The 57,671-nt window shown below is 69.2% G+C and carries 48 protein-coding genes and 1 pseudogene (1 of these 49 running past the window's edge); 16 read left to right on the top strand and 33 right to left on the bottom strand.

Going from position 1 to position 57,671, the window contains the following annotated elements; translation table 11 throughout:
* Positions 1–2,155: the 5' portion of an MBL fold metallo-hydrolase gene (locus FM051_RS51695; RefSeq protein WP_238412305.1), read on the bottom strand. Its footprint begins 584 nt before the window's first position; 2,155 of the gene's 2,739 nt are visible here — the first part of the coding sequence; the start codon lies at positions 2,153–2,155; its stop codon lies off the left edge, out of view.
* Between the two features lie 53 nt (positions 2,156–2,208).
* Between FM051_RS51695 and FM051_RS11070 the strand changes: the two genes are divergently transcribed.
* Positions 2,209–2,667, top strand: coding sequence for a MerR family transcriptional regulator (locus FM051_RS11070; protein ID WP_158842848.1), 459 nt, complete (start codon positions 2,209–2,211; stop codon positions 2,665–2,667).
* Between the two features lie 119 nt (positions 2,668–2,786).
* On the opposite strand, the gene FM051_RS11065 is transcribed toward FM051_RS11070, so the two are convergent.
* Complete coding sequence (locus tag FM051_RS11065; RefSeq protein WP_158842847.1) at positions 2,787–3,929, bottom strand: ABC transporter substrate-binding protein; 1,143 nt, start codon at positions 3,927–3,929, stop codon at positions 2,787–2,789.
* Between the two features lie 236 nt (positions 3,930–4,165).
* On the opposite strand from FM051_RS11065, the gene FM051_RS11060 reads away from it, so the two are divergent.
* Both FM051_RS11060 and FM051_RS11055 read left to right on the top strand, forming a co-directional pair.
* Positions 4,166–5,416, top strand: a complete 1,251-nt coding sequence (locus FM051_RS11060; protein WP_158842846.1) for a sensor histidine kinase — start codon at positions 4,166–4,168, stop codon at positions 5,414–5,416.
* Entirely contained in the window at positions 5,413–6,060 is a 648-nt protein-coding gene (locus FM051_RS11055) for a response regulator (protein ID WP_158842845.1), read from the top strand. Before FM051_RS11060 ends, FM051_RS11055 begins: the two co-directional genes overlap by 4 nt.
* Positions 6,061–6,320: 260 nt before the next feature.
* Here FM051_RS11055 and FM051_RS51690 read toward each other — a convergent pair whose 3' ends face one another.
* Positions 6,321–6,545 (bottom strand): hypothetical protein, encoded by a 225-nt coding sequence (locus FM051_RS51690; protein WP_238412304.1) that lies wholly within the window; start codon positions 6,543–6,545, stop codon positions 6,321–6,323.
* 27 nt (positions 6,546–6,572) lie between these two features.
* On the opposite strand from FM051_RS51690, the gene FM051_RS51685 reads away from it, so the two are divergent.
* The gene (locus FM051_RS51685; RefSeq protein ID WP_238412302.1) at positions 6,573–7,013 is read left to right on the top strand and encodes a cytochrome P450; all 441 of its coding nucleotides are present in this window, start codon (positions 6,573–6,575) and stop codon (positions 7,011–7,013) included.
* Positions 7,014–7,118: 105 nt separating this feature from the next.
* On the opposite strand, the gene FM051_RS11045 is transcribed toward FM051_RS51685, so the two are convergent.
* A complete protein-coding gene (locus FM051_RS11045; RefSeq protein ID WP_238412300.1) occupies positions 7,119–8,495 on the bottom strand; it encodes a nucleobase:cation symporter-2 family protein in 1,377 nt (458 codons plus the stop codon).
* A 396-nt stretch (positions 8,496–8,891) separates the two neighbouring features.
* The gene (locus FM051_RS11040; protein WP_158842843.1) at positions 8,892–9,854 is read right to left on the bottom strand and encodes a helix-turn-helix transcriptional regulator; all 963 of its coding nucleotides are present in this window, start codon (positions 9,852–9,854) and stop codon (positions 8,892–8,894) included.
* Between the two features lie 117 nt (positions 9,855–9,971).
* Here FM051_RS11040 and FM051_RS11035 point away from each other — a divergent pair, with 117 nt between their 5' ends.
* A complete protein-coding gene (locus FM051_RS11035; protein ID WP_158842842.1) occupies positions 9,972–10,658 on the top strand; it encodes an alpha/beta fold hydrolase in 687 nt (228 codons plus the stop codon).
* Positions 10,659–10,783: 125 nt separating this feature from the next.
* On the opposite strand, the gene FM051_RS51680 is transcribed toward FM051_RS11035, so the two are convergent.
* The gene (locus FM051_RS51680; protein WP_238412298.1) at positions 10,784–10,936 is read right to left on the bottom strand and encodes a hypothetical protein; all 153 of its coding nucleotides are present in this window, start codon (positions 10,934–10,936) and stop codon (positions 10,784–10,786) included.
* Positions 10,937–11,043: 107 nt separating this feature from the next.
* Positions 11,044–11,439, bottom strand: a complete 396-nt coding sequence (locus FM051_RS11025; RefSeq protein WP_158842841.1) for a hypothetical protein — start codon at positions 11,437–11,439, stop codon at positions 11,044–11,046.
* Positions 11,440–11,550: 111 nt separating this feature from the next.
* Here FM051_RS11025 and FM051_RS53965 point away from each other — a divergent pair, with 111 nt between their 5' ends.
* Together FM051_RS53965 and FM051_RS11015 are read left to right on the top strand one after the other, a co-directional pair.
* Positions 11,551–11,859, top strand: coding sequence for a hypothetical protein (locus FM051_RS53965; RefSeq protein ID WP_420803584.1), 309 nt, complete (start codon positions 11,551–11,553; stop codon positions 11,857–11,859).
* Positions 11,860–12,009: 150 nt separating this feature from the next.
* Positions 12,010–12,303 (top strand): annotated as a pseudogene (locus tag FM051_RS11015) (AraC family transcriptional regulator); the annotation flags it as partial.
* A gap of 421 nt (positions 12,304–12,724) precedes the next feature.
* On the opposite strand, the gene FM051_RS11010 reads toward FM051_RS11015, so the two are convergent.
* The 4 genes from FM051_RS11010 to FM051_RS10995 all read right to left on the bottom strand — a co-directional run bounded on the left by FM051_RS11010 (position 12,725) and on the right by FM051_RS10995 (position 16,092).
* Positions 12,725–12,940 carry a hypothetical protein gene (locus tag FM051_RS11010; protein WP_158842840.1) on the bottom strand — a complete coding sequence of 72 codons (216 nt, stop codon included), beginning with the start codon at positions 12,938–12,940 and terminating at the stop codon, positions 12,725–12,727.
* A 228-nt stretch (positions 12,941–13,168) separates the two neighbouring features.
* Entirely contained in the window at positions 13,169–14,296 is a 1,128-nt protein-coding gene (locus FM051_RS11005) for an FAD-dependent oxidoreductase (protein WP_158842839.1), read from the bottom strand.
* Between the two features lies 1 nt (position 14,297).
* The gene (locus tag FM051_RS11000) at positions 14,298–15,209 is read right to left on the bottom strand and encodes a proline dehydrogenase family protein (RefSeq protein ID WP_158842838.1); all 912 of its coding nucleotides are present in this window, start codon (positions 15,207–15,209) and stop codon (positions 14,298–14,300) included.
* Positions 15,210–15,396: 187 nt separating this feature from the next.
* Positions 15,397–16,092: a GntR family transcriptional regulator gene (locus tag FM051_RS10995; protein ID WP_158842837.1), complete on the bottom strand. Its 696-nt coding sequence runs from the start codon at positions 16,090–16,092 to the stop codon at positions 15,397–15,399.
* A 102-nt stretch (positions 16,093–16,194) separates the two neighbouring features.
* On the opposite strand from FM051_RS10995, the gene pruA reads away from it, so the two are divergent.
* The 3 genes from pruA to FM051_RS10980 all read left to right on the top strand — a co-directional run bounded on the left by pruA (position 16,195) and on the right by FM051_RS10980 (position 21,216).
* The gene (gene pruA / locus FM051_RS10990) at positions 16,195–17,850 is read left to right on the top strand and encodes an L-glutamate gamma-semialdehyde dehydrogenase (protein ID WP_158842836.1); all 1,656 of its coding nucleotides are present in this window, start codon (positions 16,195–16,197) and stop codon (positions 17,848–17,850) included.
* A gap of 16 nt (positions 17,851–17,866) precedes the next feature.
* On the top strand, positions 17,867–19,225 hold the full coding sequence (locus FM051_RS10985) for an MFS transporter (RefSeq protein ID WP_158842835.1): 1,359 nt from the start codon (positions 17,867–17,869) through the stop codon (positions 19,223–19,225).
* A 320-nt stretch (positions 19,226–19,545) separates the two neighbouring features.
* Positions 19,546–21,216, top strand: a complete 1,671-nt coding sequence (locus FM051_RS10980; protein WP_158842834.1) for an IS1182 family transposase — start codon at positions 19,546–19,548, stop codon at positions 21,214–21,216.
* Positions 21,217–21,692: 476 nt separating this feature from the next.
* Here the strand turns inward: FM051_RS10980 and FM051_RS53115 are convergent, their stop codons facing one another.
* From FM051_RS53115 to FM051_RS10950, 6 genes are all read right to left on the bottom strand, one after another.
* On the bottom strand, positions 21,693–22,793 hold the full coding sequence (locus tag FM051_RS53115; RefSeq protein ID WP_158842833.1) for a lytic polysaccharide monooxygenase: 1,101 nt from the start codon (positions 22,791–22,793) through the stop codon (positions 21,693–21,695).
* Positions 22,794–22,836: 43 nt separating this feature from the next.
* A complete protein-coding gene (locus FM051_RS10970; RefSeq protein WP_158842832.1) occupies positions 22,837–25,041 on the bottom strand; it encodes a glycoside hydrolase family 44 protein in 2,205 nt (734 codons plus the stop codon).
* A 1,012-nt stretch (positions 25,042–26,053) separates the two neighbouring features.
* On the bottom strand, positions 26,054–26,209 hold the full coding sequence (locus tag FM051_RS10965) for a hypothetical protein (protein WP_158842831.1): 156 nt from the start codon (positions 26,207–26,209) through the stop codon (positions 26,054–26,056).
* Positions 26,194–27,291 carry an SDR family NAD(P)-dependent oxidoreductase gene (locus FM051_RS10960; RefSeq protein ID WP_238412295.1) on the bottom strand — a complete coding sequence of 366 codons (1,098 nt, stop codon included), beginning with the start codon at positions 27,289–27,291 and terminating at the stop codon, positions 26,194–26,196. The genes FM051_RS10965 and FM051_RS10960 overlap by 16 nt, the downstream gene beginning before the upstream one ends.
* Positions 27,292–27,414: 123 nt before the next feature.
* Positions 27,415–28,242: an SDR family NAD(P)-dependent oxidoreductase gene (locus FM051_RS10955; RefSeq protein WP_158842830.1), complete on the bottom strand. Its 828-nt coding sequence runs from the start codon at positions 28,240–28,242 to the stop codon at positions 27,415–27,417.
* Positions 28,243–28,319: 77 nt separating this feature from the next.
* Positions 28,320–29,165, bottom strand: a complete 846-nt coding sequence (locus tag FM051_RS10950; protein ID WP_158842829.1) for an LLM class F420-dependent oxidoreductase — start codon at positions 29,163–29,165, stop codon at positions 28,320–28,322.
* A 165-nt stretch (positions 29,166–29,330) separates the two neighbouring features.
* Here FM051_RS10950 and FM051_RS10945 point away from each other — a divergent pair, with 165 nt between their 5' ends.
* Positions 29,331–30,269: an AraC family transcriptional regulator gene (locus tag FM051_RS10945; protein ID WP_158842828.1), complete on the top strand. Its 939-nt coding sequence runs from the start codon at positions 29,331–29,333 to the stop codon at positions 30,267–30,269.
* Positions 30,270–30,654: 385 nt separating this feature from the next.
* Here the strand turns inward: FM051_RS10945 and FM051_RS10940 are convergent, their stop codons facing one another.
* The 8 genes from FM051_RS10940 to FM051_RS10910 all read right to left on the bottom strand — a co-directional run bounded on the left by FM051_RS10940 (position 30,655) and on the right by FM051_RS10910 (position 37,672).
* Positions 30,655–30,825 (bottom strand): hypothetical protein, encoded by a 171-nt coding sequence (locus tag FM051_RS10940; protein ID WP_158842827.1) that lies wholly within the window; start codon positions 30,823–30,825, stop codon positions 30,655–30,657.
* 796 nt (positions 30,826–31,621) lie between these two features.
* Positions 31,622–31,771, bottom strand: a complete 150-nt coding sequence (locus tag FM051_RS10935) for a hypothetical protein (protein ID WP_158842826.1) — start codon at positions 31,769–31,771, stop codon at positions 31,622–31,624.
* Between the two features lie 176 nt (positions 31,772–31,947).
* Positions 31,948–32,925: a MerR family transcriptional regulator gene (locus FM051_RS53110; RefSeq protein WP_202918792.1), complete on the bottom strand. Its 978-nt coding sequence runs from the start codon at positions 32,923–32,925 to the stop codon at positions 31,948–31,950.
* 545 nt (positions 32,926–33,470) lie between these two features.
* A complete protein-coding gene (locus FM051_RS50460) occupies positions 33,471–34,244 on the bottom strand; it encodes a recombinase family protein (RefSeq protein ID WP_420803583.1) in 774 nt (257 codons plus the stop codon).
* A 159-nt stretch (positions 34,245–34,403) separates the two neighbouring features.
* Positions 34,404–34,865: a hypothetical protein gene (locus tag FM051_RS50455; protein WP_202918787.1), complete on the bottom strand. Its 462-nt coding sequence runs from the start codon at positions 34,863–34,865 to the stop codon at positions 34,404–34,406.
* Between the two features lie 641 nt (positions 34,866–35,506).
* Positions 35,507–36,163 carry an ESX secretion-associated protein EspG gene (locus tag FM051_RS10920; RefSeq protein ID WP_158842824.1) on the bottom strand — a complete coding sequence of 219 codons (657 nt, stop codon included), beginning with the start codon at positions 36,161–36,163 and terminating at the stop codon, positions 35,507–35,509.
* Positions 36,163–37,368, bottom strand: coding sequence for a WXG100 family type VII secretion target (locus tag FM051_RS10915; protein ID WP_158842823.1), 1,206 nt, complete (start codon positions 37,366–37,368; stop codon positions 36,163–36,165). The genes FM051_RS10920 and FM051_RS10915 overlap by 1 nt, the downstream gene beginning before the upstream one ends.
* Before the next feature lie 7 nt (positions 37,369–37,375).
* Positions 37,376–37,672 (bottom strand): hypothetical protein, encoded by a 297-nt coding sequence (locus FM051_RS10910; RefSeq protein ID WP_158842822.1) that lies wholly within the window; start codon positions 37,670–37,672, stop codon positions 37,376–37,378.
* Positions 37,673–37,859: 187 nt separating this feature from the next.
* On the opposite strand from FM051_RS10910, the gene FM051_RS10905 reads away from it, so the two are divergent.
* A complete protein-coding gene (locus FM051_RS10905) occupies positions 37,860–38,615 on the top strand; it encodes an FHA domain-containing protein (RefSeq protein ID WP_158842821.1) in 756 nt (251 codons plus the stop codon).
* Positions 38,616–38,819: 204 nt separating this feature from the next.
* Positions 38,820–40,586 carry a serine/threonine-protein kinase gene (locus FM051_RS10900; protein WP_158842820.1) on the top strand — a complete coding sequence of 589 codons (1,767 nt, stop codon included), beginning with the start codon at positions 38,820–38,822 and terminating at the stop codon, positions 40,584–40,586.
* Between the two features lie 73 nt (positions 40,587–40,659).
* Here FM051_RS10900 and FM051_RS10895 read toward each other — a convergent pair whose 3' ends face one another.
* Positions 40,660–42,198 (bottom strand): polysaccharide lyase 6 family protein, encoded by a 1,539-nt coding sequence (locus tag FM051_RS10895; RefSeq protein WP_202918786.1) that lies wholly within the window; start codon positions 42,196–42,198, stop codon positions 40,660–40,662.
* 226 nt (positions 42,199–42,424) lie between these two features.
* Here FM051_RS10895 and FM051_RS10890 point away from each other — a divergent pair, with 226 nt between their 5' ends.
* A complete protein-coding gene (locus tag FM051_RS10890; protein ID WP_158842818.1) occupies positions 42,425–43,891 on the top strand; it encodes a cellulase family glycosylhydrolase in 1,467 nt (488 codons plus the stop codon).
* Between the two features lie 615 nt (positions 43,892–44,506).
* Positions 44,507–44,635, top strand: a complete 129-nt coding sequence (locus tag FM051_RS53105; RefSeq protein ID WP_274383544.1) for a hypothetical protein — start codon at positions 44,507–44,509, stop codon at positions 44,633–44,635.
* A gap of 212 nt (positions 44,636–44,847) precedes the next feature.
* Here FM051_RS53105 and FM051_RS10885 read toward each other — a convergent pair whose 3' ends face one another.
* The 3 genes from FM051_RS10885 to FM051_RS51660 form a co-directional block, all read right to left on the bottom strand.
* Positions 44,848–45,804, bottom strand: coding sequence for a YncE family protein (locus FM051_RS10885; protein ID WP_158842817.1), 957 nt, complete (start codon positions 45,802–45,804; stop codon positions 44,848–44,850).
* A gap of 59 nt (positions 45,805–45,863) precedes the next feature.
* Entirely contained in the window at positions 45,864–52,415 is a 6,552-nt protein-coding gene (locus FM051_RS10880; protein WP_158842816.1) for a golvesin C-terminal-like domain-containing protein, read from the bottom strand.
* A gap of 341 nt (positions 52,416–52,756) precedes the next feature.
* Positions 52,757–53,194 carry an integrase core domain-containing protein gene (locus tag FM051_RS51660; protein ID WP_238412293.1) on the bottom strand — a complete coding sequence of 146 codons (438 nt, stop codon included), beginning with the start codon at positions 53,192–53,194 and terminating at the stop codon, positions 52,757–52,759.
* Between the two features lie 129 nt (positions 53,195–53,323).
* On the opposite strand from FM051_RS51660, the gene FM051_RS10870 reads away from it, so the two are divergent.
* Positions 53,324–53,551, top strand: coding sequence for a hypothetical protein (locus tag FM051_RS10870; protein ID WP_158842815.1), 228 nt, complete (start codon positions 53,324–53,326; stop codon positions 53,549–53,551).
* 2 nt (positions 53,552–53,553) lie between these two features.
* Here the strand turns inward: FM051_RS10870 and FM051_RS10865 are convergent, their stop codons facing one another.
* The 4 genes from FM051_RS10865 to FM051_RS51655 form a co-directional block, all read right to left on the bottom strand.
* A complete protein-coding gene (locus tag FM051_RS10865; protein WP_202918785.1) occupies positions 53,554–55,377 on the bottom strand; it encodes an ABC transporter ATP-binding protein in 1,824 nt (607 codons plus the stop codon).
* A complete protein-coding gene (locus FM051_RS50450) occupies positions 55,374–56,165 on the bottom strand; it encodes an ABC transporter ATP-binding protein (protein WP_202918784.1) in 792 nt (263 codons plus the stop codon). The genes FM051_RS10865 and FM051_RS50450 overlap by 4 nt, the downstream gene beginning before the upstream one ends.
* A complete protein-coding gene (locus FM051_RS50445; protein WP_202918783.1) occupies positions 56,080–57,225 on the bottom strand; it encodes a hypothetical protein in 1,146 nt (381 codons plus the stop codon). The genes FM051_RS50450 and FM051_RS50445 overlap by 86 nt, the downstream gene beginning before the upstream one ends.
* Before the next feature lie 193 nt (positions 57,226–57,418).
* Positions 57,419–57,671 (bottom strand): hypothetical protein (locus tag FM051_RS51655; RefSeq protein WP_238412292.1); only part of this gene is annotated, 253 nt, incomplete at its 5' end.

The raw sequence follows: 57,671 nt of genomic DNA, 5'->3' as shown, positions 1-57,671 counted from the left end.
GCTCGACGTCGATCCGGCGCAACCAGCGACTGGTGGGCCAGCGGCGGAAGAACTCCTCCGTGGTCTCACGCCACGCGTCGGCCATGTCGTCGGGCACCGGGGCGTCCAGGCGGGGCATCATCAGCAACGCGGTAAGGGCATGCGCAACCACCGTCTCGGAGTCGGAGAAACGGCGCGCCAACAGCAGACACCCGCGCAGCGTGTCCATCGGATCGCCGAACCAGCGATGCAGATCGATCCAGAGATGTGCCTCGCGAGGCCCAGCGGGATCCAGACCGTCACGGTGCTCCCGGTAGACCCGCCACGCCGTCGACGTCTCCGCTCTGCGGAACAGCAGGTCAATCAACGCCCACCGCGTCGGCACACTGTCGGGATCCGCGTTTACCACCGTCCGCAGCAGTTCGACCGCCTGTTCCAGTCGGCCGTCGTCGACGGCAATCTGCGCCGCGAGCCGCTGCGCGTCACGCACCCCGGCCCAGCCTGGCGGTGCCGCGGTCAGCAGAGCGGACAGCTCATGTTCGGCCTCCTGCGCGCGGCCTGCCTTGCGCAGCTCGGAAACCGCCTCCAAGCGCAGTTGCGGGTCGGAGAAGTCCTCGGCCGCCTGTCGAAGCACCTCGACCAGCGCGTCGACGTCACCGTCCTGGGTGTGGGCCCCGGCCAACATCGACGCCGCGCTGTAGGAGGTTCGCGCCAACACGCGCAGCGTGGCGATGCCCCGAGCCCTGTTACCGGTTTTCAGGTCTGCGGCGGCCCGGATCTCACGAGCGATCTCCGGTACCCGCTCCGCGAGTTCGTCCAGTCGTGGCAGGTCGACTTCCCCGGACCTGGCCAGGCCGAGTAGCGCCCTGGCCAGGTGCGCGTCCTCGGAAGCCAGCTCTGCGGCCTGCCGCCAATGCGGCACCGGATCCTCACCTCGCTGGTCCGCGATCACCGCTTTCATCGCCGCCACCAGGTGTGGCTCACCCATGTCGTCCACGGTGACGTCGTTCGGCGGGTCTCCCAGCCATGTCCTGGCCAGTACCACGTACTTGCGCACCTGCGGCGACGCCGCTTCGGCCGCTGTGGCTCCCTGCGGACCGGCCGTGCCGAGAGCCAGGACAGCCCGGAAGTCTCCTGCCGCCTCGGCCGCCTGACACGCCAAGGCCGCGGCGCCGACACTGTCGGCACGACAGAATCGCAGCTCGTCACGAGCCCGCACCGCCAATGCCAGCGCCTCGTTCAGATCCGCGTGGCGATGCACCGACTCCGCCCGCTCCACCCGCATGATCAAGTGATGCGCGTGGGCAAGCGCGACCGTCCCGACCCACACGGAGTCGAGCACCCTCCGGGACAGGTCGATCACCTCGTCGAGCGCCTCGCGCGACAGCAGCTCCTCGCCTCGACCGAACCCGACTTCGCGGACCGCCAGGGAGTAGTGGATGGCGGTCTCCAGCACATCGCGCGGCGACCAGGCGGCCAGCTCCACGCGCAACCGTGGCCAGTCCTCCGCCAGAAACGCCGCCAACACCCGAGCGAATGGCTCCGTCAGCGGATCCATCGCCTCCAAGTCGGCCATCAGTGCACGCCCCTGGTCAGGGCGTCCGTCGTCGAAATGGGCCAACGCGGCGCGCGCCAGCCAGAACTGCCTGCGCGGAGCCCCGTCCCTGGCCGCCGAGACGAACAACCTCGCCGCCAACTCCGCTCCGCCGTAGACAGCGGCCAACGTGGCGGCCGTCAACCGACACGCCACCGGAGCCGTCGCCAACCACGCGGGCGGGCGGAAGCTGGGCACCTCCGCCATCGCCGCGTCGAGTTCGGCGGCCAGGACGTGGACCGCGGCGTCCGGGAAGTCGGGCAGGCCACCGCAGTGGTCCACGTCGAGGTGGGTCACGATGACGTGCCGCACGTCGGCGGGCGAGTACCCGAGCCGGACGACCTGGCGCACGGCGGTCTCCTCCTCGGCCAGCACCGGCTGCGACATCCCGACCCAGGCGGCACCGAGGGTGGCGCCGGGATCGCGGACGTCGTCGAGACCGAGCCCGGTCTCGACCAGCACCAGCCCGTCCCGGTCGGTCTCGACCAGCAGGCAGTGGTTGACGGCGTGCGCGGGCGGCAGGCCTTCGTAGGTGGCCTCGATCCGGCGCACGGAACCGCAGTTGAGGTGATGGATCTTCATGGCCGCTACCCTGCGACTTGAAGCGTGGTTCAAGTCAAGGGAGGCGGCGGCGGATGCTGCTCGACATCGCCGAGGTGGCCGAGAAGTCCGGACTGGCACCGTCGGCGCTGCGGTTCTACGAGAAGCGGGACCTCATCGCCTCGACCGGGCGCAACGGCCTGCGCCGCACCTACCGGCCGGAGGTCCTGGACCGGCTCGCGCTCATCGCCTGTGCCCGCGGTGCCGGCTTCACGATCGCCGAGATCGCCGGGTTCCTGGCCGCGACGCCCAGGGACACCGGACTGCGGGCCCGGATGGCGGAAAAGGCCCGGGAGCTGGACGAGGACATCGCCCGGCTGATCCGGATGCGGAACAGCCTGCGCCACGCCTCGACGTGCCGGCACGAGCCGCTCGTGGAGTGCCCCGACTTCAAGCGCGAGTTCGAACCGTCCGGGACTCCTGCGGGGCCACCCGAATCCGCCGCCCAGGTCGGCGACAGGCGGTCGGCGTCGGCGGCCGGCGGCTCGTGGTGATCACGTGGTGATCACCGTGGTGCGCCGGGACCACGAGCCGCCGACGGCGGTGTCGAGCAGGGACGCGGGCGATGGCGACCCGGACGCGGCGTCACCCGCTGGTTGACGACCAGCGCGACCTACCGACCGGGGTGCAGCCCGAGCGAGCCGGGGGTGGGTGGGCCTTGGACCTCGCCGAAGTACAGCGCGAAGGTCTGCTTCCAGCGCTCGACCTCGGCGCGGTCGGCCATGAACTGCGGGAACCCGTCGAGGTTGGCGTTGGGGTACTGCCAGATCGGCTTGAGCCCCCCGGCGGGGGTGATGTCGGTGCGCACCGACCAGCCGTTGAACGAGTTCTGCTGCACGGCGGCGGAGAGCTGCCAGTTCCGGTAGAGCTTCGCCGCCGCGGGGTGGGCGGCACCGGCGAGGATCGCCGCGCGCTGACCCCAGGCCATGAACGGGTGGCCGTCGGCGGCGGCCCAGCGGGTCGGGGCGGTCGGCTGCGAGAGCAGCGAGCCGCCGCCGCCGATGCCGATCGCCTTCTGCTTGGTGTTGACCGCGACGCCCGGGGAGTGGCTGCCGCGGGCGAACTGGACGTCCTGCGCGGCGAGCTTCGCCACCCACTCCCAGCCGTACTTCTGCGCGTACAGCCGGTACAGGTACAGGACGGCGTCGTCGTCGTGCGGGTACGAGGACGCGATCATTCCCTTCCACCGCGGGTCGACCAGGTCGAGCGGTGTGGCAGGAACCGTGCCGCCGACGGCCGCGACGTCGTACATGTAGCTGAAGGCGATGACGGCGACCGCCGACCACGCGCCGTCCGGGTCCCTGAACGCCTTGTGCAGGGCCGAGAAGCCTGCCGGCTTGTACGGCAGCAGTACCCTCGCCTTCTTCCAACGGGTGAAGTCCTGCAGCGTTTGCAACTGCACCACGTCCGGGACCAGCGTGCCGGTCGCGAGCTGGTTGTCGATGCGGACGTCGTGGAACTTGCTGTAGTCGACGACCATCGTCAGCTTCATGTCGGGGAAGCGGGCCAGGAACGCCTGCTTGGTGCGGTCCTGCTGCGTCGGCGTGTCCCCGCCGGCGTACACGACGAGCTCGCCGCCCTCGCTCAGGGCGTCGGCGTACAACTCGTCGAGCGACTTCGTCTCCTCCGACACCGGCCCACCCACCGGAGACGCGGGCGCGCCGCCGGCGTTGGCGGCCGTCGATGTGCCGAGTGCCGCCGCGCCGAGTACCGCGCCGCCCGCACCGAGCATCCACCGCCTGCTGAATGTGGTCATCACCGTCCCTCTCTTGCCCGCCGAGCCGTGGCGTGGCTGAATGTTGTTGAAAGCTCTATGACCGACTCTGCCGCGTGCGAAGCGGTGCGGCGTCGTCAGGCGGGTTGAACCCTCGGGGCCGACGGTTGAACCTGGGTTCAACCGAACGGTTGACGGTGGGACCGTTGACGGGAGATTCGGACCATGATCGCCGTTTGTCGCAGGTCAGCGGCCGGCGTGGACAGAAGGGAGACGGCGTGAACGCCGACACCGAGGCCGACGACGACGGGTCCTCGACCGGCCGACGACGGCGCTTCGGTGCGGAGAGTGCCGGGTACCTGCTCCACGCCGTCTTCTTCGCCGTGGTCACCGGCACGGCCCTGCGCCTGCTCGACCTGAACGAGCCGAATTGTCCGTACATCATCTCGGTGAGTGCGGCGCTCGCCGGGGGCTACGCCGCCGGCCTGGTCTGGTGGGATCGGCTCGACCGGTGGCGTCCGTTGTGGATCGGCGGGCTGTTGGCGCCGTGGCTGGCGCTCGTCGTCCTGTCGCCGGCGTCGCTCCGGCCCGAGATCGCCTGGTGTGCGGTCCCCCTGGCCTGCCTCGCGGTGCGGGCGCTGACCGCCAAGGCATCCTCCGCCGCGCTGGTCGTGATCACCGCGGTGGTCGCGTTCGCCGCCGTGGCGGCCCCTTTCGACCCCATGCGCGTCATCGTGCCGGTGGGCGCCGTCTGGGCCGCCGCTCTGCTGTACCGCCGCCAGCAGCGGGACGCGGCCGTCCAGCAGCGCCTGCTCGACGAACTCCACCGCACCCGCGGCGCACTCGCCGCTCAGCAGCGCGAAGCCGGCGCCCTCGCCGAACGGGCCCGGATCGCGCGGGAACTGCACGACACCCTGACGCAGGAGCTCGCCGCCAGCCGGACCCTGCTCCAGGCCGCCGACCGGGACTGGCAGCAGTTCCCGGACCGGGCCCGGGACAGGATGCGGACCGTCACGCGGTACCTGGGCGACAACCTGGTCGAGGCGCGACGGATGATCGCCGACCTCACCCCGCCGGCGCTGGACGACGGCGACTTCACCGCCGCGCTGACCGATCTCTGCGCACGCGCGCAGGAGTCCGGCACGGCGGCCGAGGTCAGCTTCCACGCCGTCGGGAAGCACCGGCCGCTGCCGTCGCAGATGACGGCCGCACTGCTGCGGGTCGTCCAGGGCGCGCTGGCGAACGTCCGCGAACACGCCGACGCCGACCACGTGGTGGTCACGCTGCACCACGACCGCGACCACGTCGCCGTGGAGGTGCGTGACGACGGGACCGGCTTCACGCCGGGCCGGACGGTGGCCGAGCCTCAGCGCGGGTTCGGCCTGGCCGCCATGCGGCAACGGGTGCACGAGCACGGCGGCGCGCTGACCGTGGACAGCACGTCCGGCCGCGGCACGGTGCTCGCCGCCCGGATACCGTTGCCGGCCGCCACGCGGTTGTCGCGGGCCCGCCCGGCGACTGCGGGATGACCCCGCTGCGAATCCGCGTGCTCCTGGTCGACGACCACAGGATGTTCCGCGCCGGGGTCCGGGCGCTGCTCGAAGGCGAACCCGACCTGGAGGTCGTCGGCGAGACCGGCGACGGCGAGGGAGCGATCCGACTCACCGCCGAACTCCGCCCCGGCGTGGTGCTCATGGACCTGCGGTTGGCGGGCGAAGGCGGCGGCATGGACGGCGTGGAGGCCACTCGGCGAATCCTCACCACCACGCCCGGCGCCGCGGTCGTCGTGCTCACCAGCTACGGCACCGAGGCCGATGTGGTGCGGGCCATGACGGCGGGCGCCCGCGGCTACGTGCTCAAGGCCGGCGCACCGGACGAGCTGTTCCAAGCCGTGCGGACAGCCGCCGGCGGCGGCGTCGGCCTCGCACCGGACGCCGCCGCCCGCGTGGTCAGCCGGCTCACCAACCCGGAGCCCGTGCTCACCGAACGGGAGGTGGAGGTGATCCGGCTGGTAGCCCGAGGCCTGAGCAACCGCGCCATCGCCACGTCCCTCTTCCTCACCGAGGCCACCATCAAGACGCACCTCGTCCGGCTCTACCGCAAACTAGGCGCCGACAACCGCGTCGGCGCCGTCTCCGAGGCAGTCCGCCGCGGCCTGGTCGAACTCCACTGACGACCGCGGACGGCGCGTCGGGACGGTCAGGCCGGGGCCAGATCGCGGGCCACCTCGGCCGCCGCCACCAGCACGACGCTCCACCTCGGCCGGTCCACGCGCGGAAAGCACACCCGCGACACGGCGGCGTAGAGCGCGGCACGGTCCAGGGCGCCGCGACGCCGACTGCCGTCGGACCGCCATCCGCGACAAGATCCCCGACGACCGAACCACGACCACCCTGGTAGCAGGCCCGCGCCTTCGGTGGCGGGATGTCGGCGTCAGATGGGTTGAGCGGCTCGGATCACTCCGTGGATGGCGTGCTGGATGCGCTTCGCGGCGTGCTCGGGGTCGGGTTGGCCGGTGTCCAGCCAGGCGATGACGGCTTCCAGGGTGAGCGTGGGTATCAGTCGTGCCGCCCAGTCCTGCCAGGGGCCGTCCGGGATGGCGTCGGTGAGGTGGCGGTGGGTGATCTCGGTGGAAGCCACCCGGATCGTGTCGATCACGTCGCGGAACTCCGGCTCCCTGTGTTGTTGACCAATCCCGAGCAGTGGCAGGCGCTGCTGGACGATCCCGGCCTGGTCCCGAACGCGGTCGAGGAGATACTGCGCGCGCCGGGCAAGGGTGGCGGCGGGATTCCCCGCTACGCACGGGCGGATCTGGAGATCGACGGAGTCACCGTCCGGGCCGGGGAACTGGTGCTGCTGGACAACGGTGCGGCCAACCACGACCCGACCGTGTTCGCCGAGCCCGACCGGATCGACATCACCCGCTCGGCCACGGCGCATCTCGCGTTCGGGCACGGGGCCCGCTACTGCATCGGCGCGCCGCTGGCCCGCATCGAGTTGCAGGCGGTGTTCTCCCAGCTCGTGCCGCGGTTCCCGACGTTGCGTCTCGCGGTGCCCGTGGCGGAGTTGAAGATGCGCCGGGACGTGTTGACCGGCGGGTTGGCCGAACTCCCGGTGCGGTGGTGAGCGGCACGTCGTTCCGGACGCTCGCAGAAGCCCAGAGCGACCGTCCCCAGTGGACTTGCCGAGCGCCGCGGAGGGCGGGAGCACGAGTGCTCCCGCCCTCCGCGGTCAGGGTGTGTTCGCCGCCGGGGTGGCGGGGCTCTCGTCCACGACAGCGGGCTTCCGGCGACCGGGTGTGTGGTTGAACAGCAGGTTCAGCAGGAACGCGGTGAGGGTGGCGCTGGTGATGGCGCTGCCGCCGATGATCTGCACCCAGGTCGGGAAGGCGTGGTAGATGGTCGGCGCCGCGACCGGCAGCATGCCGACGCCGATCGAGACGGCCACGATCAGCAGGTTGTTGGTGCCCTCGAACTCCACCTTGCGCAGGGTGTTGATGCCGACGGCGGTGACGGTGGCGAACATGACCAGGCCGGCCGCGCCGACCACCGGACCGGGCAGCGAGGCGACGATCTCACCGAGCTTGGGCACGAGACCGAGCAGGACGAGGATGCCCCCGGCGACGGCGGCGACGTAACGGCTGCGCACCTTGGTCATGCCGACCAGACCGACGTTCTGCGCGAACACCGTGTCCACGAAGCCGTTCATGATCCCGCCGAAGATCCCGGAGACGCCGTCACCGGCCAGACCACGCGCCAGATCGGCCTTGGTCAGCGGGCGGCCGGTCATGTCGCCGACGGCGAGCATGTCGGCGGTCGACTCGGTGAACGTCACCAGCATCACCACGCACATCGAGATCACGGCCGCGAGCGGGAACTGCGGTGCGCCGAAGTGGAACGGCGCGGCGAGCCCCACCCAGTCGGCCTGCCCGACCGAGGAGAAGTCGGTCAGCCCCATCGGGATGGCGACCAGGGTCCCGGCCGCCAGTCCCAGCAGCACGCCGAGCTGGGACAGGAACCCGCTCGTGAAACGGCTGATGATGACGATCAGCAGCACGATGCCGCCCGCGAGCGCCAGGTGGCTCGGCGCCGCGTAGTCCTCCGCCGTGGGGTCCAGTCCCGCGATCAGGCCGGCGGCCACACCGATCAGCGAGAGCCCGATGACGGTGATGACCGAGCCGCTGACCAACGGCGGGAAGAACCGCACCGCCCGCGCGAAGGGAACCGCGACCAGCAGCCCGAACACACCGGCGGCGATCATGGAGCCGTAGACCGCCTGCATCCCGTACTCGCCCGCGATGAGGATCATCGGGGTCACGGCCGTGAAGGTCGCGCCCGCGACGACCGGCAACCGCACGCCGAGCACCTTGCCGATGCCGAGCGCCTGGAGCAGCGTGACCAGACCGGCCACCAGCAGGTCGGCGTTGATCAGCAGGCCGATGGTGGAGGTGTCCAGCTTGGCGACGGACCCGAACACCAGCGGGACGGCGACGCAGCCGGTGTACATGACCAGCACGTGCTGAAGACCGAGCAGGCCCAGCCGACCGGGCGGCAGGACCTGGTCGACCGGGCGCCGGCCGGATTCGGGCGGGGCAGGGGCCTGTGACACGGAGACCTCCGGAACGGAGCGGGAACGGGAACGGGCGAGTGGCCACGGGGCGGATCTTGTCGCGCGCGGACTCGACCGGCGATATCGGCCGGGCTCAGGAACAGTGGACTAACGGATGAGCGTCGAAGGACCACGAGCAGCGCACGGCATGCTCAGGCGCGCGCGCTCACACGGGTGCATCGCGCACCGTGGGCGACACGGCCGCGAGTCCACGCCGACTGGTGGACACGGCACCGGAGGTCGGCGAGACGGCCGCGTACGAGACTCGTCATGCCGCCTCCCCGTGTCCTGATTCCCGCGTTCTCGGGAGAGATTCGCGCATGGTCGTGACGCCGCAATGTCGCGGTAGTTACGAGTGCGGCGACGCCGACACGGCAGCGCCCCACCCGATCGCCATCAGGGTCGGTCCGGCAAGGCGGCGGCGAAACGTGCCGCGAGCGTCGCGACCGCGGCGCGGAGTTCCGGCCCGTCCTCGACGCGGAAGGGGAACGGCACGTTCGCCAGCCACTCCTGGGCATACATCGTCGGGTTGCTCGTGCTGCCGACGAGCACGCACCCGTCGTCCGATGCTTCGAGCCGTCCCATGGGAGGCCGGATCCACGGGGCCACGTCGGCCAGTGGAGCGAGGAACACAACGCGGGTGGGGAACTCCCACCCGGTGCCCAGGTTCTCCTCCAGCGCTGCCACCGGGTCGAGTCCGTGGGGCGGTTCGAATTGGTGCGCGGTCTGCTGGACCGCCCGGATCCGGTCGACCCGGTAGGTGCGGATCGCGGCCGCGCGGTGGGAGTGGCACAGGAGGTACCAGCGCCCGTGGCGGACGACGACCGACCAGGGGTCCACTTCGGCCTCCCACTCCTTGCCGGACTCGCTCCGGTACGTGATCAGCACGCGACGTCGGGCCGCGATGGACGCGACGAGTGCGCTGGTGGTGGCGGGGTCCGGCAGGGCCGAGTACCGGTCGGGCGCGGCCGACGCGTGCTCGCGCAGCGCGGCCGCTTGCCTGCCGACGCTCTCGGGCAGTGCCCGGATGACCTTGCTCAGGGCGGAACCGACCAGGTCGTCGACGTCGGTGGCGGCCGGCTGGCCGTCGAGCACCGCCATGACCAGGCCGAGTGCCTCGGACTGGGTGAAGACGACCGGGGGCAGCCGCGTCCCGCGTCCGAGCCGGTACCCACCATGGGGACCCCGGGCCGACTCGACGGGGATGCCCGCCTCCCGGAGGATGCCGACGTACCGACGCGCGGCCCGCTCCGTGACGCCCAACCCGGCGGCGAGTTCACCGGCCGTCGCGCCGGGGCGGTTCTGGAGGATCTCCATGGCGCGCAGGGCCCGTGCGGTGGGGCTGAGGTCGGTCGGCACCCGAGCAGATTAGGCGATCATCGGAATGAACCGGAAGGAGATCGTCCGGAACTGGTTCTAGCGTTGCAGCGTTCACCGGAACCCGATCCGACCTCACCGGAGAAAGAGAACCTGATCATGGACATCCTGCTCATCGCCGGCCTCTGGCTCGACGGGTCCGCCTGGGACGATGTCGTGCCCGCGCTCAAGGCACTCGGCCACCGCCCCGTGCCGCTCACCCTCCCCGGTCAGGGCGATGGATCCACGTCCGCCACTCTTGACGACCAGGTGACGGCGGTGCTCGCCGCCGTGGACTCGGCGCCCGGGAAACCCGTGGTCGTAGGGCATTCCGCCGCCGCCACCCTGGCTTGGCTGGCCGCCGACGCACGACCGGAGAAGGTGGCCAAAGTCGCCCTCATCGGCGGTTTCCCGGCCGCCGACGGCCGGCCCTACGCCGACTTCTTCGAGCCGGAGAACGGCGTCATGCCCTTCCCCGGCTGGGAGCCGTTCGAAGGACCGGACTCCGCTGACCTGGACGAAACGGCCAGGCGCAGCTTCGAGGCCGCCGCCGTCCCCGTCCCCGAAGGGGTGACCAAGGGCGTGGTGCGGCTGGCGGACGAACGCCGGTTCGACGTCCCGGTCGTGCTCGTGTGCCCCGAATTCTCCCCCGCCCAGGCTCAGGAGTGGATCGGCGCCGGTGACGTGCCCGAGCTGGCCAAGGCCAAGCACGTCGAGTTCATCGACATCGACTCCGGCCACTGGCCGATGGTCACCAAGCCGGCCGAACTCGCCCGAATCCTGGCCGCGGCGGCTGCGGACGCCTGACGTGCCGTCACGATCACCGCCACGCCTTCCCTTGAGCCACAAGGGATTACCCAGCCGGACCGGGTCCGCGACGTGGTCGGCGACCACGTCGCGGACCCGGTCCGGCTGGTCGGCGACCGCACCCGTCAGCCCTGCCGTGCGCCGGCGAGTTGCCGCAGGACGAGCAGCCCACCGATACCGGGGACGACCGCCATCGCCCGCGTGCGGGTGACCCGGCTGTGGCGGACGGTGAGGATGATGACGAACAGGTAGGCGCACCCGTGCGTCGGTCCGACCACGGAGGACACCTCCGGTCAGTGCACGGTGGCCAGGTTCGCCAGCAGCACGACCAGGGTCACGAGTTCCGCGCCCGCCGCGATGCGCAGTGCCGGCAAGGGGTTCACCCTCACACCCCCGTCGTGGAGCCGGGGCGGACGATCATCAGCACGGTGACCACGGCCCACAGCACGTTGAACATCCCCGTGTACATGGCCAGCCGCGCGGGCCCGCGCTCGTCGGGCCCGGAGTCCGAGGGGGCCGGCACCGAGGCGAGGATGCGTTGCTGGCGCGGGAGAACCAGCAGCACGAGCACGCCCGCGGCAGCCGCGGTCAACGCGATCGACGTGATCAGCCACGCGTCGCCCAGCACGCCGAGACTGCTCGCGGTGGCGAGCCCGAAGACCGGGACCACGACCCCGACCGCGGCGTAGACCCGGGAGATCCGGTGCAGAGAGCGGAGAACGGCGAGATCCCGGTCGGTGCCGGACTCCGCCAGCGCACGCCGTGCCGCGGCGGGGAACATGCCATCGCGAGCACCATCGAACCCCCGCACACCGTGGCCACGGTCAGGCCGGGGCGGTCGAGGGCTTCCTTCAGCAGGGCGGGCAACGGCGTGCCGAGGGTGCGGGCGAGGATGGCCGGGACGCTGTCCTCGCGGACGTCGTCCGCTCCTTCGGGGAGACTCCCGGCCGCACCGGGCACGACGACCAGGTCCGCGCGCCGCGGCTCCAGCCGGGCCGTCGCCCCCAACGACAGCGAGCCGATCCCGCTGGACACCTCACGCGGCCCCTCGGCCGAGACGAGCTCCACCTCCAGCACCCCGTCCGCGATGCCGCCACCGGCGGCCAGCACCTCGTACGGCGCGATGACGTCCAGCGGGTCGAACCCGTCGAACAACACGATCTGCGCGAGCAATCGGATCAGTCCTCCCTCGATGCGGTGACGCCGACGCTAGTCACGGACCACGATCGCCGGAATCGGCTGGATTGCCATACTCCAACGGATTCTCGCCAACGGCTTTACCAGCGTTTATCGAGATATGGCCTGCTCAGCGGCCTTGGCGAACGGCGAGCGGAGGGCATACCTTCTTGCCATGCACACCGTGGCCGTGCTCGCCTTGGACAAGGTCATCCCGTTCGACCTGTCCACCCCGATCGAAGTGTTCACCCGCACCCGGCTGCCCGACGGCCGCCCCGCCTACCGGGTCGGGGTCTGCGGGGCCACCCCGACCGTCGACGCCGGGGCGTTCACGCTCCAGCCGCCGTGGGGCCTGGACGCCCTCGGCGACGCGGACACGATCATCCTGCCCGGCTGCGCCGACCCCGCCGCCCCGATCCCGGACGAAGTCCTCGACGCCCTGCGGCAGGCCGCGGCCAACGGCACCCGAAGACGCGTGCGGCATGAACCGCCGCACCGGTAGCAGGTCGGCGCGGGTCGTGCAGGTCATGACCCCCACCCGGCGTGGTCGCCGCTCTGATTGACCCCGCCGACCCCGCACAGCGCACCCCATCATGCCGTCCCCGCCGACGGCGAAGGGATGACCGGCAGCCGCTACCGCCTGCCCCGGGCCGGGCACCCGGCCCTGATGAGCGCCACGCCCCCGACACCATGGACAACAGGAGCACACCCAGCCTCTTCCCCGCCGTTCCACAAGCATGCGCCGCCCGGCATCGGCATCAAGGCCCTCCGGCCGCTACACGGTCGGGCTCCGCCCGAGCCTTGACCCCGACGCCTCATCCCGGCGCGCCCACACCCCGGCGGAGAAGACCAAAACAAGGTCAGCGCCCCCCTTGACCGGCCCCACTCCTTCAGGGCTGACCTGCACGGACGGCATTTCGGCAAGCACAGCGTTCGCCGTCGTCGAGCGCGGCGAGCAGGTCGTCGGCGAATCCGAGCACCGGGTGCTGTACAGCCAAGGGTTGGTGGGACAACAGCGCGAACAGCAGGTCGTCGTCCGGGGTGTGGCGGGCACGTCGGGCGAAGGCGGCTTCGGCGACATCACGCAGCTCCTCCACCACGCGCATCGCCACCAGGTATTCGGCAAAGGTCGATCGCTGATCTGGTGTACGCCTACTGTGCAGCAGGGGACATCGATCACGCCATTGAGATCGCCGGACAACTCGACGACCCGGTGGACCAAGCTGCCGCCCTGTCCGCAGCGGCCAACACCTTTTCCGAGTATCGCCGCCATGACATCGCCCGACGACTCAATACGGAGAGCAGTCTTTCGGGCAAACATGCCTTGAACGTCGTCAGACCGGGTCGCCCGTCCTGCTCGGGGTGCGTGTCAAGGCAAAGCGGGGGGTCGTGTCGCCGCGGCCGAGCGCGAGGTCCGCGATCATTTCGCCGAGCAGGGGGGCGAACTTCGCGCCGTGACCGGAGCACGGTGACGCCACGACGATGGGCCCCCATCGGTCGAGGATGAAATCTTCGTCGCTGGTCGTCGTGTAAAGGCAGGTGCCGTCGGCGACCGGGTGCGGATCGAGGCCGGGAAGCCACTCCCGGACGTAGTCCAGGATTCGTCGGCGGCCGATGGGGTCGATGGTTCCTGTCCGGGTGCTCGCCGTGGTCGGGGTGCCGTCGTCATGCTGGGCGACCTTCATGGCCGGACGGGGGCCGCCGTCGGCCCCTGATGGCAGTCCGAAGATCTGGTGGGTGTCCTTGTGCACCACGACCGGCCAGGCCGCGTGCGGGTCGCGCCGAGGGAAGTGGAACACCTGTTGTTGGGTGACCCGCACCGGAGGGAGTGGGATGTCGAGCCGCGAGGTGGCCAGGAACTCGGGCAGCCAGGGGCCGACGGCGAGGACGGCACGGCGTGCCCGGATGGATTCCCCTGCGTGGACCACGACGTGGTCGCCGCGGATGTCGATGTGCTGGACAGGGGTGTGCGGGACCAGCCTCGCTCCGTTGCGGCGGGCCACGTCGAGGAAGGCTTTGACACTGTCGTCCGCGTTGATCACACCCGCCTCGGGCTGGAAGAGGACGGGACCGCGGAAGACCATGCCGGGCCACCGGGCGGCGGCCTCGTCCGGCGACAGCAGTTCATGGGACAGGCCGAGGTCGGCCAGCGTGGCGGCGAGGGCTTCGGGGTCGCGGTGGCGGCCGTGGTCGATCCCGCCGGTCACCCGCAGCAGGGTCGCGCCGCTATCCGACTCGAGCCGGCGCCAGCCGTCGCGCGCCCGGCCGGTCATCGTCACGTACAGGGGGTCGGGGTAGACGCGGCGGAAGATCCGGGATGTGCCGTGTGAGCTTCCCCTGTCGTGTCCGAAGCCGTGGGTGTCGAGCAGCACGACCGAACGGCCCGCCCGGCCTGCGGCCCACGCGGTCGCGGCCCCGGTGAGACCGGCCCCCACCACGACGATGTCGATGTCGGTCGCCACCTCAGCCACCCACCACTGAACGCAGGAAGAACAACAGGTTGGCCGGTCGCTCGGCCATCCGGCGCATCAGGTACGGGTACCACTGGCTGCCGAACGGCACGTAGACCCGCACGCGGTAGCCGTCTCGCACCAGTTGCCGTTGGAGGTCGCGCCGGACTCCGTACAGCATCTGGAACTCGAAGTCCTCCTTGCCCACCCCGCAGGCCTCGGCGGCCCGCCGCACGTGCTCGATGCACTCGTCGTCGTGCGTGCCGAAGGCGGGGACCGGACAGTGCGCCAGGATCCGGCCGGCCAGGTAACGGTACTGGGCGGTGACCTCCTTGCGATCCCGCAACGCTCTGCTCAGCGGCTCGTCGTAGGCGCCTTTCACCAACCGCAGTCGCGGCTTGATGTCGACGAACGCGGCCAGGTCCTCGGGGGTGGTCCGCAGAGCGGCCTGGATGGCCATGCGTGTGTCGGGGTAGCGCGGCAGGACATCGTGGAAGGCTTCCAGGGTGGGCCGGCCGGCCGAGCTGTGCTCCATGTCCAGTTCGACGTCGACGTCGACCGCGGCAGCCGCTTCCAGCAGTTGGTTCAGGTTCTTCGCGCACACCTGGCGGTCGGCGAGGATGCCCAGTTGGGACAGCTTCACCGACACGGTGGCGCCCGGCGAGTGCCGGGCGATGGCCTGGACGGTGTCGATGTACTGGTCGGTCGCGGCAGTGGCGTCGGCGAGGTCCTCCACCTGCTCTCCGAGGAGATCGAGGCTCACGTCCAGGCCCTCGCGCCCCATGCGCTGGGCCACGGTGATCGCGTCGTCGAGGGTCACCCCGGCAACGAAGCGGTCCACCAGTCCCCTGGTCATCGGCTGCCCGCTGACCAGACGTTCGAGCTTCTTGTTCTGTGCCGCGTGCAGCAGCAGTCGACTCATCATGGTGGGCCCCTGTTCGGCAGGAGGCAGGTCGAACACGCCTCATGGGTGCAAACGCGGCCAGGTGGATGCGCAGCCACGGTGCGCCGACTATAATCGCACTAAAATTTCAGTGCAACGTCTGATTGTCGCCTGCTGGCGTTCACCTGACGGTGACGATCGCCCGCCTCGAGCGAAGCGGGCGTCAGCGTCAGAGGAGAGTCCGCACCTCTACCGAGTAGCCGCGGAGGTGGTCCCGTGCGGCTTCCCTGGCCGCCGCGGGGTCACGCGCGCAGATGGCCTTGACGACGTCGTGCTGGGAACAGGCCTGCGGCGTCCGTGAAGGCGTTCGCTTGAGGCCGTAGTACCAGATCCGAAGCGCGAGGTTGGCGTACTCGTTGAGGCTCGCCTCGAGGTAGGGGTTGTGGGCCGCGGCGTAGATCATCCGGTGGATCTCGGCGTCGACGGCGATGTAGTCCAAGGACAGGTGCGCGGCGTCCTCGGTGTGCTCCAGCCTGGCCGCCAGGCCGTTGAGCTCAGCGCACTCGTCGTCGGTCGCCCGCTGCGCCGCGAGCGCGGCAGCCAGCCCCTCCAGTTCGAGTCGGACCTCGGTGAGCCGGCGCTCGTCACTGATGTTGATCTCGGTGACGAAGGTGCCGCGGCGCGGGTAGATGACGGCGAGCCGCTCGAGGGTGAGGCGCTTGAGCGCGTCCCGCACCGGGGTGAGACCGAGGCCGAGTTCGGCGCTGAGGGCCTTCTCGTCCAGGGGTTCGCCCGGCTCGAGTCGGACCGTGATGATGGCGTCCCGGATCCGCAGATATGCCTGGTCCGCAAGTCGCACACCGCCCTTGAGCCCGTTGCTGCCATGGTTGTCGGCGACTTCGACGGGCTCGATCTGTTGACGCATGGACGCCAGTATACGTACTGTGCCATCTCACTGAAATTTTAGTCCAACTTTTCCGATCTCCACCGGGGTGCGGCAGACCCCTTCGACGATCAAGGGACACGGATGACATCGCCCAGCGCAAGCATCGCCGGCAGCGTGCGAGCCCCTGCCCCCGCCAACGAGCCCGTGCGGGACTACGCCCCCGGTTCGCCGGAGGCGACCCGACTGCGTCAACGCATCGACCAGATCCGGGCAGAGACCCGGCAACTGCCCCACGTGATCAACGGCGAACGCGTCTTCGGCGGCGCGGAAGCCGATGTGGTGTCACCGCACGAACACGGCCGAGTGTTGGGTCGCATCACGCCCGCCCAGGGCAAGCAGGTCGAGGCGGCGATCGACGCCGCCCTCTCGGCGCGGCGCGTGTGGTCGCGCACGCCGTGGTGGGAACGGGCCGCCGTGTTCCTGCGCGCCGCGGACCTGGTCACCGGGAAGTACCGCGACGAGTTGCTCGCCACCACGATGCTGGGGCAGTCGAAGACCTTCCACCAGGCCGAGATCGACGCCGCCTGCGAGTTGGCGGACTTCCTCCGTTACAACGTCCACCTCGCCGCGGGCATCTACGAGCAGCAGCCGAGCTCCGACCCGGGCCAGTGGAACATCATGGACCACCGGGGCCTGGAGGGCTTCGTGCTGGCCCTCACGCCGTTCAACTTCACGGCCATCGCGGGCAATCTGCCCTCGACCCCGGCGCTGATGGGGAACACCGTGGTCTGGAAGCCCTCCGAGAAGTCCGCGCTGAGCAGCGACGTCGTGATGCGGGTGTTCGACGAGGCCGGACTGCCGCCCGGCGTGATCAACCTCGTCCACGGCGACGGGCAGACCATCGCCACCCATGCCCTGGCCGACGAACACCTCGCCGGCGTCAGCTTCACCGGCTCCACCACCGTGTTCCGCAGCCTGTGGAAGCAGGTCGCCCAGCACTTGGACACCTACCGCGGCTATCCCCGGTTGGTGGGTGAGACCGGTGGCAAGAACGCGATCGTGGCCCACCCGTCGGCCGATCCCGACGCACTTCTCGTCGCCCTGGTCCGCGGCGCCTTCGAGTACCAGGGACAGAAGTGCTCGGCGGCGTCCCGCGCCTACCTGCCACGAAGCCTGTGGCAGCGGCTGCGGGATCCGCTGATCGACATCATCCGGACCCTCCGGGTCGGTGATCCCACCGAACACGAGACGTTCGTCGGCGCGGTGATCGACGGCGTGTCCCTGAAACGTCTCGAGGCCGCGATCGGCAAGGCGAAGAGCCTCGACAGCCACCAACTGCTCGTGGGTGGCACGGTGCGTCCCGAGACCGGATGGTTCGTCGATCCCACCGTGCTCGTCACCACCGACCCCACGGCCTTCACGATGTCGGAGGAGTTCTTCGGCCCGATCCTCACCGTCCACGTCTACGACGACTGGGACACCGTGCTCCCCCTCATCGACGCCACCAGCCCGTACGCCCTCACCTGCTCCGTCTTCGCCACCGAGCGCACCGCCATCGCCCAGGCACTCGACGTCCTCCGGGACACCGCCGGAATGACCTACGTCAACGACAAACCCACCGGCGCGCTCATCGGGCGGCAGTCCTTCGGCGGTGGTCGGGCGTCCGGCACCAACGACAAGACCGGTTCCGCTCTGGCCCTCCAGCGCTGGATCAGCGGGCGTTTCATCAAGGAAAACATGAATCCCGACCTCGACTGGACCTATCCCTACCTGCGCGAATCCAGGATCGAATCCTGAACCGAGGAGAACCACCATGACCGCCGCCCACGTCCTGGACGACGCACCACTGTCCAAGTTCCACAAAAAACTCGCGCTGTACTCCTCGGGCGGGCCGTTCCTGGACGGCTACGTGCTCAGCATCATCGGCGTCGCGATGGTGCAGATCGCCCCACAGCTGAACCTCAACAGCTCCATGCAGGGCCTGATCGGCGCCTCGGCGCTCATCGGCATCTTCCTCGGCGGCTTCGCGGGCGGCTACCTGACCGACAAGTTCGGCCGACAAGTCCTCTACACCGTCGACCTGATCGCCATCATCGTCTGCTCCATCGCCCAGTTCTGGGCCGACGACGCCATCTGGCTGTTCGTCCTCCGACTCCTGATCGGGATGGCCGTCGGCGCGGACTACCCCATCGCCACGTCACTACTGGCCGAATTCACCCCACGCCGACACCGCGGACCCCTGCTCGGCGCACTGGTCGTCATGTGGTTCGTCGGCGCCGCCGCGGCCTATGTCGTCGGTCAACTGCTGCTCAACACGGGACCCGACGGCTGGCGGTGGATGCTCGCCAGCGCGGCGATTCCCGGGATCATCATCGTGCTGCTGCGGCTGGGCACACCCGAATCTCCCCGCTGGCTGGCCAAGAAGGGCCGAACCGACGAGGCCCAGGCCGTCCTGCGGCAGGTCTTCGGTCCCGGCGTCACGGTCTCCGACCTGCCGGACGAGGAACGCGAGAACGTCGACCTCAAAGCCATCCTGCGATCCGGCTACGGCGGACGGATGCTGTACATCACCGTCTTCTGGACCTGCTCCATCGTCCCGCTGTTCGCCATCTACGCCTTCGGCCCCACCATCCTGGGCGCCCTCAACCTCTCCGGGGGTCTGGCCAACATCGGCTCGGCGCTGATCACCGTGATGTTCCTGCTCGGCTGCGCCGCCGCCCTCCTGCTCGTCAACCGCATGGGCCGCCGTCCGCTGGTCATCCACAGCTTCATCTGGTCCGGCATGGCCCTGCTGCTGCTCGCGTTCTTCCCGGACGCGCCGGCCTCCGTCATCATGCTGCTCTTCGCTGCCTACGCCGTCATCATCGGCGGCACCCAGATCCTCCAATGGATCTACCCCAACGAACTGTTCCCCACCGAGGTACGCGGTACCGCCGTCGGCATCGCCTCGTCGCTCAGCCGCATCGGCGCGGCCGTCGGCACCTACCTGGTCCCGGTGTCGCTGGCCGGGTGGGGAATCAGCGGCACGATGTTCGCCGCCACCGCGATCAGCCTGGTCGGTGCGATCGTGTCCGCGTTCTGGGCGCCGGAGACACGCGGCCTCGCGCTGCACGAATCCGCCGCCCTGCCGAGCCCGACCACGCCACCGCGACCACTCGACGCCTCCGCCTGACCACCGGAGTGGCGGCCCTTCACGGAAGAGCCGCCACTCTCCACCGCACCGGTCGACACTGAACCGCCCCGGCTTTGGTGACTCCCGGCCAGCTGATCCACCGGCTGCGGCGTTCGGTGGCGGAGCCCTTCTCCACACACGGACCGACACGCACCAACATCACGAGGTTCGACGAGGCCACGGAACCCGCGTCGCCCCTGTGGGACTCTGTTGCCCAATTGAGGACGCGCTGGTCACGGGCGGTTTCACGTCGTGATCGTCGGGGTGGATGATGATCCACTGCGGCAGGCGTCCGGCCTGGTCGCGGAAGGGATCAGGTGATGTCGGTCCAGCCGCGTGCGTGGCCGGAGGTTCCCGAGCAGACCGCGGTGGTGGCCAGGGCGGCGTTCCCGAAGGGGACGTTGGCGATGCGGGTCCGGGACGAGTTACCGGAACTGTTCGCCGATGAACAGTTCGCGTCGGCGTTCGGGGTGCGGGGCAGGCCGGGGATCCCTGCGGGGTGGTTGGCGCTGGTCACGGTGTTGCAGTTCGCGGAGGACCTGACCGATCGGCAGGCGGCGGACGCGGTGCGTGCCCGGATCGACTGGAAGTACGCGCTCGGTCTGGAGTTGACCGATCCAGGGTTCGACCACACCGTGTTGACCGGGTTCAGGCAGCGGCTGGTCGAGCACGGACTCGAGGAGAAGGTGCTGGACCTGCTGTTGGCCCGGTGTGTGCAGCTCGGGTTGGTCAAGTCTCGGGGTCGGCAGCGCAGCGACTCCACCCATGTGTTGGCGGCGGTGCGGTCGGCCAACCGGTTGGACTTCCTGGCCGAGACCCTGCGCGCGGCGCTGGAAGCGTTGGCCGCGGCCGCGCCGGACTGGCTGGCCGGTCTCATCGACGCGGGCTGGGTGCGCCGGTACGGGGCCCGGATGGATTCCTATCGGCTGCCGCACGGTCGGGCCGAGCGCACCGCGGCGGCCGGTCGGGTCGGTGTCGAGGGATTTCGGTTGTCGGAGGCTGTTCACGCGTCGGACGCGCCGATGTGGCTGCGGGAGATTCCGGCCGTGACCGTGCTGCGGACCGTGTGGATCACGCAGTACCACCGCACGATCACCCACGACGGTGAAGAGGTGTCCTGGCGGGAGGAGAAAGACCTCCCGCCCAGCAGAGCGCGCCTGTGTTCTCCGTACGACACCGACGCCCGCTACGGAACCAAGCGTGGATCCGGTTGGGAGGGCTATAAAATCCACCTCACCGAGACCTGTGACGACATCGCGGTGACCGGACTGCCGCATCTGATCACGAACGTGGTCACCACCGACGCGACCGTCACCGACGTGGAGGTGCTCGAGGACATCCACGCCGACCTCGACCGCCGGGGCCTGGTGCCCGGTGAGCACGTGGTGGACGCGGGCTACACCTCCGCCGATCTGATGGTCGGCGCCCGACGCGAGCACGGCATCACCCTTCTCGGCCCGCTGCGGGTCGACAACTCCACTCAAACCCGGACCGGTGACGGTTACGGCCGCGCCGCGTTCACCATCGACTGGGACCGGCGTCAGGTCCTCTGTCCGCAAGGGGTGCGGAGCACGATCTGGTCGGAGTGTTCCGAACGCGGCCGAGACTCGGTCGTGGTCGCTTTTCCTGTCACCGCCTGCCGACCATGTCCGGTCCGTCCACAGTGCACACGATCGACCCGGTCAGGGCGCCAGTTGATGCTGCGAGCTCGGGACGTTCACGAGGCGGTCGAGCAGGCCCGGACCGAGCAGGCGACCGACGAGTGGAAACAGCGCTACGCGATCCGGGCCGGAGTCGAGGGCACCGTCCACCAGGCGGTTGCCGCCACCGGGGTCCGCCGCTGCCGCTGCGTCGGGCTGCCCAAGACCCGTCTCGCCCACGTCTTCGCCGCTACCGCCCTCAACCTGATCCGCCTGGACGCATGGTGGAACGGCACCTCACCCGGACAGCGGAGCACCAGCCACCTCGCCAGACTCGACCTCGCCGCATAACCGAATTGGGCAACAGAGTCGATCCGGGATCCGAATCGCGGGTTCGACGCGATCGTGGTGGGGGAGTTCGAGCGGGATTCGCCGGAGATCAGGTCCAGCACATCGTCGCGTTGTGCTGGCGGCACGGTGTGCAGGTGTGGTTGCCCGAGGCGGGCGGCCCGCTGGACCTGGACAACCCCGAACACCGGGCGCTGATCAGGTTGCTGGGCGAGCAGTCACTGCGTGAGGTGATCCGGGCCCGCCATCGGGCGATGGCCGCGATGACGATCCAGAGACGAACGCCGGTACCTGTTGTCGGGTCGGGTGGTGTGCTGGATGTCCGGGCGGCGGATGGACGCGCACTGGGTGTACGGCCGCCCCGGTTACCGGTGCCGCCACGGCTAACAGCGCCCGGCCGTGTCCGGCTGATTGCGCGGTGCGGCAGGTTGCCCGCCGCACCGCGGCGGGCAACCCCTATGCGTGCAGTGGGTATGGGATCAGGTCGCGGTGCAGGTGGGCGTAAGGGGCCCTGCGGTTCCGGAGGTGACGAAGCCGAAGGTGGTGGCGGCGCCTGCGGCCAGTGAGCCGTTGTAGGCGGCGTTGCGGGCGCTGACGGTGGAGCCGTCCGTCGTCACTGCCGCGCTCCACGAGGAGTTGATCCGTTCACCGTTGGTGAAGGTCCAGCTCACAGTCCAGCCGGTGACCGGCGTGGAGCCGGCGGTCACGCGCGCCTCGGTCTGGAAGCCGCCGGACCACTGTGAGGTGACCCGAAAGGTGGCCGAGCAACCCCTGATGGGAGTGCCGGTCGTGGTGGTGGTCGGCGTGGTGCTGGTCGTCGCGGTGGTGCTGGTGGTTGTCGTGGTTGTGGTGGTGGTCGTGGTGCCGCCGCCGGTGAAGTTGACATCACTGCACCCGTAGTAGCTCTGGTCGAGGTGGCTGGCCTGCCAGACGGTGAACAGGATGTGATGCCCGGTGCGGCCGGGCGCGTTGATCTCGACCGGGGTCCTGGTGCCGGTGGGGATCTTGCCGGTTTGGCCGACCAGTTCCAGGTCGCTCCACTTCGGAGCCTGGGTCTTGGGGTCGAAGCCCTGCTTGGTGGCGTAGACGCGGATGTAGTCGGCGCCGTGCGAGGAGGTGTCGTTGAGGTTGAGGGTGAATCGGCCGGGGCGGTCGGTGGTCCGCCAGTTGCCGGGCTTGTCCATCGCGGCGTAGCGGCCGTTGGAGGTCAGCCCGCCGCTGCACAGTTGCCCGTCGGGCACGACGGCCTGGTGGTCGCCGCCCGCGCCGTTGCGCAGCAGGCCGTTCCAGTTGTACATGGCGCCGGAATTGGCCTTCCACGCCTGGTAGCACAGGGGGTCTTCGGCTGCCATCTGCGCCGTGGCACCGTTGGGCCAGCGGTGGTAGCAGCCGTAGTGGCGCGAGGGCGGGTCGCTCACCGCGCCGTGCGCGGCGGCGGTGCCCGCGCCGAAGGTCACCAGCAGGGTCGTCAGCAGTGCCAGGCAGGCGCCGAGGATTGCGGATGCCCGCCAGACGGTCCTCGTCGAGGCTTCCTTCGGCTGGTGGCTGTGCACGGGAGTGGTGTCAAGGGAGTAGTGCATGTGTTTCACCGGATCTCCGTTGATCGATGACCTGGGTTGCGCGTCAGGACAGGGAGCAGGTCGGCGTGGGGGTCCAGCCGGTCGGGTCGCCCTTCATGGTCATCCCGGCGGTTGCGCTGGCGGTCGGGGCGAGCTTGCCGTTCCAGGACGCGTTGCGCACGGTGACCTCGGACCCGGTGGTGGTGCTGCGGCCGTTCCACGTCTGGGTCACCGACATGCCTCCGGCCAGGGTGAAGTTCGCGGCCCAACCGGTGGTGGCGCTGGTGCCGGTGTTGCGGACGGTCAGATCCACCTGGAACCCGCCCTGCCACTTGTTGGTGATCCGCACCGCCGCGCTGCATCCGGTGGCGGGGTTCGGTTTGGTGCGCACGCTCAGTGCGGTCGAGGGCGGTGACGGGTTGCCTGCGACGTCGTTGGCCCGCACGGTGAAGCTGTAGGCCGTGTCCGGGGTGAGGGCGGTGACCGCGAGGCTCGTGCCCGACGTGCGTCCGGCCGGGGTGCCGTCGCGTTCGACGGTGTAGTCGACCGCTCCGGTGACCGCCGGCCAGGACAGCGTCACGCCGGTCGCGGTGACGTCGGAGGCCGTGGGCGTGCCCGGCGCGGGGAGTTGCGGGGTGCCGTTCTTCGGGATGACGAAGAGGGTGGCGGAGTGGGCGGGCAGGGTGGCGCTGAACCCGGTGGCCGACACCGGCTGGTCAGCCTCACGGACGATCCCGGTCAGGTCCGCGCCGCTGTAGCGGTAGACCTGCGCGGTGCCCGCGCCCCGGCCGGAGATCGCGACCGGGCTGGTCAGGTCGCCGGTGGTCTTGTTGATCACCATGAGGGTGGTGGCTCCGTCTTTGGTGCGCTCGGCGCCGTAGATCGCCAGCTTCTCCTGGTCGGTGCTCGCGGCGCGGACGCGGACGTCGCCGAACCGGCCGCCCTTGCCGTCGTAGTTGCGGTACATGCGGAACGCGTGCGCCACCGGCTGGTCGGCGCTCGGCGCGGTCCACAGCGCGGCCATGTCGAGGCCTTCGCGGCCGAAGATGCCCAGCACGTCCGCCTGGGTCAACGCGCCGTTGAGGTGGTCGTAGGCGCCCCAACTGTACTCGGTGATCGCCACCTTCGTGCCGGGGTAGTTCCGGGCGACCATGTCCTTCATCCGCGGGATGTAGGCGATCTCGTCGTTGATCCACGACTCGTCGGTGTAGGTCGGGTCCCACAGTTGTCGGGTCGACCGCAACCGCAGCGCCTGGGTGGCGGGGTCGTTCGGGTCGCCCTTGATGGCCTGCTGCGGGTAGATGTGGTTGTCGTAGTAGTCCAGGACCCGCACACCGTGCTGCTGCTCGTAGGCGCGCATCTGCGCCAGGTACCACTCGCCGAAGTCCACGTTGCCGTGGTTGGGTCGGTCCGCCGCGCCCAGACCGGACTGTCGCAGCGACCGGTAACCCCAGCCCACCGGGCCGAGCGTCTTGGCGCCCGGGTCGGCAGCCTTCACCGCCGCGCCGATGTCGTAGGTGCGGTCACGCAATTCCACCGCGCCCACGCCGGTCGGGCGCACGTCGCGGTGGGTGTTGTGCCAGAGGTCCGGCTCGTTGTCCAGGTTGTAGTACCGGACCCCGCCGTCGGCCGCGGCGCCGTACTTGCCCTTCAGGTGGTCGATCCAGTCGGTGACGTACTCCGCGCCTGCCTCGACGCTGGTGTCGCGCGGGTCGTTGCCGGTGATCTTCGTGCCGTCCGGCTTGACCCCGTTGCCGCAGTCCGGGGCCCACTTGTCGGTGCGCTCCTGCGGACCGTACTTGGCCACCGAGAACCCGCACACCTTCCCGCGGCCCTTCGACACCCAACCCAACAGCGGCACCGCGAACAAGCTCTTCGTGCCCGTGCGCAGGTTCTGCTCGTGGGCCCGGTCTGTGGTCGACCCGTCCGGCAGGGTCGAGGGGTCCGGGTTGGGCTCGTCGATGTTCTCGAAGTACCAGTCCGAGGCGCGGTTGCTGTTGTCGTAGCGGAAGTTGTAGCGCGTGGTGGCGTTACCGCCCCACCGGTGCACCGGCAACCCGATGTCCGCGGCCAACTCCTCGCTCGCGAAGTTCATCCCGTAGACGTCCTCGCTGATCGGCCGCCGATCGGCGCCCACGTCAACGGTCAGACCGGGTCCCGCCGCCGCCGTGGCCACACCTGCCGGCGCGACCGCGATGACGACCGACGCGGCGACGACCGGCACCAGAACCGCGCCCCACAGGTGCTTCGCATGCACTGCTCCGGGCATGTCTCGTCCTCCTCGTGATGTGTAAGAACCATCCAGAGGTGGCGGCAACCTCTGGGAGCGCTCCCAGTCGGGCCTGTTAGCACTAACGAAAGCTCAAATAAGCAGTTGCCTGGATGTGATTGGCGACCGCCAAAAGTCAAAGACGAATTGTGTCAGTTTTACGGTCTTCGGTACGGCGACTGCTCTGGTAGTTCTCGTGCGCGCCAGGCCGAAGTGGCAGGTTTGTGCAGCTCCCGCACATCGCCTCCTTGCGAGCTGGATAGTGGGCACTCTCTGTCTCATGCTGTGCCCAATCGAGCTGGGAGCGCTCCCAGAGGACTGTAGCGCAACTTTTTCGGAATCGACAAGCCTTAAGCGATCAGAGGGAAATGATGTTAGCGCTCACAGCGTGCCTGGTGTGATCGTCATCCACTCAGTCAGTGATGCGCGACCACTGATGGGTGGCGGGAGTGCGTGCGCCACGCCCGGTGGAGGAGCGACCCGCTTCGACCGGTCGGAACTCGCCCTGTCATCGTGTCGGCCTCCCGTCGTCGTTGGCGGTTGCCCAAGTGTGGTGAAGGTTGGCAACGGTAAAACGCTTACGGGTCACAGTCAACCCGTTGACCTGGTTCGATCGTTGCCTCTATCGTGATTCGAAGTAAACGTTTACATTGCTGGGTCGTGTGCTGGTAGGAACGCCCCGCCTGAGGGCTTCGTCGCACCTGACGGCTGACCGTGCCTGACGTCGTTCAGGAGTGGCGGTCTGGTGTGGCGAGCGCTGTGCGAGATGGCCTGCTTCGAGGAGAGACGATGACGTCTGCCCGTTCGACGCACGCATGCGCGCATCACGCCGCGCCCCTACCACCCGCGTGCCGGCAGTGGGCCGGGATCCCGAGCCGGGGCCGCTGGCGTGGATGTCGGCCGTCAGGCCGGCTGCGGATGGAGCTCGACATCGTTGTTGCCTCACAGAAGTTGGTACTGACTCGACATTTCGAATGCTGTGCCGGGAGCGCCTGGGTGGACGTGGTGCGGTTCAGCCGTGGGCGGCGAACGAGACGTGCTCCGAGCAGGCGGAGGCACCGGGCCAGTCGGTGGGGTAAGGGCCCGGCTGGATCATGGTGACCTTGATGCCGTAGAAGTTTGTCTCGAACTGGTCGCGCGCCTCGGCCTCGGTCAACTCCTCGACCATGCCGGGCCGCCGCGCTCCAGCACGGCTTCGACGAACGAGCGGCCCAGGCCGCGCGACGAACCGGTGACGAACCACATCTTGGGCATGGGAACCCTTCGGGCGAGAGGTGGTTGGATCACACGAGGAGTTGCTCGGAGGCGTCCCAGAGCCGCGTGGCGGCTTCCGGGTCCAAGGCGTGCGCCGCGACGCCGCTCAGAGTGCCCGGAGCGTGTGGGGCAGCCTCGTCGCAGTCCTCGAAGTACCGGCCGCTGACGCCGTCGAGCGCCGGTGACGAGGCCAGCAGCACCGAGGTCGCGGCGCCCTGCTCGGTCGTCTTGAGGACCCACCCCGGGCAGTTCCCGCGCCTCGCCGACGAGGGCTTGGAGGTGGGCGTTGAACTGCGTCTGCTCGCTGTCTCCGACATAGCGCATCAGGTTGGTGAAGATCGCTCCCGGCATCAGCGCGTTGACCGTGATCACGTCGCCGGACCAGCGCCGGGCGCCCTCGACCGCGAACAGCACGTTGGCCGTCTTGGACTGCCCGTACGCCAGCCACGGGTCGTACGGTCGGTTTGTGAAGTGAAGGTCGTCGAACACGACCAGCGAGAAGAGGTGCCCGCTGGAGCTCACCGACACCACCCGGGCGCCTTCCGCCGCCGCGAGCGCGCCGTGCAGCCCGGTGGCGAGGGCGAAGTGCCCGAGGTGGTTGGTGGCCAACTGCAACTCCCAGCCCCGCGACGTCCGGGTCTCCGGCGCAGCCATCACGCCCGCGTTGTTGACCAGGATGTGCAGCGGTCCCCGCCACGCGGCCACGAACGCGCGGACGGACGTCGGATCGGACAACTCCAGCCGACCGACCCGCACGTCCTCGGCACCGGTGGTGGCCTTGATCTCCGCCGCGGTCCGGTGACCGGCAGCGGTGTCGCGCACGGCCAGGGTGACCTCCGTGCCGGCACTGGCGAGTGCGCGTGCGGTCTCGACGCCGATGCCGGACGCGGCACCGGTGACGACCGCGCGCCGGCCGGTCAGATCGACGCCCGCGATGACCTCGGCGGCCGTGGACCATGCGTTGAACGGAGTGGTGATGCGTGTCGCCGTGACCATTCTCGCGGTACTCCCACTTGCTGCGGTTGAATTGGAGGCGCCTCCGATCCGGCTCCACCTCGAACAGGGGCGCGCGGTTTCGTGGCACCGGGCCACCGACAGCCCCATCGGCTGCCCTCCGGGTCAGGCGACCTGCGCGCCCTGCGCCCGGACGGCCAGGTCCGCCCAGTCGGTCCAGGTCTTGAGCCGGTCGGCGTAGACCTGCGGGAGCATCTCGTTGCCCTGGGCGCCGAAGAAGACCCTCAGTGGCGGGTTGTCGGAGTCGACGACCTCCAGCAGGGCCTCGCCCGCGGCGGCGGGGTCGCCGAAGTCCAGGCTCTGGACGAACGCGTAGAGCTGTTCGCGGACGCCGTCGTAGGCGGGGTTGGCATCGGCGTGGACGGCGGACGTGCCGCCCCAGTCGGTGGCGTAGGCGCCGGGCTCGACCAGCGTCACCTTGATGCCGAGACCGGCGACTTCCTGGGCCAGTGATTCGGTCAGGCCCTCCAGAGCCCACTTGGAGGCGTGGTAGCCGCCGAGCAGCGGCCAGGCCGCCACACCGCCGGTGGAGGAGATCTGCACGAAGTGGCCGGAGCCCTGCTCGCGCAGGTGGGGCAGCGCCGCCTGGGTGACCCACAGCGCACCGAAGAGGTTGGTCTCCAGCTGGTCGCGCAGCTCCCGCTCGGTCAGCTCCTCCACGGCGCCGAACAGGCCGTAACCCGCGTTGTTGACGATCACGTCGAGACGACCGAAGTGGTCGTGTGCCCGGTTGACGCTCGCGAAGACCCCGGTCTTGTCCGTCACGTCCAGCTCCAGCGGCAGCACCGCGTCGCCGTGGACCGTGACGAGATCGGTCAGCGCGGCGGCGTCGCGCGCCGTGGCGGCGACCTTGTCGCCGCGGGACAGCGCGGCCTCGGCGAAGCGACGGCCGAAGCCGCGGGAGGCGCCGGTGACGAACCAGACCTTGCTCATGCTGTTCTCCATCTTGAAACGCTGACGATCCGAAGTGCCCGGTGGGAAGCCGGGCGGGAGGGTGAAAGGCGGTTCGGTCAGTCCTGGAACGCGGTGACCAGTGGAGCGACCTGGTCCAGGAAGCGGCGAACGGTGTCGGCATCGGCCGGGGGCGCGTAGAGCACCGCGCGGTTCACGCCGATCTCCCGCAGCTCCGCCAGCCGCGCGGCCTCGGGTTCGGCGCCGAAGACGGTCACCGGCACGTCGTCGGCGCGTCCGGCCTCGTAGCCCGCGGCGCGCAGCTTGGCGATGCGTTCGGCCAGTTCGTCCAGGGGCATGCCGGCGTGCGGCATCCACTCGTCGCCGAAGTCGAGCACCCGGTCCGCCACGCGCGGGCCGGAACCGCCCACCAGCACCGGTGGGCCGGACGGCCGGTGCGGCTTGGGCCAGGACCACAGTGGTCCGAACCGGACGTGCTCGCCGTGGAACTCGGCGATGTCGTCCTCCCAGATCCGGCGCATCGCCCGCACGCGCTCGGCCATGACGCTCCAGCGCCGCGCGGGGTCGGTGCCGTGGTGGGCGATCTCCTCGCTGATCCACCCGGCGCCCACGCCGAACAGCACGCGTCCGCCCGACAGGGCATCCAGGCTGGCCACGGCCTTGGCGGTGACGATCGGATCGCGCTGGGGCACCAGGCAGATGCCGGTGCCCACCAGCAGGTCCCGGGTCACGGCCGCGGCGTACCCGAGCGCGACGAACAGGTCGTGAGTACGGGAGAAGTGCGCGGGCAACTCCCCCACCTCCGCACGGGTGCGCTCGGTCGCGGGCAGGTGGGTGTGCTCGGGGAAGAACAGCGACTCGAAACCGCGCTCCTCGACCACACGAGCCAGTTCGTCGGGGCGGATGGCGAAGTCCGCCGGGAACATGGCGATGCCTAGTTTCATGGCTTCCGTCCTGGATGGCAGGCGGTGGCGCGCCGTGCCGGGCCGTCGTGTCGCCATCGACCCTAGGTACGAGTACCGAGAGCATCCATGACAGCGACGCTCAGGTTTTTGCCCGAGACTCTCATGTAATGATCCTGTGAGTTATTCAGGCGCTAGGGTGTCGGCATGGACGTGCTCGCCGACGTACTGGCCGCCACCGGCTTCCGGGGCGTTCTGCTCGCGCAGCTGCGTTCCTCCGGCTCCGGCTGGGGCTGCGCGGTGGACCAGCTCGACACGGCGGGCTTCCACCTCATCGCCGAGGGCGCCTGCTGGCTGCGGACCTCCGACACGCCACCCATGCAGCTGGTGTCCGGTGACGTGGTGCTCCTGCCGCGCGGCACACCGCACCAACTCACCGGAGCGCCCCACGAAGACGCCCGCCCCTACGCGGAACTGGAAGCCGCCCACCCGCCGGGACGCGAAGGCGTGGTCGACCTCGGGGGCGACGGACCCGTCGTCCGGGTGGTGTGCGGCAAGTTCCACTACGCGGGCAACACCACCGGACATCCCGTCCTGTCGGCGCTACCCGAAGTCGTCCACGTTCCCGGCATGAGCGCCGATCCGCAGTTGCAGGGGATCATCCGGATCCTCGCCTCCGAGACGTCGGGCGGACAACCCGGATCACGCGCCGTGGCCACCCGCCTGACCGAGGTGCTGTTCGTGCTGGCGGTCCGCGCCTGGATCGAGCGGGCCGACAGCACCACCGAGACCGGGCCGTCCTGGCTGACGGCCCTGCGCGACCCGCGCATCGGAACGGCCCTGTCGCTGATGCACGAAGAGCCGCACCGCGACTGGACGGTGGAGAGCCTGGCCCGCACCGTCGCGATGTCCCGCCCGGCGTTCGCCCGCCAGTTCAAGGCGGTCGTCGGCCTCACCCCGCTGGCCTACCTGTCCCGGGTCCGGATCGACCTGGCCGCCCGCCTGCTGCGCGACACCGACAACCCCGTCGGCGACGTCGCACAAGCCGTCGGCTACACCTCCGAGTTCGCCTTCTCCCGCGCCTTCTCCCGAGAACACGGCATCGCCCCCGGCCGCTACCGCCGCACCACCTCGACCCGCTCCTGACGAACCGACTGCGTCCCTTAATCGAGGGATCACGACGTCACGTCCGGCGACCTGGACGCGCTCGTGCAGCAATCCTGCATGTCCGAAAGGCACAGGTTCACCGGTGGTGTCATGACAGCAGGGCTCGTTGCCGTCCTGCTGGCCGGTTGTGCGTCGAACGGCGTGGACAGCGGCTCCACCGGCTCCGCTGGACCGGACCTGGGGTCGCCGGACATTTCGCGGAATATCCAACGGAATAGGTGCTGACCTGCGCCGATTGTGGCCAAGCTCAGGCGGGTCCGACTACCTCGCTGCTGGCACGACGACCGAGTCGGCCGCGGCCACCCCGGAAGGGGTCGGAGTTACCGCAGGTGAGGGCAGTCCGATGTGTCTGTCCTTCGCCTGGTCAGTGGGTGAGCCGGTCCGACCAGCTGAACTGGAGCAGCGCCGCGGCGGAGCCCTCGCGCAGGACGACGTCGACGCTGCCGCTCCTACCGGGGTACAGGGCGAGGTCGGCGCGTGCCCCGTCGAGCCGGTGGAGCAGCGTCGCGGCGAACCGGAACGGGCTGATCGGCACCCACGTACGCCACGCGACACGAACTCGTCGTCCAAGCCCACGACGGTCAACCCGGGCTCCAGACGGCGGAAGGCCGCGACGTCCACGGGTTCGTCCGCGTGGTCGGGTTGCTCGGACGGCGTCACCGAAATCCGAGCGGCGTCGGCCACCAGTTCGTCCCACAGCGGGTCGGGGCGGAACGGCGGGAACGGCAGGTCGTCGCCGAGCGCCTCCCAGGCACGCCTCCACCACGCCACGGTGCGCACGGGCCGCAAGCCCGATGAGCGTGACCGCGACGACCTGGCACCGCACCAGCACCAGCGACGCGCCCACCCCGAACGCTCGATCGAACCCGGCCGCTCGCACGTCAGGGCCGCGTGCTCAGCGGCGTGCTCCATCTCGGAGTAGGCCACGATGTCGGGCGCGTTGGTGATCCGGTACTCCATGGCCGAGTCCAGCACGGCCCCGGTGGACACCGGCTGGAACACGACGTCGTCCGGGGTGAGGATCAGCGGCCACACGCCGTGCTCGTCCCCCATCACGAACTCCACGGCGGGGTCGCCGTTGTGCGCGGATGTCGCGGCACCTGCGGACCGCGTCGGCGTCGACCTGGACCGTGTCGTCGATGGCTGGCACGTGCACGCGGACCCCACCCGAGACAGCGGTCACCCGAAGACCGGACAGGCGTTCGAGCGCGCGGATGATGTCTGCGGCGTCCATGCGGCCTCCAATCATCGCCTGCGGCCATTGTCCACTCACAGGCAACGCAGGAATGCGGTGCATCGACCACCTGCGGCGGTCGACGTGACCGACTGCCTTACGCGGTTGCCGGCCGCCGGCGCGCACCACCCGCATCGGGCTGCGGCGGGTCCTGATCGCGGCCGGTGATGGTGATGTAGCCGCAGTAGTACGCACCATGCAGGGCGAGCAGGTGGGGTTCCTCGACGGTGCAGACCTGGAGGTGCACGGCAGCGACTAAAAGTTGCCGGCCTGCGGAAATGACGGTTCTGACGCGTGCGCTGACCGCGGTGTCGTTGGCAGGGGCCGTGGTGACGACCGCGGCGCCTCACCGCTGTGGCTGCTGAGCTGTCACTACCGGCCGGGGCGGCTCACCTGCTGGTGAGCCGCACCGTTCCTCGCTGATCAAGCTGCGGACGCGCGCAGTGCCGCGGCCAGCCACTCGAACGGGAACCGCTCCGGCGGCACGTTGTTCACGGCGGTGACCAGCGCCATGTACCGGTCGAACGGTCCCTCCGGCTCCGGCGGCGTGCGGTCCCACTCCTCGCCCGCCAGCATGTGGTCGGCCGTCTCGATCCGGAACTCGGGCGTGTCCGGCATCCCGGGGCTGTCCGGTGTCGCGAAGATGCCGGTCAGCCACCCGATCCACCGGTCGGCGATCTCCCGCCCCCGCGGCGAGTCCGGCGGCACCCGCTCCCGCGCCGCGTCCATCGCCGCCTGGGCGATCGGCGCGGCCGCCTCCAGGGCGTCCAGCATCGGCGACGAGGTCATCAGCGGTCCGGCCCCGGTGGTGCACGCCTCGTACAGCTCACGGCGCAAGGCCTGCCGGACCTCGGTATCCCGGACCAGTTCGGCCAGCTCGATCCACGCCTCCAGCTGGGCCGCAGTGGGATGTTCGGGCAGCTCCGGCCGAGCCGCCCGCCACCACTCGACCATCCGCTCCGGCGGCTCCCAGCCGGTGGAGACCTCGGTCCAGAACTCGTCGATCAGCCGGTCGCGCTCCTCGTCCGACATGCCTGCCAGCTTGTGCATCAGCGTGACCTGCTCGGCCGTGGAGTCCTGCCGCAGGATGGCCGACAGCACCGCGCGACGGCTGCGCAGCCGTGCCTCCTGCCGTGCCAGCAGGGCCAAGTGGGTGGCGGCCAGCTCGCGCAGCGTCGCCTCGCCGGCCAGCACCCGCCGGATCTCGTCCAGGCCGGCGTCGAGTTCCCGTAGCGTCCGGACCAGTTCCAGCCGGGCGATGGCCGACACGTCGTACAGGCGGTGGCCGGCCGGGGTGGTGGCGGCCGGCGTGACGACACCGGCGTCCGCGTAGTACCGGACGGCGCTCACGCTCAGGCCGGTCCGCCGGGCGACATCCCCGATGGCGTACAGCTCGTTCATGTCCACGACACTTACCATGCGATCTCAAGCGGCTTGAGATACAAGCCCCTGGTAGGACCACCGCCGTTTACACCGGCCTGATCCGTAAACCCGCCTGACCGCGAGGATGTAGGTGACGGTTCTCCGGCGAGGCCTGCCCCACCGGCTGACAAGTCCCACCCGCTGCGGTTTACCGATAGCCAAGCGGACACGAACCGACGGCGAGCGATCGGCGCGGATCTCAGCGTCCAGATCGGAGGCTTATCGGCCGAAACCTTGGTCGACGCCTCACAATGAAGCAGCCGACCTTTGTGGACGATGTGACACCGGAAGATCGTCTGTGCTACGTTCTACGTGTGACACGTCCCCACGGCGGACGGGGAACACACAAGATCATAGTGGTGAAGAGGGCGTGGGATTCGACCCCGCAGGTGGGACGTATCCCATGCGTGGGGGTTCAAGTCCCTCGGACATATAATTACCCCACGGGCCCTGATCTGAGCTTATCAGATCAGGGCCCGTGGGGGTTTTTAGACTGAGGCGCTGACCTGGGATTCATCCAGTGATCACACGACGGATACCGGTCGGGGACCGACGCCGTGCGCGTCGCAGGTGACCGTCAGCCGGTGGTCGCGCAGATGCGCGGCCACCCGGGCCGGTTCCACTCCGACGTGGTGCCCTTCCCGCACGAGCTGCTCCACGATGACGTCCACGAGGTGGTCCTCGCGCAGGTAGGCGTTGCGGGGCGCGTCGGCCGGACGCGACCGAGCGCTGGTGTACCTGTGCCGACACCGGTAGCCCGCGCGCCCGTGACCCCAGTGCGACTCCAACCGCCGCCCGCACACCCCGCACACCAGCAGGCCGGACAGGTGATACCGGCGGACGCTGCCGTCCGCGGTCGGACGCGCCGCCCGCCGCGCCTGGACCAGCAGGAAGTCGGCCTCGCCGACCAGCGCCGCATGGGCGATGTCCGCGGAGATCACCCAGTCCACGCGGTCGTTGGCACGCTGGGCCGGCCGGCCGCTCGTCGGATGAGAGTGCTCGCGGTCGTCGGCCACCCGGTTCCACACCTGCCGCCCGGTGTAACGAGGGTTCTCCAGGATCTTCGCCACCGTGACCAACGTCCACGTCTCCCCCGACCGGTGCGGGTTGCGATCCGCGGACGACGGACGACGGCACACCACGCTCGTCGAGCTCCCGCGCGATCCCGGCAATATTGCGCCCCGCCAGCCGCTCCATGAAGATCCACCGCACGTGCGGCGCGGTCGCCGGATCCGACGCGAACCCCTGCAGCCGGCGCCCCCAGCGCGCGTGCACCCGGTTCGGATGCGGGCCACCATCGACCAACCGGTACCCGTACGGCGGACGCCCACCCGGATACCGACCCTGATCGCAGGTCTGCACCCGCATCGCCCCGATCACCCGATACCGCACACGCCGGATCCCCAGATCCGACCGCGCCCCCAACATCACCACCAGGGCCTCATGCGCCGGACGCGTCAGGTCGACGCGTCCGCCGGCCTCGGGCAGCCACACCTGGACACCGTGCCGTTCGAACAGCGGGGCCATGCGCACGAACTGGTCGCCGCAGAAACCGCGCTCGTACTCCCCACCACGATCGCGTCGAAACCGCGATCCGGATCGGCGAGCGCGGCCAACAACCGGGCGGCCTGCGGCCGATCCGCCCACTCCTTGAGCCGGGTGCACCCGGTCTCGAAGTACTCGGCGACGATCACACCGTGACCCGCCACCAGACGCTCCGCGACCCCCCGCTGCCACAACCGCGACGTCCGCCGATCCTGGTACTCCGACGTCGACATCCGACCATAGAAGGCAAAGCGCAGTCCACGATGGACGAACGGATCGTTCGACGACTTACGACGCGCAGTGGATCCTTTGGTCCGCAGCCATGCACCGAGCAAGTCCGGATCTTCCGATCGTGACGCCATCACCGTGACCACCTTCGTGTCCGACCTACGGGATACCGATGGGACGGCCCGCGCCGGAGGTAGTGACGGCGGTCGAGGTGTTCCCAGCCGGACGGACCAACGGCCGTCGCCGTCCGCCGAGGCCTTCAAGCACGGATCACCGCGCGGGTGGGTCAGGGTGGCGGTTCGGGAGCCGGTGGAGCGGCCGAGGGCGGCTGCGCAGGCGGTTCCGGACGGGTGGTGTGGTGATCTCGGGCAGGGCGAAACCCCCTTTCGGGCGATGTGAACAGGTGCCGTGCGCGTGGGACCATCCGCGCGTGAGGAATTGGCCAAGGCGCATATCCGCTGTCGCGGCGCTTCTCGCTACGGCGGTGACGGGAAGACGTGAGGAGCCAGAAACCCGCTTGGACGCGACTCCCAAAGGCAGTCGTATGCACCGGTTCCGCATCTATTGCCTAACGCGCTCATCAGCGTAGGTAGCCGAAGCTGTGTAGCTGCCGGATCAGTTCGGCTGGTCCCCGCCTACGGCCTGGACGAGTTGGGCGACCTGCGGGCGGTCCGGCAGCTTCGGGGTTCGCCGACCCGCTCCTCCTATCGCGTCGGCCGACGGGTATGCCGAGGTGGTAGGAGGAGCGGGCCGGCTTCATCGGCGGCCTGCTGCTTCGCGTTCCCGGTCAGTCGCTGATACGGCGAAGCCACTCCCTGATGATCGGGCGTGTCGCGGGCGTGGCGTGCACCCAGCCCTGGCCGCGGCTGTCGACGTAGCGGACGACCAGCCAGCGGCCGTCCGGGCAGTCGATCGTGGTGATGAACGACTCCGAACGCCGGCGTCGCCCGTACCGGTCACGCTTGGCCGCGAAGAGCTTCGCGACGCCGGTGCGCGAACGCTGCATCAGTTCGACCAGTGCCCGTGACGTCTGCGCCTCCTCGGCACGGGCGTTGATCGACGAACCCCGACCGGGCCGCATCTCCGGCAGGCACGCCACGAGCATGTCCGACGGGTCACCGTGCAACGCGTCGATCCGCACATGACCATTGTCCCGCACCGCGAAGACGCCGTGCCGTCCGGCCGTGGCGACGACGACCGGTAGCGTGACCTCACGGTTGAACGCGATCCAGCCGAAACACTCGAAGTCCGCGGACGCGAGCAGCCGCAACGCCTCCAGTGCTTCGTCGACCCGCACGCCCTCGCGGTACAGCGTGTGCTCGACCTCTAGGGTGTTGGCCTCGGCAGGCGGCACGCGCAGCACGGTGTGGTGCTCGCCGAGGTTGTCGTGGTGCCACAGCACGTCGAACTCCGCGTCGGACAACACCACCGGTTCGCGCAGCATCAGTCCTCCCCGATCACGGGCGTCACGCTGTCGGGCATCGGGCCGACAAGCGCGTCCGCGTCCTCCTGGAGGTACACGGTGCGCTGGTGCTCCCTGTCCTCTTCCTCGCGCATGTGCGCGGTGTGTGGGGCGAAGCCGCCCATGCCCGCCACTCCGACCTTGCCGGCCGCGCCACGGGCACCGGCACCGGCCGCGGCAGGGGCGTTGGGCGGCGGCGTCCTGCCGAGGACGGCAGAGCGGTCGCCCGCGTCGAGGGCACCCCGCTGTCCCCTGGTGCCGGTGGGATCGCCGAGGCCGATCCCACCCGGGAGCACCGGAGCGACACCGGACAGGTGGTCGCCCTTCGGGATGTTCGACGTGTGCGCGGTGTCCCTGGCCGACGGCGGACGCGACGCGATCGGCACGCCGCCCGGCACACCGGTGGACCAGTCGGCGACCGCCGTCCGGTCGCCCGGCTGCCTCGGAGCGCCGGGCCCGTGAACGGCAGGCGCCCGACCGCCGAGATCTCCGTCGCCGCCGCCGGTGCTGCTGGCCGAAGTCTTGCCGCCGCCGCTCACCGACGGCGGTGCGGAGGTCTTGTCACCGCCGGCCGATCCCGCCGACGACGGCGAAGTGGTACCCGTATCCCCGACCTGCGGCGGCGCGGACGTCGCGGCCTGCACGCCGGCTCCGCTCGCGGACTGCACAGCGGTGTTCGCGCCCTGTGCGCCGCCGGATGCCTGGGGCATCTGCGGCAGCATCGCCTGGTTCTGGCCCGTCGCCGTGGCGTACTCCGCGTAGACGCGACGGTTGTTCGCGTCGGCCTCGAACCACTCCTTGCGCGCGATCTCGTTGTCGGTGTCCCACGGCGTGAGCTCGTCGAAGAGGGTCAGCTCCGGCGGCTGCGGCGTCGCCATCGGCAGCACCTGCTGCCTCAGCCGGCCGTAGCTCTGCGCCTGGGTCCGCAACGAGGCGTCGGCCTTGCCCAGCGTCTCCTGCGCACGCTGGAGGGCCTGTTCGATCGGCTGCACGGCCTGCGCTGCCCGGTCCGACGCCTTGCCCTGCCACGTGGCTTGCATCTCGGTGGTGAGCCGACGCAGTTCGTCGCCGAGGGCCTGGATGCGCATGCGCGCGTCCTTCGACACGTCCGCCGCCTGGTTCAGCCCGTCGGGGCCCGCGCCCTGCGACACCATCAGGTAGATCTCGTAGCCGCTGAGCCCTGCCATCAGTCTTTCACCGCCATTCGTCCGTGGTTGCCTGTTCGGTCTTCACGTACTGGTCGACCGACGCCTGCAGCTCCTCGATCCGCGTCTGCAGCTCCTGCTCGATCATCGAGACCGAGTCGAGGTGCGCTTGGCCCGCCTGGCAGGCCGCGGTGATGAAGGAGGTGGTCGCCGGGTCCTGCATCGGAGGCTGGATCTGCGCGAGCAACTGGCTCTGCTGGTTGGCCGCGGACAGCTCGTCGCGCACCTTGCCGTGCCTGCCGACCACCCCGTGGAGAGTGTCGATGGTTACTTCGAAATCGCCCATGGGCGCAGCGTGGCGGGAGTGACCGGGGACCCCTCCCGTCTCAGCGCGGCAAACCCCGATGTCCCGCAGCCCGGTGCCATGGAATCGACGCCTCGTGACGAGATGGGTGCCTACCATCCCCTTTTGAGGGCCGGGAGGGGTCCCGGAGCGATCCGGCGACACTGCGCGACAACACGAGGAGGCCGGCATGAACACCGAAAGCCTGGCGCGCGACGTGCCGCGCGCCGCGCCAGGAGCCGTCGTCGCCCTGGCACTGAGCGGGAAGATCAGCGTCACCCCCGTCGAGGGGCGCAGGGTTCGGTTCGGCCGCAACCGGCCGGACGTCGACCTGTGCGTCGGCGAGACCGACCCGCGGGTAAGCCGTCAACACGGCCTCCTGACCCGCCACGCGGGCCGGTGGTGGGTCACCAACACCGGGCGGCTGCCCATCCGCTTGCCCAAGACCCGGTGGCTGTTCCGCGACGAGGATCCGGTGCCGCTGGCCAACGGCTACACGCCGCTGTTCATCCGCGGTTCACACGACCGCGAGCACCTGCTCGAGCTGTACGTCGCCGGCGAGGACGGCGGCCACCCGGCGACCCGCCACGCCGCCGTGACCCAGCCCCCCAAGCGGTGGCGGCTCACGCCGGACGAGCACCAGCTGCTGGTCGTGCTGGGGCAGCGCTACCTGCTGCACGAGGCCAACCCGCAGCCGGTGTCGCGCCAGCACGTCGCCGAAGTCCTGAACGAGCTCCAGCCGGACGCCGGCTGGAGCGTCAAACGGGTCGAGCACATGGTCGCCGACGTCCGAGCCAGGCTGTCCGCGGCGGGTGTGCACGGCCTGCTGCGCGAGGAGGTCGGCGAGCCCGTCGGCAACGCGCTCAACGACAACCTGCTGCGCGAACTCGTCCTGTCGACCACCCTCGTGCCACCGGACCTGGCGCTGCTGGACTCCCTGTCCTGACCGAGGACGAGGTGTCGGACACCGGCGCCCATTCCGATTCCCGTGTACACCTCAGGTCGACTGCAGCGACTTCACATTCGGCAATGTGAGCAATGGTCAGGTGGCCGCCTTTCGGGTGAAAGTCCGGCACATCGGCCAGTTCACGCCGCATTGGGCGGACAAAGCTCATGACGACACACAAACGTGGTCACTACACTACACACCGTGCGCACGGGGGATGTGGTTGGCGGGCGGTACGAGTTGGAGGACGCCCGTGGCTCCGGATCCGGTGGTGTCGTCTGGGGCGCGTTCGACCGGAAGCTGAAGCGGCGGGTGGCGCTCAAGCGTCCCCACACGGCGGCGGACCACACCGATCGGACGCAGTTCCGCCGTGAGGCCGAAACCGCCGCACAGGTGCAGCACCCGAACGCCGTCTCGATCTTCGACACCGTCGACGCCGACGACTGCTGGCTCGTCATGGAATACATGCCGGCGGAAAGCCTCGACAAGGCGCTGGCGGCGAAGGGGCCGCTGCCGCCCGAGCGGGTGGCGAGGATCGGTGTGCAGATCGCGGGCGCGCTGGCCGCAGTCCACGCGAAGAACATCGTGCACCGCGACGTGAAGCCGGGCAACGTCCTGGTCACCGACGACGACTTGGCCAAGCTGACCGACTTCGGCATCTCCATCTGGCGGGACGTGACCCGGACCGACGACGGCAGGGTCACCGGCACGCCCGCGTACACCTCGCCCGAGGTGGCCGGCGGCCACCCGGCGAGCCGGGCCTCGGACGTCTTCTCGCTCGGCGCCACGCTGTTCGCCGCGGTCGAGGGCACGCCGCCGTTCGGCAACGGCGAGCCGCACGAGGTGCTGGAGCGCGTTCGGCGCGGCCAGACCCTGCCGATGCGCCAGGCGGGTCCACTCGCCCCGCTGCTGGCGGAGATGCTGCGACCGCATCCCCACAGGAGACCGACCACCGACGAGGTCCGACTACGGCTCAAGGACATCGTCGGCGACTGGGAGCCACCACCAGCACCGGTCCAACGCCCCACCCGCGCCCGGGCACGGCGCCGTCCCTTGCTCCGGGCCGCCGCGGGGTTCACGTTCGTCATGGCGATCAGCGCGGTGGTGTTCACCTGGCAGTACCAGGCACCTGCGGCACAGCAGCACTCACCGGTCAGCGATCTGGTCGGCGACGAGCGCACCGCCGACCCCTGCGCGCTGATCGACGAGGAAGAGTTGCGCCGATTCGGTCCGACGCGGCTGTTCACCACCTACGGCAACTTCAACCGCTGTGACGTCGTGGTCGACGTCAGCGCGAAAGCGCCGGTGGACGTCGAGATCCAGCTCATCACCCGTGCGTCACGCGCGGTCCAGGGACGACCGTTCGAAGTCATCGAGGGTGCCTGGCAGAGCGGCGAGTGCGACCGCACCGTAGTGGTGGACGACGAGTACGCCGTCCGGGTGGCGGCGAAGCTGCAGAACCCGCCGCTGGACCTCTGCGCCGTGGCCGAGGTCGCGACGGGCACCGTGCTGAAGGTGCTCCGCAGCGGTCCCATCCCCCGGCGCGCCACCCCGTTCCCCGCCGGTTCGCTCGCCCACGTCGACGCCTGCTCGGTGCTGGACGACGAGGCGCTCACCACGCTGGCCGGGGTCGACGGCGACTCGGCCGTGAACGTGTTCGGGAACTGGGCGTGCAAGTGGTTCAGCACGGTCGGTGGGCCCGGTATCAACCTGCGCTTCGACCAGCACCCGGCGCAGGAGGTGCTCATGGGCGAACTGGTCGAAGTGGGCGGTCGCGCGGGGTACCTCCAGCTGAACACGGGATCGAGCACGAACTGCACCGTCAGCGTTCCGCACCGGCCGGCGAACCTGCCACAGCGGGCGCAGATCGACGTGATGGTGCTGACCGTGACGGGTGATCGGCCGGGTCACGAGTATTGCGCCCGGGCCATGCGCCTGACGGCGGTGGCCGCCGCGAAGCTGCCCTCCTGACCGCGCTGGAGCCGGCGAGCACGACCGCACCCGCCGACTCCGGTTGTCGAAACGTGGTCGTGCGCGAGCCGCCCTACCGGGCGTTCGGGCCGACGTCGGTCGCGCGGAGCGGTCCTCGGACGACCGCGGCGGTCGACCTCTCGTCCGCACCGACATCGGTGACGCCGGCACGCGGCTGGCCGTCCATGTCGTCGGTGACGAACGTGTAGCGGCCGGTGCCGGTGTCGATCGCCGGGCTGCCCGCGCCGATCCGGTACACCGGTCCTTCGCGGTGCAACAGCGGATCGACCGCGCGGATGGCCTCGGTGGGCTGGATGACGCCGACGGTCGCGGTTCCGGTCGCCCACGCGATGTTCCCGGCGTACGTCATGTTCACCGGTGCCTTGAGTTCGTTGAACAGCTTGCCCTGGGCGCCGGTCACCACGTTGTCGGCGATGGTGGAGTCGACCGGCGCGAAGGTGTAGTTGGCGCCGATCTCGATGTTCGACGTGTTGTTCACGAAGGTGTTGCTCACGACGGTCGCCCGATAGACGCGCCAGTGCGCGTTCAACGCGCCCGAGGTGTCCACGTCGCCGCCGTCGAGCTGGAGCGCGGCGTCGTAGCCGGATCCGGTCAGACCCTCGAAGTGGTTGTTGTAGACCTTGTGGTCCTGGCCGTAGAGCCGGATTCCCCCGGTTCCCGCCTTCCCCTCGCCGAGGAAGAAGTTGCCGTGGAAGGAGCCGCGGTTGCCGTGCCGGTGTGACAACGTGCCCTGTGAGGTGCGGAAAGTGTTGTACCGGACGGTGTTGTCGTTGCTCTTCACGGAGATGATCTCCGGGTCGCCGTCGCAGTTCTCGAACAAGTTCGACTCGACGACGGTGAACCCGCTGGAGCGGGAGATCGTGCTCCGGCCGACCCGGATGGCCTCCATCTCGTTGACCGCGCGCGGGCCGATGTCGCGGAAGTGGTTGTGGTCGATGCGGTCGTGCCGCGACTGCTCCGTCTCCGATCCTTCGATGGTGATGAAGTTGCCCAGCTGACGCTTCTCCTCAAACAGGTTGTGGTCGATCCGGTTGTGGTGGCTGTTCGCACCCTGGATGAGCACCCAGGTCAACGACGACTCCTCGGTGAGCCGGAAGTGGTTGCGGGTCAACCGCACGTGGTTGGAGCCGGTGATCCGCAAGGTCGAGCGGTTGGTCCAGCTCAAACCCTCGAAGGTCACGTGCGAGGAGTTCGCCACCTCCAGTTGCCCGTCGTCGACGACAGCCCGACCGCGGTGGGCTGCCACGATGGTGATGGGCTTGGCCGCGGTGCCGTTCTTGCCGGTCATCCCACCTATCGTGTACCGACCGTCGGCGACCACGATCCGGTCCCCTGCCCGGGCGTCGGCGAGGGCGTCCTGCAGTTGGGTCGAGTTCGTGACGTTGACGATGCGGTCGACGCCGTGGTCGGCGGACCACCGGGTGTCAGGGTTGCCGTCGACCGTGTCGGACGGGACGCTGCCGTCGTCCGCACTGGCCGAGGCGCCGGCGATCGGCAGTGGGGTGGCTGCCCACGACGTGATCGGCCGGCACACGACGGAGACGCCCGATACGAGCAACACCGCCAGGAGCACACCAACAGTCCGTGTCATCGGGATCCTCGCTCTTGACCGGAGAAGCGACATCCGATCAGCATGTCCGATCATCGGTGGGACCAGTCCCGGTGACCGCGATTCGGCTCGGTCACACGGCGTGTGGATCACCTTGTCCGTCAAAACGGGTCAACCCCAGTATCGACCGGATCGCCGCACACGTCGTGCTGGCATCGTCAGCACCAGCTCTGTTCACCTCGGGCCATGCACCACGTCACAGCACAAGGTGGCTCCTCGACTGCCTGACCACCGCCGGATCGGATGGAACAGGCCCGAGCGGGGACGCCCAGGGACCGGTCCCCCGGGCCCGCTGTACAACCGGCCCATGAGATTCGCAATTTCGTTGGCAGCGACACTGATCACGCTCACGTTCACCGTCGCAACCGCTGGTGCCGAGAGCACCGGCCAGGTCGTGAACGACTCCGACTCGACGTACTTCACCTATCCGAGCGGCACGTGGGGAACCACCACCGGTAGACCGGCGAAGTTCAACGGTGACGACCACTTCACCAACGAAGCGGGCGCCCGCGCGCAGGTCCGGTTCACCGGTACGCAGATCGTCCTGAAGGGTGCCGTCGCGCCACACCACGGCACCGCTACCGTCACCATCGATGCAGGCGCGCCCACAACCGTGTCGCAGCAGTCGGCACTGCGGCAGGACAACGTGCCCTTCTTCACCTCTCCGGTGCTCCCCGCGGGCCCTCACACGGTCACCATTACCGTTACCTCCCCCACGTTCTCGCTCGACTCCGCTGAACTGATCGGCACACCGCTGATCACGTTGCCGCGCATCACCGTGCAGGGCGACAACATCCAGCGCAATGGTCAGGACTGGTGGTTCACCGGTTACAACTCCGTCGTCTGGAGCGGTGACTGCGGTCGCGACGACGAGAAGATGACTCCGGCTCAGGTCGACGCCTGGTTCGCCGGCATGCGACACGACGGCCACGGTGCGGTTCGACTGTTCTTCTTCGAGGGTTGGGACATCGCTGCCCTCGACGCCGCGGTCGTGTCGGCGCGGCGGCACAACGTCTACCTGACGATCACCCTCGACGACGCGATCGCCGGCTGTGGCGAAACCTACAAGACACCTGAGTGGTTCAGCAATGCGCAGGAACGCGATGCCTACCGTCAGCACATGGTGCACCTGCTTGAGCGCTACCGGGGCGAAACCTCCATCGCCTGGTTCGAGTACTTCAACGAACCGGGCGGGGACAACACCTGGCGTCAGGTACGGGACTTCTACAACGCCATGGGAGATGTCGCCGCCGGTGTCGATCCCGACCGGTTGTTCTCGGCCGGAACCCTCTCCCCGGAGGCCGTCGGTGGCGAGGCGAACTACCGTGCCCTCTCTGGTTCACGCGGCGTGGACATCGCATCCGTGCACGAGTTCGACGCGGACGCCGTGATCTCCACGCACTATGGCGTGGCCAAGGCGAATTCGGCGGGCAAGCCGCTCGTCGTCGGCGAGTTCGGGATGTCCGCCAACGCCACCGGGGAGGGCTGTGCCCGCTCGTTCGCCGCCCGAGCGGAGCAGGTGTCGAAGAAGCTCAACGCCTACGTCCGGGACAGCGCCAACGCCGGCGCCTTCGGGTGGGCCTGGCAGCCCGGCGGCCAACCGGACGCCTGTGAGTCGGGCAACCTCGACGCCGACACCGCGTCACAGGTGCACTTCCGGACCACAAGCAGGTAGTCCGAGGCCTGGTCGCGATACCTCGGCATGGCCGGGGTCTGTCGGCCAACACCGTCCGCACGTGGGGGGACATCGGCAAGCTCGTCAAACGCGAGCCGGACGTGCGAGGGTGGGTGCGGTACCGCGTCGGTGACGCCGCAATCGAGGACGGGTGCTGTTCACCGCGGGTCGGTACTCCCCGCTGGATCGACGATGTGTCGCCCGACATGCCGGCCTGGCCTCTCGTTCCGTTGATCAAGCAGGTCGACAGAGGCTTCGCCTATGACTTGTCGGAGTCGAGGAGTCCCATGACGACACGGGGCCTCGTCGCGGTTGGATTTGGTCACCACACCCAAAACCGCCCACGACGAGGCCCCGCCAGGTATGCGCCCTGCGCATGTCCACGCCGATCGGATCCCGCACAGCACGACACCCTGGTCGCCGCCCTGCACCGACGGTGGCGTGTGGCCACCCCTGTGGCGATAGTGCTGCTGTTCTCGTTCGGGATGTGCGCCCCGAGATGGCCGAGGTTCTGCCCTACAAGCCGGTCGCGGTGCGACGGTGGATCGCCCATCACGCCCGCCACGGCCTCGAAGGGCTGCCCCACCGGCTCCGCAGAGGGTGGTGGACGGTGACGTGGCGAGCGTTGGGGTGCTGTCCTGCGCGCTGAGCATGCTGGTGCTGGTGGCGTTCCACCAGGGCGACCTGGCTGCGGTGACCCAGCACGCGAGTAGGTACGCGTCACGCAGCTGTTCCGCGACGTGATCGGCGCCGTGGCGTCAAACGCAGCTCGACGAGGCCTCATCAACCAGGAGATCGCGAAACGGCTGGTGATCTTCAGTCGCACGGCGGAGGGCCGCGTGGAGCGGATCCCGGGGAAGCTCGCGGTTCCCCTCGGACAGCCAAAGGGCGATGTGGGTGGTCGAACACCGCTGACCTGCGCCGGCGTTGATCCATCCACGCCGGCGCAGGTCTCGTCACACGGTGAAGACCTCGATGTTCGGCTGCGGCCGGTTGTCGTGACTGGTGATCACGAAAAGCCGGTCCGCGCCCCACGCGAGCCCTCGCGGAGCCACCGTGTGGCCCGTGGCCAATGCCCGCGTGGATGTCGGCACGGAACCGCCGTGCTCGTAGATCAGCACGTCGTTCGCGTCCCCGGTGAGCGCACCGACCGCGACGAACCGCTCGGTGACGGCCACCGCGTTGGGCCGCGGCCTGGCCGCGTACGCACCCCTGCGCGCGAGGTTCGTCGGCGACCACGCCTCCACCCGGTCCCGCGACCCGGCCGCACTGTGCAGCGTCAAGCCGTCCGGGGTCAGGTCCAGGTCGACCAGGCTCGCGCCGACCTCACCCGTCGAGTCGGGGGTGAGGGCGCCGGCTTCGATGTAGTAGACCTGGACCGTGGACAGGCTCAGCGCCAGCTGGCCGGCGATCAGCATGTCCGTGTCGGTCGCGGTGAGCAGCGGAGCGCGCTGGTATCGCGTCGCGCCCTGCAGGTCGCCGGTGACCGGCTTCGCCGCCAAGTGCTCCAGCTTGCCGATCTTGCCGGCGAAGGTGCCCTCGCAGCCGTAACCGAACCAGACCGTGGTCTTCGACCTGGCCAGGTGGGTCGGGCACGGACCGGTCGCGTAGCGGTGCGTCTCGGTGAGGCTCGTCGTGCTGATCACCGAGATCGCGTCACCGGCCGCCAGGGCGGCGAACAGGAGGGTGCCGTCCGCCGAGAGCTCCAGCCCCGTCGCCCCGGACTGGTTGTTGATCGACTTGACCACGTTGCCCGCGAAGTCCGTCACCACGATGCCGTTGGACGTCGCGCCGCCGCTGATGAAGACCCTCTGGTGGGTCTGGTCCACCGCTATGTCGCCGAAGCCTGACAGCGGCAGGGCGGTCGCCGCGGAGGCCGCAGGCGCGGTGAATGTTGTTGCCGCCAGAACCATCGCGGCACCCACGCCAGCCGCCGTCGTACGTTTCACAACAATCCTCCAGTCAAGCAGCGTCATAAGCCGTTCTCCTCAAGGAATTTCCGCGCCGCATTCATGTACGTAGAACGATTCTTGTTACCCCACGCAATAGGGTTGATCTTGTTGAGGATCGGGCGGTACTTGTCGTTGAGCATTTGCTCCAGGCCGCGGCGAGTCGCTCGGTCATCCGTCCGGTGAACGACCTGGAAATTCAGCTCGCCGTACAGCTTCCGATGCTGCGCCTCGCGATTGGCGATATTCTTGGCCATGCCCGTCCGCACGACCGTTCCATCATCGGTGGTGATCTTGTATACGCCACCTTTTGCCTCTGGCGCGCTCCCGCCACCGACATCACAGGAATCGTTGTGCACCAACACGCTTTGCGCAGCGGCCCCGACGTAATAGGTGTGGACGCCCTCGACGGTGAGGTTGTGGACGCGCTGGCCGTGCCGCTGAAACGTCCTCGCAGTGAGGACTTCCAGTTGCATGCCGGACACCGAGCGGACCCGTTGCCCTGCTCGCACCTCGTCGGCATCGAGCCAGCGGCCCTCGTCGTCGATCCAGAACGGGTGGTTGTCGGTGGTGACCACGACACCGGTCTCGTGCCCTGCGTTTCCGTCCGTGTCGACCGTGAGTTCGACGAGGTCCTTGTCGCCATCGCCGACGATCAGGGCCGAGACTCTGCGCGCACTGGTCGTTCCGGTGTCCGGGTCGGTCGCCACGACGAGGTCGCCCGTCCCGATATCTTTGATCGCCTGGCGAGAACCATCGGCCATCAAGACCGGCGTCTCAGGTGTGAAGCTGTTGCATCCTCCCTTCGAGGCATTACCGCCCTGCCCAACGCCGGAATTCGAGTTGCCGTTGGTGCCCTTGGTGGCACTGGACCCGCCGCCGTTCGCGGCCTGCCCGCCGCCGGAACCGCCGCCGGACGGCTTCTGCCCGGTGCTGGCTGTCCCGCCGGCCTTCCCTCCACCGGCACCGGCGGGTTTACCGGCGGAGGGTCCGCCGACCTTGGGCGATGGTTTGGGAGTGGGTGCCGTTTTGGCGCCGTTGGCGCCGGTGTCGGCGGCCTTGGCGGCGGTGTTCGCGGTGGCCGTGGTGTCCGCAGCCTTGCCCGCGCCCTCCGCAGCCTTGCCCGCACCCTGTGCGGCGTCGGCGCCCTTGACGGCGTACTTGCCGGCCTTGACGGCGGTGGCGGCCCAGCCGGCGAACGGGATGGCAGCGGCCGCGGACAGGGCGGCGTTGGCGTAGTCGCCCTCGGCGGCGTACCAGGCGGCGTTGGCGAGGTCGGCGACTTCACCCACGCCCGGGACCAAGCCGGCCACGTCCAGCGCCGCGTGGCCGATGGCCGAGGCGTTGTCGGACATCCACTTGCCGGCCTCGTCGAACCAGCCGTGGCCGTCGATCTCCACCTGGGACAGCGGGTTGCCCGCACCGAAGGTGTACCTGTTGTTCGTCCACGGGTCCGTGGTCATGCCCAGGTCGCTGAGCGCGCCGTTGTACAGGTCGAGCGTCAGGAAGCGGTTCAGACCCGGCGCGTAGTCGCGGAAACCCATGTCATAGGTACCGCTGTCCTTGTCGTGCCTGGCCGTGTTGAACCGGTACGAGTTCTTCTCGTCCTTGTCCGGGACCAGCGGGGCCGGCTTGTCCTCCCCGGTGAAGTCCTTGACGTCGTCCTTGCCGTAAGCGGTGTAGCCGTAAGTGGACTGGGCATCGCCGTCGGAGTCGGTGACCATCTCCACGTCGGAGTGGGCGTTGAAGCTCAGGTAGACCTGGTCCTCGTCGCCGTCGTCGTAGTGGATCTGACCCAGCATCTCGCCGTCGGCCGAGTACTGGTAGCTCTTGGTGAGGTCGCCGTCCTCCTCCTCGGTCAGCACCTGCTCGGACAGGCCGAGGTAGTGCAGGACCGTGGTCTCGCCGTCGTCCTCCTCCTTGGTGCGCTCGCGGTCGAGCGGGTCGTAGGTGTACGTCGTGACCTTGTCGCCGTCGTCCTTGGCGTGCTCGATCTTGCGGTCGAAGCCGTCGTACTTGTAGCGCTCCAACTCCTCGCCGGACTGGGTGACCTTCTTCAGCTTGCCGAAGGCGTCGTAGTCGTAGTTCGCCTCCTCCTCGTCATCGGTCTCCGACGACACCAGGCGGTTGCGGTCGTACTCGAACTCCGTCCCCTTGCCGTCGAGCTCCTGGTCCCAGACGTTGCCGTTGTCGTCGTGCTTGTAGTTCTCGGTGCGGTCGCCGTCGCCGTTCTTGTCGACCTTGCGGATGCGGTCGCGCGGGTCGTAGGTGTACTCGGTGTCGTTGTCGATGAAGTTGTCGTGGTCGTCGGCGTCCTGCTTCTTGCTCTTGTCGCGGCTGCGGTTGGAGTTCGAGTCGTACTCCAACTGGTGGTCGAGCACGATCTCGCCCGAGTTCTTCTCGGTCTGCCGCTTCACCAGGCCGTCGAGGTAGTACGTGAAGTCGACGGTGTTGCCGTTGCCCTTCACCTGGCGGGAGATGTGCCCGCGCTTCGTGTAGCTGAACGTCGTCTCGCGGCCCGAGTCGCCGTCGCTCTTCTTGTTGACCACCTTGGACACGAGGTCGCGCGCGTTGTACTCGTAGAACGCGGACTTGCCGTCGAACTTCGCGAAGGTGAGGTTGTTGTTCTCGTTGTAGCGGTACTCGGTGGTGGCCTCGACCGACCCGTCGGCGAGCTCCTCGACCTTGGTCGCGAGGTCCAATCCGTCGTAGGTCACCTTGAACTCGTCGACCGGCGTGCCCGGCGAGGAGTCGGTCAACGACACCAGGTTGTCGTTGGCGTCGTAGAAGTGGCTGAAGACCTTCCTCTCGTCGTCCACGTCGGCACTGTTGTCCCGCACCAGCTGCACGGCGTCGGCCGACACGGTGCCGTTGGCCTGACCGGACAAGGTGACGTTGCGCGTCTGCCCCGCGGCGAACGCGAACTTGCCGAGGCTGACCCACTCGCCCGCGCGCTTGGACTGGTCGACCTTGACCGTGCTGCTGCCGCCGTTGTGCTCGACGGTGTAGGTCGCGTCGGTCGCGGTGCCCTCGGGGTAGCGGACCAGGACCTCGTAGTTGCCGTCGGTCGGGATTCCGGCCTTCCACACGAACTTCTCGTTCGCGTTGCGCTTGTCGGTCGTCCGGTACTGGCTGCCCTGGAAACCACGCGGGGAGTCGGCCGTGCGCCAACCCGGTGTCGCCTGCGTGCGGACGGTGTTCGCGTTGTCCACCAGCACGACTTCCTGACCGACCGGCACACCGTCGTCAGCCCGTGTCCTGAGCTTGCCGTCCGGGTAGTACTCCCAGGTCTGCACGCGGTGCGACGACCCACCCGCGCTCGTCACCGTCCGGTTCGACTGCTGTCCGGTCGGCGTGTAGTCGTAGGAAGTCTTGATGTCCCAGGCGTCGGTGGACGTGCGCACCCAGCCGTTGTCGAAGTAGGTCTGGCGGGTGACGTTGCGGGTGGACTGCCCGCGCGACGGCGGTGCGCTGACCTCGGTGACCCGGCCGAGCTCGTCGTAGCTGTAGATCGTGCTCACCGGCGACTTGTGCTCCGAGTCGCCCGGGTCGTAGGGCAGGATCTCCTCGCGCGCGCGGTTCAGCTCGTCGTAGACGGTCTCGGCGACGAAGTCGTCGCGCTGGTCCGGGGTGTCGACGCCACGCGGGTTGATCGTCCGGGTCAGGTTGCCGACCTGGTCGTACTCGTACTGCGTGGTGAAGTAGCGGATCGTGCCGCCGGGGTTGTCGTGCGGTGATCGGACTTCCTTCTGGTTGCCCCGTTCGTCCAGCGTGATGAGGGTTTCGTTGCCGTCCTCGTCGGTGCTCGCGACGACGTTGCCGTCCTTGTCGTACCGGGTCTTCGTCGAGTTCTGGTCGGCGTCGACGGTCTCCACGACCTGGTGGTTGGCGTCGAAGACGTACCGGGTGGTGGAGTCGTTGACGTCCGGCGTCTTGTTCTTCCTGGCGTCGACCTCCTTCACCAGGTTGCCGACGTCGTCGTACTCGGCGCTGGTGCGGTTGCCGTTGACGTCGGTGACGTGCATCAGCTGGCCGAGTTCGTCGTAGGCCATGGTGAAGCTGAAGTCGTTGGGGTCCCCGGACGTCAGCATGCCCTTGGGCAGCGTCTGCTTGACGAGGTTGCCGACCGGGTCGTAGACGGACGTCGTGAGCTTCTCCGGGCCGTCCGGCGTGTCCTTGGGCGCGTACACCGCGACCTGCTGGTCCATCTCGTCGTACATGACGCGGGTGACCGCGCCGTTCGCGGCGGTGCTGGTCACGACGTTGTCGTTCGCGTCGTAGCGCGGGCCCGGGGTGACGATGTAGACGCCGGCCGCCTGGTCCTTCGGCTCCCTGGAGTCCAGCGGACGCTTGAAGATGTCGTACGTGAAGGTGCTCGTCTTGCCCCGCGCGTCCACCGTGGAGACGACGTTGCCGATGTCGTCGTAGCGGAACCGGGACGCACAGTTCAGCGCGTCGGTGATGATCTGCGGGAACCCGTTGGGGTCGTAGTCGCCGAACACCGTGGTGTGCCCGTTGGCGTTCGTCTGGTCGATCAGGTGCCCGAACTCGTCGTGCGAGTACCGCGACGTGTAGTCGTTGGGGTCCTCGGTCGCAGTGCCCTTGGGATCGGTGACCGAGAGCAGGTTGCCGTTGTCGTCGTGGACGAAGAGCCACTTGCGACCCTCCGGCGTCACCTTCTCGGTGAGGTCGGCGACGTGACCGTCCATCGCGGTCCGGTAGGTGAGCCTGGTCGGCGGCCAGTTCTGCTTGTTGGCCTCCGCATCGCGGATCTCCAGCGGGAAGCCGGTCTTCTGGTCATACACCCAACTGGTGGTGGCGCCGTTGTTCTCCACCAGGCGGATGACGTTGTTGTCCTCGTCCCAGTGCAGGGTGGTGGCCTGCTTCTTGGCGTTCGTGAGCCGAGTTGGACGCCCGAACCCGTCGATCAGCACGCGGGAGGTGTGGCCGTTGCCGTCGGTGAGGCTCGCGTCGATCTCGGAGCCCTTCGTGCCGTCCGGATCGGCGTAGTCGAACCCGATCGCGGCACCCCGGCGGTCCTTCACGGTGCGGACGTGGCCCTTGCGCAGGGGATCCGCGTCGTCGGTGAAGTACTCGACGCCGGTCGAGTGGCCCAGCGGGTCGACCACCCGGATCAGGTTCGCGGTGGTGCTGTCGTAGAAGAACGTGAACGTCTTGGCCTCGGGCCGCCCGACGCCGTCCACGACCTCCTGCAACGCGCCGTGCTCGCCGTAGGTCAGGTGGATGACCCGGCCCGAGACGTCGGTGACGGACTTGAGCTGGTCGATGACCGCCGCTTCGGCCAGCTTGGCTCCACTGACCTTCCGGTCACCGCGGAAGATGGTGAACGGGTCGTCGCGCTGGTAGTAGTCCAACGTGAGGGTGCGCCTGCCGGTGGCGTCGGTGACGTGCGTGAGCACCTTGGCGTTCCGCCCGCCCACGAGCGCCTGCTCGTAGGAGAACGTCATGGTGTTGCCGTTCTTCTCCACCGTGGACGTGTGGTAGCCCTGGTGGTCGAAGTAGAAGTGCGTGCGCTCCGGCGTCGTGAAGACCCAGCGGCGGCTGTCCTCCTCCTTCGGCAGATGGCGCAGGTAGAGGTGGACGCCCGCGGGGCTGTCGTAGGTCCAGTGCGCGGAGTCGTCGCTGCCGTTCTTGTTCAGCTCGAAGAAGTGGCCCGTGCCGTCACCGTCGACGAGCGTCACCGTCGAGGCCCAGCCGGTGCCGCTGAACTCCAGCGGCGTGCCCAGCCGGTTCAGCGTGGACGCGGTGACCGACCAGCCGGTGCCGGTGTAGGAGTCCGATGTGTCGGCGCTGTTGTAGGTGAACCGCACGAAGCTCGCCAGACCGCGGCTCGGGTTGGTCAGCGCGTCGTAACCCCACACCGCGTTGCCGGAGAACTGGTTCACCGACAGGTTTCCACCCGCGCCGGTACCGACCCCGCCGTACTGGTAGAACTGCTCCAACCCGAGCTGGTCCGACGTGGGCCGCTCGACCCGCACGTCCTGGTCCAGCGTCGGCACACCGGCCGTCTCGGAGAGCCACCGGTTGGTCGCGGTGTCCCGGACATCCCAGCGCAGCACGAACTGCTCGCGTTCGTTGCCGACGTCGGCGAGCGTCGGTGTCTTGACCTTCGCGTCCACCGTGACCGTCGCACCGGGCGCGAGGTCGGGGAGTTTCGTCTCCAGCCGATCGGCAGGCGTAGCGTCGGTGCCGCCGGGCAGCGTCCAGTGGTAGGACAACGCGTGCTGCGCGGCGCTGAACGGGGTCGTGGTGGTGTTGGTGAGCGTGACCCGCACCGCGTACTCGTCGCCGGGGATCATCCGGCGCGGTGTGTCCGGCGCGGAGTACGCCGCGTTCACCGCCATCGCGCGCACGACGGCACGGGGTTGCGGTGAGTGGCGAACCGGTCTCTTCACGTCGACCACGCCGAGCGTGGCGCACCGCGCGGACGGCGGTGCGGCGACGCGGGCGGGCGTGTGCGCCGTCTGAGCGAACGCCGGTGGCACCGGCGCGACGAGTGCCGCCACGAGCACGGACAACGCGGATAAGCGGCCTGCTCGGGAGAGTGCCCCCATGTTCGTCCCCTTCATCCGGAGGTACCGGGAACAATGGCCACGGCGCGGGGGACCGGTCCCGGCCTGCCTCCACACGAACCGGGCTATGAGACCCGCAACCTCTGTCAGCTGCGGTGATGACGTCGGCTGCTCTCCTCGCGGCAGCGCCGGCAAGCGCGGCAGTCGGCCATAGACGCCCGCCGGTACTCACGTCGACGTGGCGAACCGCTGGACTGCGGCCAAGCCGACCCGACCTTTGATCGTCACTGATCTTGTCCGGCGCCTCCCCGGTCGACGGCACAGGAGTGGCACAGCGGCTGACGACACGGCAGGGAAAGGCGAGGTGGAACGACGAGCACGGCTCATTGCCGGCAATTCCCGGACGGATTCCTGCACGGCCCTGTGCTTGCCGAAAATGCTGTCCGTGCAGGTCGGGCGGCGTGGTGGTACTCGTTGAGGATGCCGCCCAGTCGTTGCCGTCGACGGATGTCGAGTCGGGTGACGGCTGCTTGGTCGGTGGTCGGTTGTGGCAGTGGGTGTAGTGGTCGGGCGTTGGCGATGCCTTGGTGGGGGCGGTGGGTGTTGTAGAAGTGCTCGTACTCGCGCAGGGCGTGGAGCAGGTGCCGTTGGTTCCAGATCAGCGTTCGGTCGAGGAGTTCACGGCGGCAACTGCGGATCCAGCGCTCCATGATCGCGTTCATCCGCGGTATCCGGACACCGGTGAGGACGACCTGGACGCCCGCGTCGGCGAGGACGGCATCGAACAGCGCTGGGAACTTCCCGTCCCGGTCGCGCGGCATGACGGGTTTCGGTGTGGAAATCCCGTTTCGGGACTGGGAGGGCCTGCCACACCGCGACAAATGGGCGCGGGAACTCGAGTCCGGGACCATGCTTCGCGCCGAGCTCACGCCAGGGAGTTTTATCGGTGGATGTTCGGCGAGGAACCGCCACCCTTCATCCCGTTCTGCCCTGGCGCGATCCTCGGGGTGCACCGGCACGCCGTGCCGGCCCGGCCGAGATCGTTCTACCGGCGGCTGCTCGAGCACTTCGAGAGGCTCGCCCACCGCAACCCGGAAGAGGGCCACTACATGGAACGGTTCTGGGTTGCGGTCTTCGAGCCGGACTGGATGAGGCGGGTGGCGTCCTTCCCGGCGTAGTGTCACTTCTGTTCGCTGCTCGTGTAGGCCTCGGCCTGCGTGCGGTACAGGTCGGCGTAACGTCCGCCGCGGGCCAGCAGTTCGTCGTGGCGACCGGCCTGGACGAGCTCGCCGTGGTCCAGCACGAGGATCTGGTCCGCGTCGGCCACGGTGGAGAACCGGTGCGACACCACGACGGTCACCGCACCGGTTCTGGCCGCCAGTTCGCGGGCGCGGGCCATGTAACGGGTGAAGATGGCGTGCTCGCTGGGGGCGTCCAGGGACGCGGTCGGTTCGTCGAGGACGAACAGCAGCGGCGCGGGGCGCATCGAGGAACGGGCGAGGGCCGTCTTCTGCCACTGGCCTTCGGACAGCTCGACGCCGCCGAAGTCCTGGCCCAGCTGGGTGTCGAGGCCGTGCGGCAGGCGGCCGAGGAGGACGTCCGCGTCGGCGGCGCGCACCGCCTCGCCGATGCGTGCGCGGTCGTCGATGTGCGGCAGGTCGCCCAGTCCGACGGTGGTGGCGAACGTCGTCTGGAAACGCCCGAAGTCCTGGAAGGCCGCGCTGGTGCGCTTCCGCCACTCGTCGGCGGGCAGGTCGTCGAGGTTCGTGTCGTCGACCCTGATCGTGCCCGAGCCGGGCGAGTAGAACTTGCACAGCAGCTTGACCAGGGTCGTCTTGCCCGAGCCGTACTCCCCCACGATCGCCACCACCGAGCCCGCCGTCAGGTGGCAGCTCACGTCGGTGAGGGTCGGGCGATCGGCACCGGGGTAGGTGAAGCCGACCCGGTCGAAAGTGATCCCGCGCCGCAGTGCCGCCGGAACGGGCCGGGTGCCGCGCTGCGCCCGCGTGGCGGCCACGTGGTCCCGCAGCCACAGGTAGGGCTCGATCACGCGGCCGCTCGCCGTCGAGTTGTTCACGTCGCGCAGGGTGTCCTGCACGGACTGCCGCAGGGTGAGCGCGACCGTGACGGCCAGGACGATGTCTCCGACGGTGCCCGTGCCCGTGGTGGCCTGCCGGATCACCAGGGCGAGGCCCGCCACGAAGCCCGCCGTGAACAGCGTCCAGCCGGCCAGCTTCCAGCCGGCCGCCCGCACCCTGGCCCGCAGCCGCACCCGGAAGACCTCGTTCCACGCCGCCACCTGGCGGTCCACGACCTCGTCGCCCGCGCCCGCGATGCGGAGTTCCTTGCTCGTGGCGGGTTTGGTCGCGAGACGGAACAGGTGGCGCTGCAACCGGAAGTTCTCCGCGGTCTCGGTCTCGGCGGTGTTGACCGCGCGCTGCCCGCGGCGGTCGCACCACAACGGCGCGGCGGCGCACGGCAGCAAGGCGATCAGCCACGGGTTCGTCGTGGCGAGCAGCGTGACCAGCACCGCCAGCCTGATCACGTTGAAGCACGCCGCCACCGCGCCCCACATGCCGAACATCAGCTCCCACGAGGCACCGCGCAGCGTGGTGATCCGGTCCAGGACGTCGGGCCGGTCCAGGTGGTCCATGCCCGGCAGGCCGACCAGGTCCGCGTGCAGCCGGTGCTGCACGTGCACGAGACCGACCCGTTCGATGAGCACGATCCACAGTCCTCCGTTGAGATCGCTCAGGTAGGTGCCTGCCGCGAACACGGCCGCGGCGGTCACGGCGCCGATGACCGCGGCTGTGGTGTCGGCCGCGATCACACCGTTCACCGCCATCCGCAGGGCCAGTGCGCTCGCCGCGACCACGACGGCCTGTCCGGCGTAGACCGCCAGCAGGCCGGAGGTCATCGCGGGGTACAGCCGCCAGGAGAGCGCGAGCAGCTCCGCCCACAGCCGGACGTACCGCTTCACCGCAACCGGCTTCTCCGTGCTCACAGCAGTTCGCCCTCCTCGACGCGGTCGTCGAAACCGCGCTTGAAGCGGTCGGCCTGGATCTCGAAGAGCTCGGCGTAGTCACCGCCGAGCTCCACCAGCTCGTCGTGGGTGCCCGACTCGCTGATGCGGCCGTCGCGCAGCAGCACGATGCGATCGGCCTGGCGCACCGTGGAAAGCCGGTGCGAGATCAGCACCACCGTCGCGTCCCCGTGACGCGCGGCGAGCCGGTGGAAGACGTCGAACTCCGTGCCGACGTCCAGATGTGCGGTGGGCTCGTCGAGCACCAGTACCTTCGCCCCGGTCCGCAGCGCGTACAGGGCCCTGGTGAGGACGAGCTGCTGCCACTGGCCTCCGGACAGGTCCGCCCCGCCGGCGCGTTCCCGGCTCAGCGGCGTCGCCCAGCCCTCCGGCAGCCGGTCGAGGACCTCGGTGAATCCCGAATCGCGGGCCGCCGCTTCGATGGTGGCCTGATCACGTGGTGCCGCGGCGTTGCCCAGCGCCACGTTGTCGGCGGCGGACAGGTGGTAGCGCACGAAGTCCTGGAACACCACCGAAACGCGCTCGCGCCACACGGCGGGATCGAGATCGGCGAGGTCGGTCCCGTCTGCGGTGACCCGGCCGGAGGACGGCGGGTAGAGCCCGGCCAGCAGCTTGATCAACGTCGACTTGCCCGCCCCGTTGAGCCCCACCACGGCGAGCAGCTCACCGGGCCGGATCTCCAGGTCCAGCCCGTCCAGCACCTTCCGCTCGCTGCCGGGATAGCTGAAGCCGACGTCCTCGAACCGCACGAGCGGAAGCGCGCTGATCTTCGCCGGGGACGTGAGGGCCGCGGCGGGCGCCGGGGTGCCCGGCAGCTCCTCGCGCAACCGCTCCAGTGCCTTCAGGACGACGAGAGCACCCCTCACCTCGCGGCTGTCGGCACCCGCGTACCCGAACATCGCCGAGCCCGCGGCGAAGACCGCGGTCGCGACGGCCGCCGACACGGCACCTCCGGCGCCGGCCAGGGCGACCATCACGTAGACGATTCGTCAGCGGCAGGAGCACCAGGAGGAACCTCCGCCACTGCCCGCGCATGTTCTCCACACCGACAGCCCACACCGGTTCGAACATCGACCGCACGTGGGCGGTGACCCGCTCGACCGCCCAGCCGCCGAAGCCGAAGACCCGCAGTTCCTTGCCCTCCGCGGGGGCGAAGATCGCGTCCGCCCACACCTCCGCGCGCCGGCCCTGGTCGGTGCCGCCCAGCCACTTGTCGTACCACCGCATCGCGTTGCGCCGACCGATCATCGTGTGCGCCACGACGGCCACGAGCAGCAACGGCAACACCCACCACGAGAACGCGACCAGCACCACGCTCAGGCTCACCAGGCTGACACCGTGGGCCAGCAACTTGAGCTGGGTCAACGCGCCGTCCGCCGGTGTTTTCTCCGTCCAGTTGCCAGGATCGGCTCTGGCCTTCCACACCAGGTTCCGCACGTCCTCGCGTTCCAGCGTCGCGAACGCGGGGCTCGTCACCGCGAGCCGGGCGACCTCCGCCCGGTGTGCGCCGTCGATCCGCGCGGTGGCGAGGAAGAACAACGGCTCCTGCACCACCTCCAACGCGTGCCCGAGCAGCAGCGCGGCGCCGAACACGACCAGCGGAACCGCCGCGCTGGCCAGGAAGTCCGCGTTGGGCCCGTCCGCGACCCGCCCCACCAACATCGCCATCGCGACAGCGGAGACAGCGGGAATAAGGCTCGCGGCGACGGTCACCACGACGATCACCAGAAGCAGACCGGGCCCCGCCCCGGCCATGACGCGCAGCAACAGGGCACGCTCTCGGAGCGCGTTGTACATCTCAACCCTCACCTGTTGATTCGATTGACATCGACTACTGTCATGCAGGTGCGCGGTATCGCCGTCGCAGTTTCCGGAAATGACAAGGCGACACCATCGTCGCGTTTGATTCGAATCCGCTGTGCATACGACTTCGTCAAGAGTGAGCTGATGGCAAAATGTCGCAACGTCGTGGACACCGGCACTGTCTTCTCGTCCCCAGAAATCAGATGTGCTCCACCAGCCGTGTTGAGTCGAAGCGCTTCACCTGTTTGGAGGGTAGACCTGTACTTTCGCGCCCGTCAACCCGTTTTCTACGGCTGGGCGAACACTCGCCTCGCGCCCGCACTCCGGATTTCGCAGGCTCTGAGAAGAACGGTGCGCTGGGCCCCACCCGTTTGAGGAGTGGTAAGAGTGAATTGAAGCTCGGCAGCACGGTGGTGTACTCGGTGCCGGCACCGAGCGCTTGCAGTACCAGC

Source organism: Saccharothrix deserti, assembly GCF_009769385.1.
Taxonomy (GTDB): Bacteria; Actinomycetota; Actinomycetes; order Mycobacteriales; family Pseudonocardiaceae; genus Actinosynnema; species Actinosynnema deserti.
Note: the sequence above shows the minus strand (reverse complement) of the source record. Positions and strands in the feature narration are given on the sequence as shown.

Excerpts from the sequence above, each read along its gene's own strand:
- FM051_RS11070 (WP_158842848.1), top strand. The coding sequence starts at position 2,209 with ATGCTGCTCGACATCGCCGAGGTGGCCGAGAAGTCCGGACTGGCACCG.
- FM051_RS11065 (WP_158842847.1), bottom strand. The coding sequence starts at position 3,929 with ATGACCACATTCAGCAGGCGGTGGATGCTCGGTGCGGGCGGCGCGGTA.
- FM051_RS11055 (WP_158842845.1), top strand. The coding sequence starts at position 5,413 with ATGACCCCGCTGCGAATCCGCGTGCTCCTGGTCGACGACCACAGGATG.
- FM051_RS11035 (WP_158842842.1), top strand. The coding sequence starts at position 9,972 with ATGGACATCCTGCTCATCGCCGGCCTCTGGCTCGACGGGTCCGCCTGG.
- FM051_RS11025 (WP_158842841.1), bottom strand. The coding sequence starts at position 11,439 with ATGTTCCCCGCCGCGGCACGGCGTGCGCTGGCGGAGTCCGGCACCGAC.
- FM051_RS53965 (WP_420803584.1), top strand. The coding sequence starts at position 11,551 with ATGGCCGGGACGCTGTCCTCGCGGACGTCGTCCGCTCCTTCGGGGAGA.
- FM051_RS11010 (WP_158842840.1), bottom strand. The coding sequence starts at position 12,940 with ATGCGCGTGGTGGAGGAGCTGCGTGATGTCGCCGAAGCCGCCTTCGCC.
- FM051_RS11000 (WP_158842838.1), bottom strand. The coding sequence starts at position 15,209 with ATGATGAGTCGACTGCTGCTGCACGCGGCACAGAACAAGAAGCTCGAA.
- FM051_RS10995 (WP_158842837.1), bottom strand. The coding sequence starts at position 16,092 with ATGCGTCAACAGATCGAGCCCGTCGAAGTCGCCGACAACCATGGCAGC.
- pruA (WP_158842836.1), top strand. The coding sequence starts at position 16,195 with ATGACATCGCCCAGCGCAAGCATCGCCGGCAGCGTGCGAGCCCCTGCC.
- FM051_RS10985 (WP_158842835.1), top strand. The coding sequence starts at position 17,867 with ATGACCGCCGCCCACGTCCTGGACGACGCACCACTGTCCAAGTTCCAC.
- FM051_RS10980 (WP_158842834.1), top strand. The coding sequence starts at position 19,546 with ATGTCGGTCCAGCCGCGTGCGTGGCCGGAGGTTCCCGAGCAGACCGCG.
- FM051_RS53115 (WP_158842833.1), bottom strand. The coding sequence starts at position 22,793 with ATGCACTACTCCCTTGACACCACTCCCGTGCACAGCCACCAGCCGAAG.
- FM051_RS10970 (WP_158842832.1), bottom strand. The coding sequence starts at position 25,041 with ATGCCCGGAGCAGTGCATGCGAAGCACCTGTGGGGCGCGGTTCTGGTG.
- FM051_RS10965 (WP_158842831.1), bottom strand. The coding sequence starts at position 26,209 with ATGGTCGAGGAGTTGACCGAGGCCGAGGCGCGCGACCAGTTCGAGACA.
- FM051_RS10960 (WP_238412295.1), bottom strand. The coding sequence starts at position 27,291 with ATGGTCACGGCGACACGCATCACCACTCCGTTCAACGCATGGTCCACG.
- FM051_RS10955 (WP_158842830.1), bottom strand. The coding sequence starts at position 28,242 with ATGAGCAAGGTCTGGTTCGTCACCGGCGCCTCCCGCGGCTTCGGCCGT.
- FM051_RS10950 (WP_158842829.1), bottom strand. The coding sequence starts at position 29,165 with ATGAAACTAGGCATCGCCATGTTCCCGGCGGACTTCGCCATCCGCCCC.
- FM051_RS10945 (WP_158842828.1), top strand. The coding sequence starts at position 29,331 with ATGGACGTGCTCGCCGACGTACTGGCCGCCACCGGCTTCCGGGGCGTT.
- FM051_RS53110 (WP_202918792.1), bottom strand. The coding sequence starts at position 32,925 with ATGAACGAGCTGTACGCCATCGGGGATGTCGCCCGGCGGACCGGCCTG.
- FM051_RS50460 (WP_420803583.1), bottom strand. The coding sequence starts at position 34,244 with ATGGTGGCCCGCATCCGAACCGGGTGCACGCGCGCTGGGGGCGCCGGC.
- FM051_RS10920 (WP_158842824.1), bottom strand. The coding sequence starts at position 36,163 with ATGCTGCGCGAACCGGTGGTGTTGTCCGACGCGGAGTTCGACGTGCTG.
- FM051_RS10915 (WP_158842823.1), bottom strand. The coding sequence starts at position 37,368 with ATGGCAGGGCTCAGCGGCTACGAGATCTACCTGATGGTGTCGCAGGGC.
- FM051_RS10910 (WP_158842822.1), bottom strand. The coding sequence starts at position 37,672 with ATGGGCGATTTCGAAGTAACCATCGACACTCTCCACGGGGTGGTCGGC.
- FM051_RS10905 (WP_158842821.1), top strand. The coding sequence starts at position 37,860 with ATGAACACCGAAAGCCTGGCGCGCGACGTGCCGCGCGCCGCGCCAGGA.
- FM051_RS10895 (WP_202918786.1), bottom strand. The coding sequence starts at position 42,198 with ATGACACGGACTGTTGGTGTGCTCCTGGCGGTGTTGCTCGTATCGGGC.
- FM051_RS10885 (WP_158842817.1), bottom strand. The coding sequence starts at position 45,804 with ATGGTTCTGGCGGCAACAACATTCACCGCGCCTGCGGCCTCCGCGGCG.
- FM051_RS10880 (WP_158842816.1), bottom strand. The coding sequence starts at position 52,415 with ATGGGGGCACTCTCCCGAGCAGGCCGCTTATCCGCGTTGTCCGTGCTC.
- FM051_RS51660 (WP_238412293.1), bottom strand. The coding sequence starts at position 53,194 with ATGCCGCGCGACCGGGACGGGAAGTTCCCAGCGCTGTTCGATGCCGTC.
- FM051_RS10870 (WP_158842815.1), top strand. The coding sequence starts at position 53,324 with ATGTTCGGCGAGGAACCGCCACCCTTCATCCCGTTCTGCCCTGGCGCG.